Origin of the sequence: Escherichia sp. E4930 (assembly GCF_005845405.1) — a bacterium.
GTDB lineage: Bacteria > Pseudomonadota > Gammaproteobacteria > Enterobacterales > Enterobacteriaceae > Escherichia.
In genome coordinates, this window is record NZ_VCDZ01000019.1 from 1 (window position 1) to 43202 (window position 43202).

General features: G+C 50.8%; 41 protein-coding genes, 2 tRNA genes, 2 rRNA genes and 1 pseudogene. 10 read left to right on the forward strand and 36 right to left on the reverse strand.

Features of this window, described 5'->3' with window-relative positions:
• The 27 genes and pseudogenes from FFT88_RS19400 to tssH form a co-directional block, all read right to left on the reverse strand.
• A partial coding sequence (locus FFT88_RS19400) for an ISAs1 family transposase (protein WP_135403842.1) occupies nucleotides 1-869 on the reverse strand: 869 nt, incomplete at its 3' end.
• A gap of 217 nt (nucleotides 870-1086) precedes the next feature.
• Nucleotides 1087-1566: a HEAT repeat domain-containing protein gene (locus FFT88_RS19405; protein WP_135403843.1), complete on the reverse strand. Its 480-nt coding sequence runs from the start codon at nucleotides 1564-1566 to the stop codon at nucleotides 1087-1089.
• Nucleotides 1563-2153 (reverse strand): RHS repeat-associated core domain-containing protein, encoded by a 591-nt coding sequence (locus FFT88_RS25665; protein ID WP_276606039.1) that lies wholly within the window; start codon nucleotides 2151-2153, stop codon nucleotides 1563-1565. Before FFT88_RS25665 ends, FFT88_RS19405 begins: the two co-directional genes overlap by 4 nt.
• 27 nt (nucleotides 2154-2180) lie before the next feature.
• Entirely contained in the window at nucleotides 2181-2609 is a 429-nt protein-coding gene (locus FFT88_RS19415) for a hypothetical protein (RefSeq protein WP_135403844.1), read from the reverse strand.
• Complete coding sequence (locus FFT88_RS19420; RefSeq protein ID WP_240731076.1) at nucleotides 2610-6653, reverse strand: RHS repeat-associated core domain-containing protein; 4044 nt, start codon at nucleotides 6651-6653, stop codon at nucleotides 2610-2612.
• A 20-nt stretch (nucleotides 6654-6673) separates the two neighbouring features.
• Nucleotides 6674-7117 (reverse strand): DcrB-related protein, encoded by a 444-nt coding sequence (locus FFT88_RS19425; protein WP_130209707.1) that lies wholly within the window; start codon nucleotides 7115-7117, stop codon nucleotides 6674-6676.
• A gap of 23 nt (nucleotides 7118-7140) precedes the next feature.
• The gene (tssI, locus tag FFT88_RS19430) at nucleotides 7141-9354 is read right to left on the reverse strand and encodes a type VI secretion system tip protein TssI/VgrG (RefSeq protein ID WP_135403845.1); all 2214 of its coding nucleotides are present in this window, start codon (nucleotides 9352-9354) and stop codon (nucleotides 7141-7143) included.
• A gap of 24 nt (nucleotides 9355-9378) precedes the next feature.
• Nucleotides 9379-9750 (reverse strand): hypothetical protein, encoded by a 372-nt coding sequence (locus FFT88_RS19435; protein ID WP_089621603.1) that lies wholly within the window; start codon nucleotides 9748-9750, stop codon nucleotides 9379-9381.
• Entirely contained in the window at nucleotides 9747-10481 is a 735-nt protein-coding gene (locus FFT88_RS19440; protein ID WP_097315889.1) for a hypothetical protein, read from the reverse strand. The genes FFT88_RS19435 and FFT88_RS19440 overlap by 4 nt, the downstream gene beginning before the upstream one ends.
• Before the next feature lie 192 nt (nucleotides 10482-10673).
• Nucleotides 10674-10769 (reverse strand): annotated as a pseudogene (locus tag FFT88_RS25675) (cytoplasmic protein); the annotation flags it as partial.
• Between the two features lie 42 nt (nucleotides 10770-10811).
• A complete protein-coding gene (locus tag FFT88_RS19450) occupies nucleotides 10812-11285 on the reverse strand; it encodes a hypothetical protein (RefSeq protein ID WP_130218498.1) in 474 nt (157 codons plus the stop codon).
• Complete coding sequence (locus FFT88_RS19455) at nucleotides 11270-11644, reverse strand: glucosaminidase domain-containing protein (protein WP_240725983.1); 375 nt, start codon at nucleotides 11642-11644, stop codon at nucleotides 11270-11272. The genes FFT88_RS19450 and FFT88_RS19455 overlap by 16 nt, the downstream gene beginning before the upstream one ends.
• Nucleotides 11645-11764: 120 nt before the next feature.
• Nucleotides 11765-12535 carry a TagF domain-containing protein gene (locus FFT88_RS19460; protein ID WP_135403846.1) on the reverse strand — a complete coding sequence of 257 codons (771 nt, stop codon included), beginning with the start codon at nucleotides 12533-12535 and terminating at the stop codon, nucleotides 11765-11767.
• Nucleotides 12535-16401, reverse strand: coding sequence for a type VI secretion system membrane subunit TssM (gene tssM / locus FFT88_RS19465; protein ID WP_135403847.1), 3867 nt, complete (start codon nucleotides 16399-16401; stop codon nucleotides 12535-12537). The genes FFT88_RS19460 and tssM overlap by 1 nt, the downstream gene beginning before the upstream one ends.
• The gene (locus FFT88_RS19470) at nucleotides 16401-16688 is read right to left on the reverse strand and encodes a hypothetical protein (protein WP_016233840.1); all 288 of its coding nucleotides are present in this window, start codon (nucleotides 16686-16688) and stop codon (nucleotides 16401-16403) included. Before FFT88_RS19470 ends, tssM begins: the two co-directional genes overlap by 1 nt.
• Nucleotides 16685-17371, reverse strand: a complete 687-nt coding sequence (locus FFT88_RS19475; RefSeq protein ID WP_135403848.1) for a hypothetical protein — start codon at nucleotides 17369-17371, stop codon at nucleotides 16685-16687. The genes FFT88_RS19470 and FFT88_RS19475 overlap by 4 nt, the downstream gene beginning before the upstream one ends.
• A gap of 7 nt (nucleotides 17372-17378) precedes the next feature.
• Entirely contained in the window at nucleotides 17379-18680 is a 1302-nt protein-coding gene (gene tssL, locus FFT88_RS19480; RefSeq protein ID WP_135403849.1) for a type VI secretion system protein TssL, long form, read from the reverse strand.
• On the reverse strand, nucleotides 18677-20020 hold the full coding sequence (gene tssK / locus FFT88_RS19485) for a type VI secretion system baseplate subunit TssK (RefSeq protein ID WP_130209727.1): 1344 nt from the start codon (nucleotides 20018-20020) through the stop codon (nucleotides 18677-18679). Before tssK ends, tssL begins: the two co-directional genes overlap by 4 nt.
• A 3-nt stretch (nucleotides 20021-20023) precedes the next feature.
• Nucleotides 20024-20557, reverse strand: coding sequence for a type VI secretion system lipoprotein TssJ (tssJ, locus tag FFT88_RS19490; RefSeq protein ID WP_130218544.1), 534 nt, complete (start codon nucleotides 20555-20557; stop codon nucleotides 20024-20026).
• Between the two features lie 67 nt (nucleotides 20558-20624).
• Nucleotides 20625-21110: an Hcp family type VI secretion system effector gene (locus FFT88_RS19495; RefSeq protein WP_000312804.1), complete on the reverse strand. Its 486-nt coding sequence runs from the start codon at nucleotides 21108-21110 to the stop codon at nucleotides 20625-20627.
• A 179-nt stretch (nucleotides 21111-21289) separates the two neighbouring features.
• On the reverse strand, nucleotides 21290-21742 hold the full coding sequence (locus tag FFT88_RS25955) for an STY0301 family protein (RefSeq protein WP_072018659.1): 453 nt from the start codon (nucleotides 21740-21742) through the stop codon (nucleotides 21290-21292).
• A 12-nt stretch (nucleotides 21743-21754) separates the two neighbouring features.
• On the reverse strand, nucleotides 21755-22162 hold the full coding sequence (locus FFT88_RS19505; protein WP_042102253.1) for a BPSL0067 family protein: 408 nt from the start codon (nucleotides 22160-22162) through the stop codon (nucleotides 21755-21757).
• A 50-nt stretch (nucleotides 22163-22212) separates the two neighbouring features.
• Nucleotides 22213-23727, reverse strand: a complete 1515-nt coding sequence (gene tssC, locus FFT88_RS19510; protein WP_165489004.1) for a type VI secretion system contractile sheath large subunit — start codon at nucleotides 23725-23727, stop codon at nucleotides 22213-22215.
• A gap of 24 nt (nucleotides 23728-23751) precedes the next feature.
• A complete protein-coding gene (gene tssB / locus FFT88_RS19515; RefSeq protein ID WP_130209733.1) occupies nucleotides 23752-24297 on the reverse strand; it encodes a type VI secretion system contractile sheath small subunit in 546 nt (181 codons plus the stop codon).
• Between the two features lie 60 nt (nucleotides 24298-24357).
• Nucleotides 24358-24648, reverse strand: a complete 291-nt coding sequence (locus tag FFT88_RS19520; RefSeq protein ID WP_130218512.1) for a hypothetical protein — start codon at nucleotides 24646-24648, stop codon at nucleotides 24358-24360.
• 2 nt (nucleotides 24649-24650) lie between these two features.
• Nucleotides 24651-24854, reverse strand: a complete 204-nt coding sequence (locus FFT88_RS19525; protein ID WP_240731077.1) for a hypothetical protein — start codon at nucleotides 24852-24854, stop codon at nucleotides 24651-24653.
• 12 nt (nucleotides 24855-24866) lie between these two features.
• Nucleotides 24867-27500 carry a type VI secretion system ATPase TssH gene (gene tssH / locus FFT88_RS19530; protein ID WP_135403850.1) on the reverse strand — a complete coding sequence of 878 codons (2634 nt, stop codon included), beginning with the start codon at nucleotides 27498-27500 and terminating at the stop codon, nucleotides 24867-24869.
• 331 nt (nucleotides 27501-27831) lie between these two features.
• On the opposite strand from tssH, the gene tagK reads away from it, so the two are divergent.
• The 6 genes from tagK to FFT88_RS19560 are packed head-to-tail and all read left to right on the forward strand — an operon-like array spanning nucleotide 27832 to nucleotide 34005.
• Nucleotides 27832-28746: a type VI secretion system-associated protein TagK gene (gene tagK, locus FFT88_RS19535; RefSeq protein WP_130218516.1), complete on the forward strand. Its 915-nt coding sequence runs from the start codon at nucleotides 27832-27834 to the stop codon at nucleotides 28744-28746.
• Complete coding sequence (locus FFT88_RS19540) at nucleotides 28733-29563, forward strand: type VI secretion system accessory protein TagJ (protein ID WP_130218518.1); 831 nt, start codon at nucleotides 28733-28735, stop codon at nucleotides 29561-29563. The genes tagK and FFT88_RS19540 overlap by 14 nt, the downstream gene beginning before the upstream one ends.
• A complete protein-coding gene (gene tssE, locus FFT88_RS19545) occupies nucleotides 29560-30054 on the forward strand; it encodes a type VI secretion system baseplate subunit TssE (RefSeq protein ID WP_130209743.1) in 495 nt (164 codons plus the stop codon). Before FFT88_RS19540 ends, tssE begins: the two co-directional genes overlap by 4 nt.
• A 15-nt stretch (nucleotides 30055-30069) precedes the next feature.
• Nucleotides 30070-31953, forward strand: coding sequence for a type VI secretion system baseplate subunit TssF (gene tssF / locus FFT88_RS19550; protein WP_135403851.1), 1884 nt, complete (start codon nucleotides 30070-30072; stop codon nucleotides 31951-31953).
• Complete coding sequence (gene tssG / locus FFT88_RS19555) at nucleotides 31950-32945, forward strand: type VI secretion system baseplate subunit TssG (RefSeq protein ID WP_135403852.1); 996 nt, start codon at nucleotides 31950-31952, stop codon at nucleotides 32943-32945. Before tssF ends, tssG begins: the two co-directional genes overlap by 4 nt.
• A gap of 10 nt (nucleotides 32946-32955) precedes the next feature.
• Nucleotides 32956-34005: a type VI secretion system ImpA family N-terminal domain-containing protein gene (locus FFT88_RS19560; protein WP_135403853.1), complete on the forward strand. Its 1050-nt coding sequence runs from the start codon at nucleotides 32956-32958 to the stop codon at nucleotides 34003-34005.
• Nucleotides 34006-34153: 148 nt separating this feature from the next.
• Here the strand turns inward: FFT88_RS19560 and FFT88_RS19565 are convergent.
• Both FFT88_RS19565 and dnaQ read right to left on the reverse strand, forming a co-directional pair.
• Nucleotides 34154-34230, reverse strand: a tRNA-Asp gene (locus FFT88_RS19565).
• 132 nt (nucleotides 34231-34362) lie between these two features.
• Entirely contained in the window at nucleotides 34363-35094 is a 732-nt protein-coding gene (gene dnaQ, locus FFT88_RS19570) for a DNA polymerase III subunit epsilon (RefSeq protein ID WP_135403854.1), read from the reverse strand.
• A gap of 64 nt (nucleotides 35095-35158) precedes the next feature.
• Between dnaQ and rnhA the strand changes: the two genes are divergently transcribed.
• Nucleotides 35159-35626, forward strand: a complete 468-nt coding sequence (gene rnhA, locus FFT88_RS19575; protein WP_000917883.1) for a ribonuclease HI — start codon at nucleotides 35159-35161, stop codon at nucleotides 35624-35626.
• Here rnhA and FFT88_RS19580 read toward each other — a convergent pair.
• On the reverse strand, nucleotides 35623-36345 hold the full coding sequence (locus FFT88_RS19580; protein ID WP_130224088.1) for a class I SAM-dependent methyltransferase: 723 nt from the start codon (nucleotides 36343-36345) through the stop codon (nucleotides 35623-35625). The two genes, rnhA and FFT88_RS19580, sit on opposite strands and share 4 nt — an antisense overlap.
• 33 nt (nucleotides 36346-36378) lie before the next feature.
• Between FFT88_RS19580 and gloB the strand changes: the two genes are divergently transcribed.
• Both gloB and mltD read left to right on the forward strand, forming a co-directional pair.
• On the forward strand, nucleotides 36379-37134 hold the full coding sequence (gene gloB / locus FFT88_RS19585; protein ID WP_135403855.1) for a hydroxyacylglutathione hydrolase: 756 nt from the start codon (nucleotides 36379-36381) through the stop codon (nucleotides 37132-37134).
• Between the two features lie 71 nt (nucleotides 37135-37205).
• The gene (gene mltD / locus FFT88_RS19590; protein WP_032320646.1) at nucleotides 37206-38564 is read left to right on the forward strand and encodes a murein transglycosylase D; all 1359 of its coding nucleotides are present in this window, start codon (nucleotides 37206-37208) and stop codon (nucleotides 38562-38564) included.
• Nucleotides 38565-38611: 47 nt separating this feature from the next.
• Here the strand turns inward: mltD and FFT88_RS19595 are convergent, their stop codons facing one another.
• Together FFT88_RS19595 and FFT88_RS19600 are read right to left on the reverse strand one after the other, a co-directional pair.
• On the reverse strand, nucleotides 38612-39382 hold the full coding sequence (locus tag FFT88_RS19595; RefSeq protein ID WP_135403856.1) for a class I SAM-dependent methyltransferase: 771 nt from the start codon (nucleotides 39380-39382) through the stop codon (nucleotides 38612-38614).
• 76 nt (nucleotides 39383-39458) lie between these two features.
• Nucleotides 39459-40259 (reverse strand): endonuclease/exonuclease/phosphatase family protein, encoded by an 801-nt coding sequence (locus FFT88_RS19600; RefSeq protein ID WP_089628352.1) that lies wholly within the window; start codon nucleotides 40257-40259, stop codon nucleotides 39459-39461.
• Nucleotides 40260-40499: 240 nt separating this feature from the next.
• Here FFT88_RS19600 and yafC point away from each other — a divergent pair, with 240 nt between their 5' ends.
• Entirely contained in the window at nucleotides 40500-41414 is a 915-nt protein-coding gene (gene yafC / locus FFT88_RS19605) for a DNA-binding transcriptional regulator YafC (protein WP_021576977.1), read from the forward strand.
• Here the strand turns inward: yafC and dkgB are convergent.
• From dkgB to FFT88_RS19625, 4 genes are all read right to left on the reverse strand, one after another.
• The gene (dkgB, locus tag FFT88_RS19610; protein ID WP_135403857.1) at nucleotides 41411-42214 is read right to left on the reverse strand and encodes a 2,5-didehydrogluconate reductase DkgB; all 804 of its coding nucleotides are present in this window, start codon (nucleotides 42212-42214) and stop codon (nucleotides 41411-41413) included. The genes yafC and dkgB overlap by 4 nt on opposite strands.
• A gap of 161 nt (nucleotides 42215-42375) precedes the next feature.
• A tRNA-Asp gene (locus FFT88_RS19615) sits at nucleotides 42376-42452 on the reverse strand.
• Nucleotides 42453-42506: 54 nt separating this feature from the next.
• Nucleotides 42507-42622: ribosomal RNA gene (gene rrf, locus FFT88_RS19620) — 5S ribosomal RNA — on the reverse strand.
• Between the two features lie 97 nt (nucleotides 42623-42719).
• Nucleotides 42720-43202 (reverse strand): 23S ribosomal RNA (locus tag FFT88_RS19625); the annotation flags it as partial.

Consider the following 43202-nt stretch of genomic DNA (forward strand, 5'->3'; position numbering starts at 1 on the left):
AAATCAGCAGAACTGATATAATATCTGACCGTCATTTCTGGCTCTTTCTTTTGTTCTGCTATTATGGACCGAAAGGAGACTGCCACGCATAATTTCTTCAGCCCTTTCCATTCAAACGTGAAATCAATAAGTTCATCAGGGACATCGCAAACAATATGAAGACGGATCTCTTCTCTGCCGTGACTCTTTTCACTAATTGCGTAACTGTCATGCTCTGGATTATTTAATTCTTTCAGCGGAAATTTTTCCTCAAAGGCTTTATTTAGCCGCCCCTGGTTTCCTTTTACAGCGAATAAATAATCACCTCCCTGTTTTTGTATCTTCTCTGCAATATCTTTCTGGCAACCCATCGCATCAGTTGTGATAATCTTTCCTTTAATATCCAACATGTTAAGAAGTTCAGGGATAGCTGTGATCTCATTAGATTTCTCATCTGTCTTGATCTGTCCGATGACCAGACTGTGCATTGTTGAGAACGCACTAATGACATGAATCGCTCCCTTGCGGCGACTCTTGTCATAAGAATGCCGGAGCGTTTTTCCATCAATTGCAATGACGTCTTTATCATTTGATGAATGGCAGTCACGCATCCAGTTAATAAAGCACTCGTGAAATTTTGTAGGACTGATACAGGATACAACTCTGGCAATGGTATCGTGAACAGGAATACCATTTTCAAAATCACCATATTGCTTCAAAAAATCGAGATGTGTTTCCCCAAAATCCTCTATATCTTCCCATCCTTCTGCACCAGAAATAACGGCACAAATAGTCAACAGTAGAATATCCGATAATTTATATTCCACTTTCCAGGCTTGTCTGTAATCGGGAATAATAGAAATATGTTCCATCAATTTTTTAAGTTCCATTTTGCTCTCCTTAATTATGTAAGGAGTATTTGATCATGTATAAGTAATAAAAAACAGCTTCAGGTAATGAGGAATATCTCAATTTTTAAACATAAAATGCGAATTATTTAGTACAAAAAGTGTACTTCTGATGATCTTTCCCTGGTGTGCTGAACGAAGGTTAAATAATAAAAAAGCCGGGAAGGTAAATAAGCTTCCCGGCTTTATATCAAACGAATCAAGCCAATTCTCTTGCCGCTGATCTTCCATACTCTGTGTTGTTTAATAGCTCTCTTAAAGCGTCAATAGCAGATGGAATGTGTTTATTATGGGATATTAAAGAAAAAGCAGCCCCTTTAAACAAAATATAACTATCCTTTTGTATAATACTTAAGGCAAATTTTATTTCATTATCACCAATATTTAATAGGGATAATGTATTTATGCAAGAGACGATTAAGCTATCATCCTCATCTGAATTAATTATTTCAATAAGATCATTTATAATAAAACGATCATCATAATCACCCTTGTACAACCCAATGATTTTTACCGCTTCAATTCGCAAATCATCATCACATGAATCATCTTTTACCAAAGCAAGAAAAAATGATGCAAGTTCAAGATCTAACGTCGAATTGAAGCATACTAAAAAATCAAATTTCTCTGATTCTTTTAATGATTTATAAGTTTCTATAATGTTCTTGCTGTTATTCATGGTGATATTCCAGAAAGAATTAGTTTAGCTGTTAACTTATCAACATCATTAGACATTGATAATATCTGGTCTGCAATTTGAGGGGCATTCCCCCCGAGAATTGAATTCTCTCTACTAAGCCCAGTTCTGCTTACATCACCGGGTAGCCCACCTGTTCGCATATCTGGTTCATGCAACCAAACTTTCCCATCTCCGGCTGACCCTAGCTTTCTAACATAATCGCGACCTTGCTTTTCCACATTAGCCGTATAATTACTTATGCGTCGTTTTAAACCTTCCATTCCTTCTTCTTTCAATATTTTATTGAAAGCTCTTATCTGTCCCCTAATTTGTCGTTTAAGTTCTCGCAAATTAGTTATTTTACCTGGTTTCTGACGATGATGATATTCAAGAGTAGCGCATTTTAATCCAAGTGGATCAATATATGACAACGGATTAGGCGCGTAAGCATAGAGGTTTAACCCGCCTCTTAGCCCTATCGGGTCAGGCTGCGTAAACCGCCCACACTCCGGATTGTAGTACCTGAACAGGTTATAATGCAGTCCTGCCTCACGGTCAAGATATTGTCCCTGAAAGCAGCGAAGCACACCGCTATCGAGTTCGGTTATAGAATTTTATTTTACTATATTAAAAAATCCTCTATATGTGCCACCTTTAAAAATAGAATCTAACTCATCTAAAGAAATCTGAGTGTAGCATTCAGGCAATTTAATACAGCTAACATTTTCACCATCAAAAATATTAAGATAAATAAATGGATTAACACATTCATTTTTCATTCGATTCAAGATGAATTCCTTTAGTGACTTACGATATAACTCACCTTTTTTGCCTTCTCTATTTTTCCCAAAAAAATAAAAATCGCCTGAAGATATGCCATCATATATAATATTGGCTTTAATATTTTTCCCTAAATGTTCAACACTTATTTCCTCACCATGTAAAACATTTGGCAATGTATAATCATTAACACTGTTAAAACCATTAAAATGATTATTCATGGGCTGCTGTTTTTTTTCAAAATATATTAAATATACAGACATTTAATCACTTACATGAGAGTCAGGGTGGAAAATATGCCCATTACCAGCAGGCCCCTGATGTTGATTTGGGTGCATATGAGGTAATCGGCCTTTTGTGCTTCCCAACTTATCAGGATGGGGCCTGTGTCGCATAGGTTTACCTCTTCCAGCTGCTTTTGACAAACGACGAGCTTCTTTGATGGACTCAACAAATACATCTTTTCCTGCACGAAGCCTACCTATTGCATTTTTCCAAGATATCTTTTTACCTACAGAAACACCCTTATCTGTTCGCGTTGCTTGATAACAGGCTAATCCAAGTGGATCGATCCAGCCCAGCGGATTCGGTGCATATTGGTAGAGGTTTAATCCCCCCGCCAGCCCTATCGGGTCCTGGCTTACGAACCTCCCGCACTCCGGCGCATAATATCTGAACAGATTGTAATGCAGTCCTGTTTCTTCGTCAAAGTACTGCCCCGGCAGTCGCAGCGCCTGCTCAAAGTACGCCCCGCTGTTGCTGATGTCGCCCCGGTTTTCACCAAATCCCGCCTGGTAGCCCGCCCACACCAGCCTCCCGTCCGGCGCGGTCACCTCCTGTACCGCGCCCGTCAGGTCCGTGTGGTAATACCAGATTTTCCGGCTCTCTCCGCGCCCCGTGATGGCTGCCACCGGCGTGTACGGCTGTTCCGCGTCGTACAGGTATGTCCGCTTTCCCTGCCACGTTGTCTCCTGCAACAGCCGGAACCCTTCCCACACAAACGTCGTCCGGCTTCGTTCTCCCCGGTCGGTATGGAGATTGCTGGTCGCCTTGCTGATGCGCCTGCCCAGTGCATCGTACTGATACCGCGTCTCGCTGTTGCTGCTGATGACCCGCGTTAACTGGCCCTGCGCGTTCCACTCCAGCTGCTGGTCCCTGCGCTCTGTCAGTTCGCCCCATTCGTTATAGCGGTAACGGTCACGCCCGTAGCCCGGCAGGCGGTTATCCATCACCGCTCCCTGATATTCATCCGTCAGCAGGTTGCCGGCTTTATCGTAATAATAATGGTCATGGTCGTACATCTGCCCCGTGCGGCTGGTCAGCCAGCCGCTGCGGTCATAGCTGAACACCAGGCAACCGCGCAGTTTGTCATTGATGCCGCCGACTTCACCGTCCGCATTCCAGATATAGTCCCGCGCCGTCACGCTGTCGTTCTGCGCCGGAGGTTGACCGGCCTGCTGCGGATTCTGGCTGCCGCCTGGCAGGCTGCGCTGCCAGCTTAACCGGTTGTCGGCGTTGTAGCCGCTGAACGTCGTCAGCGCCCCCTGGGTACGCATCACCTGCCGGTGCAGGCTGTCACGCTCATATTCACTGACCGTGATACCGTCCAGCGCTGTCTGGAGCAGGTGCCCGCTGCCGTAATAAAGATGGCTGAGATGCTGCCCGTCCGGCAGGGTAATGTCGGTGGGATTGCCCAGCGCGTCACGCCGGTACTTTATGCTGCCGTGCACGCTGTGCTCTGCCGTCAGCCATCCGCTGCGGTCATACGCAAAGCGCACTCTGTCCGCCTGCATGTGGTGCAGCCGTTCCCCTACTTGCGTGGGGGTGAGCGTCACTTCCGTTATCTGGTCAAGACGGTTGTAGCTGAAGGTCCGTGTACTGTGCTGCGTGTCACTGCGCAACAGGCGGCCCAGCGCGTCACGCTCCTGCCGCTCATTACGCATCCCGCCTTCTGTGCCCTGCGTCTGGATGATGACCGGATACCCGCCCGCATTCAGCACAAAAATCCGTATCAGGCCGTCCGGGCGCTGTTCTCCCGTCAGCCGTCCGTTGCCGTCGTAGCTGAACCGGTAAAGCGCCCCGTTGCCGTTGCTCAGGCTGGCAATCCATCCCTCCGCGGTATAATGCCAGCGCGTCTCCCGTTTCTCTTCATCCGTATGGAGCGCCAGCAGCCCGCGCGGCGTATACTGCCAGGACTGTACGCTGCCCGTGATGCGACGGTGGCTGCTCAGTAACCCCAGCGCGTTCCAGGTGTAACGGTCCTGCTGTTTACCGGGGTGGCTGACCGTCTCCGGCAGCCCCAGACGGTTATAGCTGATGCGTACTGTTTTCCCTTCCGCGTCCGTCACCGCCGTCAGATTGCCGTCTTCATCGTATTCATAACCCGTGGCGCGCCCCGAACAGTCGGTGTAACGCCTCAGTTGGCCGCGCGCATCATGCACCAGTGCAACCAGGCCGCCCCGCGCATCCGTGCGGCTGACCGCCAGCCCCTGTTCATCATACCCGTACCGCGTGACGCGCCCTTCCGGGTCCGTCTCCCGTATCACCTGCCCGTGTTCGTTGTAATCCGCCTTCCATATGTGGTCGTCATCCAGCGCCCGGCGCGTGATTTCATCAAAACTGCCGTTCCACTGCGTCTGCGTCACCCGGCCTGCCGCGTCCGTCTCTTTCACCACCCGGCTCAGGGTGTCGTATTCCAGCGTTACCCTGCGTTCGCCGGGGAGTTCCACCGCTACGGGAAAATGGTTTTCGTTGTACGTGAAGCGGTACATTCCGCCGCCCGGCGTCCGGTGAGCAGTCACATACGTATCTTCATCAAACCACCACTGCCACTTCTGCTCCGGCCTGCCGGTTACCACCGTCTGCCCACCAGCAAAATCATAGTGGAACCGGTAATCCTCGCCGTCGCTGGTCGAGTGCTCCACCACTCTGGGAACCCCCTCAATCTCTTCCCAGCGGTAGGTACAGGTAAAGCCCGTCGCGTTGCGGTGCTCTGTCATCAGGCCATTTTCATAGGCAAACTGGCGTACCGTCACACCGGCCCCGTTCACCACGCCAGTCAGTTGCCCGTTATCGTCGTAGCGATATTCCACCAGGTTACCGGGACGCCCGCCTTTCACCAGTTCAATATGCGAAAGTCTTTCCCCTGCCGGCGTCACTGTGCGGTGCAGTAACAGATGGTGCCCGCTGCTGGAAGCCACCCGCACCAGCCTGCCGTTCTCACGCCCGAAAGCAATTCGCTGCCGGTACGGTGTCTCCATAAAAAGTAATGGCGCGACGCCGTGGTCATCAAACTCATCAAACACGTAGTAGCTGCGGTCGGTGTAATGCAGCACATAGCGTCCGTCATGCAGGCGGCTAAGGTAAAACTGCTCTTCGGGGTCAAATATCTGGTGACCCGGTGTCAGCATCGCTTTCGGATAACTTAACTCCCGACCTTGTCCGCCAATCAGAGTGATATGTTCCTCATCAGCTCGCAGGGTTATTTCCCAGTTCAGCCGCCATCCTCTGCCCAGCAATCCTTCAGTTTCCAGGTGGCTGGCATAAAAGCGCGAACAGGTAACAGGCAGACGACCCGGCAGGGTGAAATCCGTTTCCGGCAGCAGAATTTTTTGCCCTGTAGTGACATCCACCGGGTTACTGAACAACCCCATAGCGACCTCGGAAACGGCCATCCCGGTAATTTCGCCGCCAATAAATTTGGCCGCGCATTTTGTGCCAAATTTCGACCCCATCTTTGCCGCCTGGCGTGCGGCTCCGGCAAGTCCGCCAAGCATTCCGGCGACCACATACAGCACATCCACCACCTGACGCAGCCAGTCAGGGATTTCCGGGCTGATTTCCAGTACCGTTTGTGTACCACCGCCGAGAAAGACATTGGGGGAGCCGTCCTCAATCACTGCATCACACTCAGTGTGGTCATCCTTGCGGGCAGCTGGCTGGCTGTTGATGTAGATGTTGCCGGAACCCTGGGCAATGCGGATTTCCGGGGAATGGTCTTCGCATATCACCGTACTCAGTACGGCGCGGGCGGCCGGGCGACTGTTGGTGCTGACATTATCAGAACCGGTCAGAATTTTTCCCACTGTGGAATGTATCGAGCGCCCGATGGCTTCTCCCAGTTGCAGGACTCCGGAAGCTATCTGATCAGCCAGAAAACTCAAAATCAGCCCAGCCAAAAAGCCGCAGGTAACAAAAGCAAAGCTGGCGACGGCAATAATGGCGATACCTATGATGGCCCCTATCAAAAACCCGGCAAGGGCGCTGGTGTGGTAGATGGGATCATCCACCCGTGCGGCTTCATACATGACAAAACCTCCCTGTTTTTTTAGCTTTTAGCAGGCTGAAAACTGGTCAACCATGCAGTCCATAGCTGGTCGGTGTGCTCATCAAAAGGACGCTGACTGGTCAGCGTCAACACCAGTACCTTTGCTGGCCCGGTGATAAACCCGGCCTGACGCTGGTACACTTCTGTTTTTCCAGAACGATGAGTTGCGAGAATCTGTTCACCTGTCATGGCAGCTTCGCCAGTTCCCGCCAGTGCCGTTCCCCGCGAAAGTACCCGGTGCTGGCCCAGGTTTTTTTTCATCAAAGCTATCTGGCGGTCAATATAGGTGGTCAGGTTTTCATCGGACCTGAGCGTATCGCGGGAAATATTCAGACTGGGAGTTGCCCTCTCATTGCCCGACGGGACGAAGATATTGACGGTGCGATCAAGAAAAGTTTCAGGCAGGGCAAAGCTGCCCTCCTGAATACGGTAAAGGCTGGTCATAGATAAAATCCTTTTATTATTTTTTATTCAGAAGCATCCGGAGTGGATAACGGGGCAATATCATCCGCAGTAATGGCTTTTCCGCCATCCGGGTTCATATCAATGCCACTGCCAATGAGTTGCATAACATCGCTGGTGTGCAGTAAAAGTTGTTTTCCGCAAAACTCAATCGAGCCATCCTTGTGTAATACAAGCGCTGCATTGCCGCAACGAAGGGTAAATTGATCGCCAACATCCAGACGATATGTCGTTCCGACATTGATGGTTTGAGCCAGTTTGACGGAAAGACCATCATTTTTTGTGATGGTGGCATTACGGTCTTCTCCCACGCTGATGGTTTCATTTTTGACAATGGTTTTTGTGCGATCGACCATGATCGTGTGGGTTTCATTGTTTTTTACCGTAGTATTCAGGTCTTTTTCCGCGTGGAACTTCACTTCTTCCGCACCAGTTTTATCGTCAAAACGCAGCATATTTCCGTTAGTCGGCCCTCCCTGCAATGAGTGGCTGAATATCCCACTCTGCGACGCCATGCCCGGCAGCCCCCACGGCGGCATCGTGTCCTGGTTATAGGTGCGCCCCACGATGATGGGCAAATCCGGATCGCCGTTTTTGAAATCCACCAGTACTTCCTGGCCAATACGCGGGATCTGGATCATGCCAAATCCTTTCCCTGCCCACGGATAGCTGACACGGACCCAGCAGGAGCTGTTTTCGTCATTGTTACCGTAACGATCCCAGCCAAACTGCACCTTCACCCGGCCATATTTATCCGTCCAGATTTCCTGCCCCGCCGGGCCGGTGACGATGGCGCTCTGCGGGCCTTTGGTGTGGGGTTTGCTCAGGGTTCGCTGTGGGCGGTAAACTTCGCTGGTTGGGTGCAGTTCAAACGTGGTGACATAGGTAAAATGCTGATCCTGGCCGCTGTGCTGCGCATTGTCCCGTAAAAACAGCGTGGCCTGTACCAGCAGGTATTCCTGATTAATTTCTGCCGTCGGGTGATTCATCAATGTAAAGGTGTACCCGGTCATGAGGGTACGGATATGACCGGCCCCATGTGCCCGGCTGCCTGGGCTGCGCTGCGCTTCCATACGAATGCGCGTCAGCATCTCGCCTTCGCCCGTAGTGAAGTAATCACCAGGCCATTCGTAATGCTCGTATTCAGCATGACCGGTATCACGCGGACTGGCCACGGTACTTTTAAGCAGCGAACGAGGCTTCATAAAATCAAAATCGTCCATCACCCACTTTCCAGTACGCAGCCTCTCACTGGCCGTAATGGTGTGGATAAATTCCTTATCCAGTTTCAGCCCTTCCTGGTGCCACTCCACCAGCGGCGAGTCAGGGCACGCTTTATGACCATTGATGGCATCCGCCAGCACCAGCGTGTGGCTGTTCTCGCTGTGCTCAAACCACCAGTAAATCCCCCATTCCTGCATCAGGCGCTGGATGAAATCGAAGTCGGTTTCACCATACTGCACCTGCCAGGCGCGGGGTGGATAATTTTCCACCAGCCGCTTTTCCACCGGAAAAGAATATTCATCCAGTACTTCATCGAGAATCTCCACCACGGTTTTGTTCTGGAACGCCTTATAGTCGCTGGTGTGGGTCAGCAGCTTCAGCCACGGCTCAATGCGTAATTCATACGTTACCGAACGGCCCTCATGGCCGACTACCCTCGCCGCCGTCACCAGCCCGCTGATATACCGTTTTCCGCCACCGTCCAGTTCGATACTGACGCACAGGTCTTTGCCCACCATCGGCTGAAGCGGCAGGTTGGCTGCGGGGGAAACGTACCCCAGGTTCAGGGCATCCGGCGTTTTAAGCTGTACTGTGTAGGAAAACAGATTCCCAAGCCCTTCCGAACCATTCATGCCTGCAAACAAAAGCATCTGCGGCGGCACCGCACTACCACTTACTGTGACGTTATGCGCCCCCGGACCACCGGCTGCAATCGACGCCGCCGCATCCTGAACTGCACCAGCCATATCCGATATCCCTGCTGCTGCAGCGGCAGCCTGCGCAGCAGCTACTGCGGCTTTAACCAGACCTGACGGTTCCGGCAACGCACCAAACAGGTCCGCCGCGGCCTGTTCTGCCATCTGCTCGGCTGCATCAGCTACATCGGTTGCGGCTGAACCAGGGCTTATACCACCACTTTCTCTGGCTATAAGTGGCGTGGAGATAGCTGGCCCACGGTTACTGCCAGATTTATTACCCGTAGATACAAAACTCATGATATTTATTCCTTTAATATCGGATTAGAATTTAGCGCCCGGCTGCCAGAAAAAATAAGAAATAACCCGCCACTGTCCATCTTTATAATGAAAAAAACATGTCAGATTTAAATCCCCCCGCAAATGCCAAAACATTTCTTTGATGGGGATATTTCTGAATTCAGGATTTGTTGAGCGATAGGTATTTTCAATTTCTATATAATATTCGCCTACAAGTTTATAACGAGGCTTTATAAATTCATACGCTGGCTGACCATAGTTATTTAATAGAACATTCTCTTCAACTCTATTATACACACCACTCGCATTCAGATAAGCATGTACAGGAATATCAGGCATGCTATTTTTCGCCCCACCCACTATCAAAAAAATAATCACAGCGTATATTAGTTTCATTTTTTTACGCTTTTCACAAAAAAATTAGAACCCGGAACCATTCTATTTAACCGCTCAATGACATTTCCCATATAACGAGAGCGCAGTTCCATACCAATATTCATTAACGCACTGGCGTCCCCAGAGAATGGTGTAGTTGCTTTATCTGCATCATCACTATAGTATTCATCAGTAAGATATCCAATAATATGCCCAAGCTCGTGAGACAGCCCTATTTGCTCATGGCAAATTTTTGATGAACCAAGGCATTTAGCTGCTGCAACTATATCTTTAGAGTCAAGTTCAACGTATCGACTATTCCAGACAATGGAACTCTGACGAAAACTATTTGGATCATCATTATCAATTTTAAACACCACCACATCCCAATACCCATGCCGATCAGTCTGAATTATTTCTATTGTGAAAGATAAATCCTTACCATTAAACTTACTGACAAACTCAGACTTCCCAGAAACGGATAAAAAAATCTTATTATTCCATGTTTGATTAATGACAAAAATAACTTTCCCATGAAAGGCATTTTTCTCCATATCTGTCCAATCAGTTTTTGCATCCCATCTTTTTATCCAATTATATTTCCATCTGAGCAACAATGAGATTGCACCATTTTCACGGTCAATTTTTAAATCTCCCCAAGCATCATTGTCCCTGATATATCGTTTATCCAGCATTAAGTCGTCATAAGCATCGTATGCCTGCTGAATAGCCTCATCCTGAGAGTTACCCATGTTCACCTCCTTATATTGCTATATATCCAATAAACCTGAAGATGCTTGCTTACCCACCAACGCAGATGGGACCAAGGGTAGCCTGAAGTAAACAGATAGCAATCAACTTGAAGTTCATGGGTATATTTGTTTCCCCATCTGCACGTTTATCGTCATATTTTTGTATAGCTATTCTCAGCATTCGTGGGCACATTATTTTTTCTCCAGTCGCAAAGCATCCACATACCGCCCCTTGCTGTTCTGCTGCCAGAACCATCCATGCCCCTGCTGCGCCTGCGTTAACATTTTTGCTAGCCAGCACGGTCACGGCAGGCAATTCCATGACATGTACTACTCATCCGTACAACCCAGCCCCCGGCGCTGAACCACTTCACTGGCAAACGTTGCTCCGGTTTTTTTCATTATTCCTTTTTGTATTTTTTGCAGCGCGGAAAATGAGATTCTCCTGCATGAATACTCTTCCCATATATCACCAGTTACAGGGCTAACTGAAAATAGTCCCCACACATCTGTCGCACCGGCGGAAGGAGAATTATAACCTACCCCAAAACTAAAATACCCAGGATGAAACAGGTTACCTTTTTTATCCTTCAGAGAACCGTCAAGAAAAACCCCAGACAATTCCACATTATATTTTTCATTTTTTAGTGAAAAAACCAATAATGCCTGCGTCTGTGTTTCAGTAAGACCTGACTGGTTAACATTCGTTAGATCAAACCGCGGCACATTCCTGATAAGAATTTCAGCACAACAATTCACGGACACGACCATGAAAAGCAATACTAATATTAATTTACAGGACATGTTATTCTCCGCTTAACCATATTAATCACCCCCACTAACTCACTAGCATAACCGGTATGGCCGCCATTACTGTTTTTACCTGAATTAAAACCAGAATCAATCAATGCCTGCGCAAATTGCTCCGGAGATTTTTTATTTCTGACCGCATTACCAAATCGGATTGCAAAGGACTTTCCGCTAGTTGAAAAAGAGGTATAAGTGGCAACCCAAACCTTATTACTCCCCAGCGGGTGAACCTGCCCTGACTGTAAAGGTGTCGGACCATGCATGGAAAAATAGTTATTGTATTCTGTCGCGATTCGACCCTGCCCGTAAAAGGACTCCTTTGCGGCAAGCCCCAGGATATTTTCTACGGGCACATCAAGTTGTTTAGCGATTAATTCACATTCTTTCAGATATTGCTGTACAAACCTTACTACACCAGCGTTATTACAGGCTTTATCATAAGAACCAATGATTCACTCCTCATCTGATTATTTTTAATGCTGCCGGATATCCAACCGCAGCGCATCCACATACCGCCCTTCGCTGTTCTGCTGCCAGAACCAGCCCTGTCCTTGCTGTGCCTGCACAAGCATTTTGTCCGGCCAGCCCGGCCACGGCAGATGACGCACACCGGGCAGCTCCACTACCGGCGCGTCCGGCAGGTCGGTCAGTTCCCGGCTGCGCTGCGGTACACGTCGCAAGCCGCGCAACCACTGTGCCCAGCGCGGCCCCGGCCGCCATAGCGCCCACAACTGGTCGGTCTGCTCCATCAGTCGCCCGCAACGTTCTGTCTGTGGTGAGACATGAGCTGCCGTCAACTGCGCCAGCCAGTACAGCCAGCCCTGCGTGTCATCCAGGCTCTCTTCCAGCCATTCTCGCCCGGCTCGCTGGTAAATCACCAGCGGCCACGGTCTGCCCGTACTGTCTCGCGATGCGGTCAATACTCCGGTCAGCCACTCATCACGCCCGCCAATGGGTAAAAATCCCGGCGACAGAACAAAACTCCACGGCAATGGGTGGTGTTCCGGCAGAGCCGTTTTCTCACGCGGTGACAGGTGCATCCAACCGTCATTTATTCCGGCCTTCGCAGCATCCGTTCCTTCCGGCAGAACAATATGCCGCCCCTGCCCCAGCCACGTCTGCTGGTTCAGCCACGCCTGCCACACCTGCCCTTCGTTCGCACTCACCCGCCAGCGTACGTAGTCCCGCTGGTCTGGCAGCCTGCCGAACATCGCCGGGGCCGATACTGCCGTAGCGCGGCGCATCAGAGAATCCTCGTAGGGCAACTGAAGTTTTGCAGCAGCTCGCGATCCACCGGGTCAAAGTCTCGTCCGGCGGTGATTTCCAGCACCACCCGCCGCCCGTCAAAGCTGTACTCCACCTGCTGTGTTCCCCGTACCGCCGTCTCCTGCGCCTTACCCGCATCCAGCAGGTGAAACAGCGCCCACGGTCCATTAGTCAGTAGCGTCGAGGTGTCCTGGCGAATGCGCGGGCTGGCGGTGATTTCTGCCATTGAACCGTTACGCGGCCCCGGCCAGTTCACTTTTAGCGGCCTGACCGGGCCATGAGCGTAACGCAGCACCTGGCCGTCGATATCAATCACCAGTTCAGTGATTGCAGGGTCCATATCCACGACGCGGACCTGCATCGCCCAGGAAAACTTTTTCCCGCCTTCCCCATTAAAAAAAACGCTGCGGATCTGTTTCGCCTCCTGAAATGGCATCAGGTCCGGTCCCTGTAAGGTCATATTGCCTTCGGTCGGTTTGTAGCGCCACGGGTTGCTGGCGGTATCCGCCAGCGGGGCCAGTTGCTTCGTCCAGAAGGCATCAAGCACACCGCCGCTAGCAAAGATACGGTTAAAATCGTCCGCGCTGACTTCCTGCGGGCTGTCGGTGAAGGGGTAGCGCCCGTCAATGGCATCACGGCACTCATCGCCGATCACCGCTTCCATCTGCGCGTTCAGCACTTCACCGGTGCCGGCGTTGATCTTTCGCGTTCCCTGCTGCGTGAGATCCAGCAGAATATTTTTCAGCGGTGCGGGCAGTTTTGCCGCTTCCAGTTGTAGTTTATCCGCCGCCGAAATGCGGCCCGGTAATGTGCTCGCTGCCAATGCACTGTCGGCGATGGTGAGCTGGGTGTAATACTCATTGAGCATCGTCAGCAGCGAATTTAACTGCGGCGCCCCGCCCCCCTGTCCACTGTCCGTCCGCCCGGAAACCACTTCCCGCAGAGCGGCGAAACGGTCATCCACCAGCGATTTTTCCAGCCGCTCTTCCGGGTGGATATCCTGCAACAACTTTGCCGTCTGCACTGCTTTACCCGCATTACCGGAGAGCCGGTCCTGCGAGCGCTGGGCCATTTGTTTTTGTCTGGCCTGCGCATCCAGCGGCGGTACCAGCGTGGTCTGCTCCACCACCGCTTTACTCAGGCGCATCAGAGGTGAGTCAGGCGAGGCCAGTGTGCGAAGCACCTGAAGGTCATACGCCAGTCCGGGACTACCGTCTTCTCCGGCACTGTTGATGCTGTGAATACTAGCCAGAAAATCCTGCCAGCGGCGGGCATATTCAGCCAGGTACAGGCGGCGTACCTCACGGGTAACCGGGAGTTCCTGCCCCGGCAACTGGCTCATCACAATATCAGTCGTTTTTTTTTGCGCGTTTTCCCGGCCCATTACCCAGGCGTCGTCCGCTGATGCGGAGGCGACAAACTCCGACAGCCGTTTGTCGAACAGTTCCCGGTAGCCTTCGCGAGTAAAGATGCCGGGCACGCCCCTATCCAGTGGCGCGCCATCCGTGCGGACAAAAACCGTCCCCGCATCCGCGCCCACCGCGCGAACCAGCGAAAACTCCTGCGGTGCTTCGCTCTCCATGGAAGCCAGGGCTCGAGTATAGATACGCTCGGTGCTGGTATGACCGTCAAGGAAAGCCCGCGCCATGCGGATCAGTCCCTCATCTTTGTCATAAGGCGAATGCACCACGCGGCTGCCGTCAAACAGGGCGTCGATATGTTCCAGCACTGCTGCACGGCCGCCGAACTCCGCCACGCTATCGCGGTTTTCCAGATCGTTCAGTACCCAGGAGTGGATCTCCGCTGCGTTGTATTTGTCCTCGTGGTCTTTATCAAGATTCAGCAGCAGATAAACATGCAGAGCGTCATACGCGGCTTTGCTGTCCTGACGAGCAATGGCATCTGAAAGCACATATTCCATGCGCTTCACCAGTGGCGGCAACAGGAGCTGGTCCAGCAGGCGGTCATACAGGGATGCGACGCTCTCCATTACTGGCGGAACGCTGTAAAGCCCATAACGCCAGGCCAGCGGCGGTGAGTCCGGGTCCAGCCCCGGCCTGGCAGAGAGCGCCCGCGCCTGGTTCAACAGGACTGGGACAGGCTGCATAGCAGGTTTTCCGGTATAGGCTTTGACGTCACCATCCAGTTGGACCGTCCGACTGGCGATTTCATTCAGATAGCCGCTGTTACCCTGCTGGCTGCCCTGCATTCCCTGCCACAACCAGAAAGCCAACGCTAGTACCAGCAGATGCCCGCCAGTACGCAGCAGGCGATAACGCCAGGCCCATTGAAGATTCGGCTCCACCAGGTGTGCTTCACGGAAGATAAACTGGGTCAGTAGGTCATGAAGAAAATAGCTGCGGTTGCCGTCCGGTAAGGTATGAGAAGGTGACTCCACTTTCCCTTTGATCGCCCGGACAAAGCGCTGCCAGATGCCCGTCTGATCGGCCACCGCGTCTGCCTGCGCCTGTGCGGCGCTGGTAAAAAATACGCCGCGTAGGGTGTTGTTAAGCTGAGTGGCGTCAAATTTTGAATCGAGGAAAATCTGTTCAATGGCTTCCAGCAGCGGCGCGCCCAGCGCGGAAAATTCGCGCGGAAAGCGGTAGAGCCGTTGACGGCTTTTAAGGTCGTACTCTTCCTGCAACCGGGTATCCAGCCCCTGATCCAGCCGCAGCGTCAGATTTGCCAGTTCCTGGCCACAGAGCGCATGCAACGACTGCGGATCGCTGGCGTGACGCCTGCGGCTGTATGGCAGGGTGAAGCCCCAGACCTGGGCACGCAGGTGACTGGTCAGCCCACGGAAATACTCCGTAAAGCCCGGCAGCAGATCCATCTTAGTGACAACCAGATAAACCGGGAAACGAATACCCAGCGTCTCACGCAGTTCAGCCAGCCGCGCACGCAGAGCCGCACAGGCAGCCAGTCGTTCCGCCGGGGACTGCGCGGTCAGATCCGCCACGTTTAGCGTCAGGATAACGCCGTTCAGCGGTGCGCCGGGACGGTGTTTACGCAGCAGCCCCAGAAACCCCTGCCATTCCCCGGCGTTGCGCTGGGTCGCACTGATTTCACCGCCGTCATCGTGGCGAGCATAGCGCCCGGCGGTGTCAATGAGCACCGCTTCGTTGGTAAACCACCAGTCGCAGTGCAGCGTGCCGCCGCCCGGCACTGTGAGGATATGCGCGGTTTGCTCCATCTGCTCCGCCAGCGGAAACTGTAGCCCGGTGTTAAGCAGCGCGGTAGTTTTACCATCACCGGGGCTACCGATAATCATGAACCAAGGCAGTTCGTACAGAAAGCGTTTTCCTTCCAGTACCTTACGCCAGCCCGGCAAGTCTACGCGCAGTTGTTTCAGTTGCCGAATAGCGCGAGTGACAATATGGCTGACGGTGCGTAAGTCGGCTTTAATTTCCCCTGCCACCGGAACATCTTCCCCGCGCGGATGCAGGAAACGGCGCAGCAGTTGTTCATCCAGACGCAGCGCCCGCCACAATCGGTACAGGCCATACAGCGTATAAGACAGAAGGATCAGGCCGATAAGCGTCAGACGCAGCCACAGCGGCGCAAATGGATGAACATCACCGAAGGCCAGCAACGGTGAGACAAAGCCGATAACCAGGCACAGAACCGTAACGCCAATGATGCTCATAGACCAATTAACCAGCCACAGTGCAAGGAACATCAGTAACAGAACGATAGTGACTACCCGGCTACCCACGGACGCAAGCGGATGCAAGGTGTCAAACGCCACCAGCGGCCCGATAAACCAGACCAGCAACGCCAGCACCACCACGCCGACAACGGCCAGTGTGCGGCGGGAAAACAGCAGACTGAGAAATTTTTGCATTATTGTTCAGAGCTCCATGCGGTAATCAGTAATAGCAAAATACCCAGGGCTGAAAATCCCTTTCCTGTACGCGATACTGAAAGAAAATAAAGAACAATCTGAATAGCCACTGAAATAGAATAAATTAATTTTCTGATTACATCTCTATTTCCGTTTCCCTGAGGTAATGCTGTTATTGAAGGGTCCATATCCTGCATCCACTGGTACTCACTCCCGGAAAAAAGCATGATAGTGACCAATCCCATAATAAATAATAACCACCCTGATATCTGAATTATTTTTCTCATGAAGACTTCCAGGTAGTTATTAATAAACTAGAGAAATGTAACCAGTTATTTATAATAAAATCGCCACAGCTGGTATCTTCCTTTATTTTTTCCAGACTAAGGGAAACACCTCGATTATAACAAGCTCCAATAATTCTTATTTGTTCTTTTGTCAGGTGAGGTAAGGATACCTGAAAACCATCTTTTTCAGCCAATTGATAAAGATGTCTTGCAGCTAATTGTATATTAAACACATCATGCTGGAGACAATTTGCCAGCTCACGCAACTGAGAGTTGTCCATTTTAGTCCCATCAAGCCCGAGTGTTCTGGCTGCAGTTCGCAATTGCATACTCACCGCACCAAAAGAAGTTTTTTCTGGTTTCGAAGCGATTGTGATATGTTCATCAACCCATTCAGGCCCACTCCAACTCATAGCACGAAATTCAAATGCCAGCGTGTCTATAATCTGAGGATCTCCCCCTACTTCAATCCAACAAACTCCAGCAAGTAAGGGGGCAGGTAAATGCCAGGCATTTGCAGCTGCATTGATCAAAAGACAGTTATGCTTCACCCAACCATCTTTAAAATAACGCCCAAATGCTACGCCTCCCCCCCATTTTTTAGGCGCCAGTTTCCAGAATATAAATTCTGTTACTCCCCACACTGGCGAATGGTTAGACGCATTACACTCTAGCTTTTCCATTATTAATTCACTCCACCACCAGAATTTCCACCCGGCGATTCTGCGCTCGTCCAGTTTTAGTACTATTATCAGCCACCGGCATAGTATCCCCTTTACCAACGACCCGAATCCGGCTGGCCGGAACGCCACCGGATGTCAGCAACGAAGCTACTTCTGCCGCACGTTTTTCCGACAACACCTGGTTGGACGGGAACTCAGCGGAGTGGATCGGTTGGCTGTCGGTATGGCCGGTCACCGTCACGGCACCGCCCACACGTGCAATCTCCCGCGCGGCCTTATCAATCACCGAGCGCAACGTGTCATTCACGGTTTTCTGCCCCGGTACAAACATCGTGTCGCCACGGAATACCACCCGACTGTGGTGCTCATCTTCCTCAACCGTTAGCAGGCCACGCGCGATTTCGTTCGCCAGCAGGATTTTCAGCCGCAGTTTGTGCACCGGAACGGGCGGTGGCGGCAGGTGTTTACCGATGGAGTCGATACGCTGCTGTACAGTTTCGGTGGCGAGATTCATCCGGTGGCTATAAAGGCCAAACACCGTCAGCATCACCAGCAGAGCTATTCCTGAACTCAGCCAGACCGGCATCCGGCGCATCCGCCGCATCCGTCCGCTGACGGCACCGGTAAACCCCGGAGAGAGCGTCGGCGTTATCGGATCGCGGCGCTGGACCAATTGGGTCAACAATTGCTGACGGATATCGTCCAGTTGCTTACGCCCGTCGGGCCGAACGCTGTAGCGGCCTTCAAAACCCAGCCCCAGAATGTGGTATATGATTTCCAGCACATCGCTGTGCTCCTGGAAACTTGCGGCCAGACGCCCAATTATCTGAAATAGCTTGATGCCGCCTTCACTTTCGCCATGAAAAGTAACCAGCAGGCTTTTTCCAGCCCAAACACCACGACGCCCCCAGGTGGTGTTGTTGGCAGCTTCGTCAAGCGACGTACACAGGCAATAGCGCACCGCCAGCACATGTTCGCGGCGCAGGTTTGCCTGATCACACAGCGTCTGGTATCTACGAACTTCACGCTCCAGTAAGACACGGTAATGTTCGACAAAACCTGGGGAAAGTTCGCGGGGCATTTGCGCCAGTGCGCATAGCAACGGGCTGGCCGCTGCCAGTAGAGGATTCACGGCAGCAGTAATTTCGGCCAGACGAAGCTTCATATCCGGGCCATCTTCAACCACCACCTTGATATCTTCCCCACGAAGGCTGTCCTGGATGTCATTATCAGGCGGCTTTGTGCCACCCACTGATGGCTGGAATGACAGGGTATTCACCGCAGGTGGCGTCAGAATCTCGTCGGTCATTTATCGCGAACTCCCCACAACTCCAACTCCAGCCCCGGAAATTCTCCGGCGGTGTGCATCGCCATACCGCCATAGCGGGCGATATGTTCCCACAGCACACCGTCGCGGCGGATGTCGTAATAGATGTAGCCAGCCTGGAACGGGATCTGACGCGGCGGCACCGGCAATACCTGTAAAGCAAGACCCGGCAGGTGCGAGCGAATCAATTCCGGCAGGCGTTCGGACGGCCCTATTTTGGTCTGGGCCGAAAAATGTTGCAGTAAGGTATCTGCGGACATATGCGCCTTCACCGCCAACACTAATGAGCTGAAATCTGACAGTTCGGAAGGCTCAACCACCGCATTGAGAATACCGTAAGTTCCCTCCTCCAGAGTGATTCGCTGCGCTCCGCGGATCAGCACAGCATTCAGCAGGTACTGCACCTCATCCACTACCGATTTCAGCCCGGCATAGGGCGTCAGGTGCTTATATTCTTTATATTCTTCCGGACGGCGCGTCTGTGGCCGTACGTAGGTAGAGAGTTCCCCAGCCAGTTCACACAGGTTCCGATAGAGCACTTCTGGCGACAGCGGCGTTTTCGCCATATGAATCAGTAAGGGGCCGAAACGATTGAGAATTTGCAGAAGCAGGTAATCCGATACCTCTGCCGCCTCATGGCCGTGTTTATCGCTGCCCGTCAACCGTTGCGCCAGTGAATCTGCGCGCATTTTTATCAAATCGTTGATCCACGACAGCCACGTACATATCAGTGCGCTTGCCTGGTAATTTGCCACCGGCGGGATCAGATCGTTGTCAAGCTCGATGCGTCCATCAGGATGTATCGTCGTAATGCGCGTCAGGGGCAAACCGATCCACGCATCTGTCACCGCCTTTTCCGGCAACAGTCGCAGACGCAGGTGGCTAAGTTGCAACAGTTGTGCGCCGCGCCCCAGAGAGTTGGCATCGCGGATTTCATTTTCATGCACCGAAAAGCGTGCCAGTGATTCCGGGTTATTGCCGAAGCTGGTTTCTTCACTGTTCGGCGTACGTATTGGCACTGCCAGATAAATCAACTGGTTAAGGTGCTCTGGTAGGATGGTCAGAGGCGGCGGTAGTGGTGTGTGACCCGGCGCATTAAACGGCGTACCGTCGGCAAACACTCCGGAAGCCTTCGTGAGTACCAGTTTTCCGATGTTCAGCGCCTCACTATCAATGCCGTATTCACTAAAGCCCCAGAAAAAAGGCGAAAGCGGCAAACTGCGGTAATGAATGATATGTTCCAGATAGCGTTCCTGCTGCTGAAACATCTGTGGCAGCAAAAATTGTCCTTCACTCCAGACCACACGGTTATTCCAACTCATAATTTACTCATCCCGTTCTTTAATCACTATAGCGCTTTGCTCTATACCGGCATCCAGTTCGACTTTTTTCTTCGGCATAAAGCGGCTGTACCAGCTTTTTTCCGGGGGATCAGGAATTTTATACGTGGCCCGCCAGACTGATTTTCCCAGATTGCGATAGCCGGCGAGGATCCCCAGTGCCGTGGTTTCTTTATTGAGAGCACGACGCAGCTTTTTCTCCTCGCCCGGGCGCAAGATAAAGCTGTCGCGGTGGAGTAAATCATCGGCAAGAACAGCTTTGTCATTGTCCTGAAGGGACCACCAGTCCGCCGCTATGAAAGCTGCATCATTTTTCAGTTCATAAACGCGTATCTCTATGGGCGCGGCTTTTTTCTGATTGTCAGGATTCACCTTATCGGAAGCCTTAACCACCAGATCGAGTCTTTGTGACATCAGCTCCGGCACATCGTCGCTGTCAATGCTGCACCCGGAAAGCAGGCAGACAAAAGACAAAGCTACCGCACATAACCACCCACCGGGGTTACGCCATTTATTCACTGTAATTTCCTTTAAAATCAAATAATAAAAACCGGCCAGGCTATATACCTGGCCGGGAAAATATTGCTTAAATTTCTTTGTTAGCTTTGAAATCGTAACCTGCCGTGATAGTGCCGCCACTGCCACCCTGCTGGTTCTGCACCACGTATTCCTGCTTCACGGTGCTGAAAGATAGTTCGACTCTCTCGCGGGAGGCGATCTCACCCTCCTTACTACCACTGGGGGAAACAACAGCCACAATCAGGTCAGTGAAGGTATATTTGAGGTATTCCAGCGGATTGCCGCCTGCTTTGCGCATGACAAGGATGGACTTCGGAATATGCTTACCAGAGGCGCAGTATTTGAACAGGTTCGGGCTAGCGCGATCGATGTAATGTTCAAACTCCAGGTTAGTCACGGAGACTTTGCCAGATCCCAGACCGCTACCTGCGTGCATGGTGGACTCCTGGTGGATATTCCAGCGCCAGCTCAGCACCTCAATTTCATTTTTATGTTTGTCATCCATTGACTCGCCGTCAATGCCGTCAATTTTCAGAAAAATGTCATAAGCCATTTTCATTTCCTTATTAAGAATTACTTAAAATAATCCCTGGTTTATCTTCGCATATGAATTCAGGTAAACCATGGCCGTACAGAGCCCCCTCTCCTTAATTTCAGAAGAATAGAAGGCTGTATAATTTCCGGTAATGAGATACCGGCACGTCATTAATTCACAAAATGAATGTATTACTTCTATTTACATGTCACAGATACCGATGACTCTCCTGGTACCCGCTGCCCCGGCAAAGAAGATGCCTGGCACTGTGTCGCCAATGCAGGGACCGGTTGTGATAACCAAACCTGTCCATGGTTATAAATACAGGAAACCCAGTAACGTTCACTATTCTGATTACTGGCCATTGTGGTATCCCATATTTGCCTGGTTTCACCCTTTATTGTCTCTGTCTCTGGTTTTAGATCCACCCGATTTTCAGGTTTTCCCTGCGACATCCCTACCCCGTCCAACCACAGACGGGGTTCATAGCGGGAAGATCTCTGCCACGATGCAGATATATCTGGCTCCAGTACTGTTGTTGAGGATTTTATATTGATAAACACGGGGCAACTGACTTCCCACGCAGTAACAAATTGTGAATAAAACAACATAAAACCCAACAACAGAGAAAAAATAAAACGTGTCCCCATTGAATCTATCCTCTACTCAATAATATAAAAAGCTTCCGCATTATTACTGGCATCAGGATATGTTCCATCGCTGCGCATTCCACCTTTTCGGGAAATAGGGCGTGCAGAGACTTTCGTGGTTTTACCTGTCCACTGGTCCATAACATAAATATACTGACTATCCTGTTCCAGATAGAAAGCGGCATGCTTATGCTCATTCTGCCTCGAGGGATACTTTCCGTTAACAAAAGTGGCAATTGCTGTTCCTCTGGGGATCGATTTATCCCCAAAAACCTTTCGCCCCTGCTTCCAGGCTCCAGTATTCCCCACATGTGCATATACCTGAACTAAGAACACACATTCCTTTCTGTCTCCTGCCCCCGCCATTCCCACCATGTCAGTGCCCTGCAATGAATCTACCAGTCCATAAACATATGCCATATATCCCCCAGAGTATTACCCGGCATCATTCATTAAAATATTCATAAAAATCAGGCATTACCCTGTTTTACTGACGGCAGTTTTGTCACCAGACGCAGTGATCCTGTTAACCCTTCAAGCTGAAAATGCGGGCGCAGGAAGAATTTGGCGTCGTAATAGCCCGGATTCCCCTCCACCTCTTCCACCACCACTTCGGCAGCTGCCAGCGGGCGGCGAGCTTTGGTTTCCTGCGAGGAGTTCACCGGATCGGCATCAACGTAGTTCATGATCCATTCATTGAGCCAGCGCTGCATATCTTCACGCTCTTTGAACGAGCCGATCTTGTCGCGCACGATACATTTGAGGAAGTGCGCAAACCGTGAACAGGCGAACAGATATGGCAAACGAGCTGAGAGATTGGCGTTGGCCGTAGCGTCCGGATCGTAATACTCCTGCGGTTTTTGTAGAGACTGCGCGCCAATAAAGGCGGCGTAATCAGAGTTTTTGCGGTGGATAAGTGGGATAAAACCATTTTTCGCCAGTTCAGCTTCACGACGGTCAGAGATGGCAATTTCTGTCGGGCATTTCATATCCACGCCGCCATCATCGGTCGGGAAGGTATGACAGGGCAGATTTTCCACCGCTCCACCAGATTCCACGCCACGGATCAACGTACACCAACCGTAATGTTTGAAAGAACGGTTGATATTTACACCCATTGCATAGGCTGCATTGCTCCAGACATATTTGCTGTGGTCTGCGCCATCTGCATCTTCTTCAAAATCAAACTCATCGACAGGGTTTGTTTTCGCACCATAAGGCAAACGGGAGAGAAAACGTGGCATCGTCAGGCCAATGTAGCGAGAATCCTCACTTTTTCGCAGCGAGTTCCACGGTGCGTATTCGAGGTTTTGGGTCACAATTTTGGTCAGGTCACGCGGGTTAGCCAGTTCCTGCCAAGAGTCCATCTGTAACACTGACGGAGAGGCCCCGGCAATAAACGGCGCATGGGCTGAGGCTGCCACTTTGGCAATGGAGCCGAGCAGATCCACATCCGGTGGCGTGTGATCAAAATAATAATCCGCAATAATACAACCGTAAGGTTCTCCGCCTAACTGCCCATATTCGGCCTCATACAACTTTTTGAACATGGGGCTTTGATCCCACGCGATCCCTTTGTAACGCTTCATATTTTTCCGCAATTCATCCTTCGAAAGGTTCATAAAGCGGATTTTTAATTTTTCATCGGTTTCGGTGTTGTAAACCAAATGTTCCATCCCACGCCAGGAGGACTCCAGTTTCTGAAATTCCGGATGACTCAGGATTAGTTTGATCTGCTCAGTTAATTTGAAATCGATCTGCTCAATAATTGCAGCAATACTTTTATAAGCATCATCACTAACAGTGACCGTATTTGTCAGAGCCTGTTGGGCCAGCGTCTGAACTGCCGCTTCAACAGCCTTTGCAGCCTGAGGTGTCTTGGGACGGAAGGCTTTATCCAGCAGCGAATCAAATTCCGTTTCCTGATAGGCAGTGGTTTGCGCAGCAGAGAGGTCGCCAGTCGCCAGAAGAGTATCGTTTACCATGAAAGTTCCTTAATAAAATTGCAGTTAGTCTGCTGTTCCCGTTTCACCTGATAAGACACTTTCCTGTTGAACGACAGGTTTTGGCGCGCTGGCCAGAGCTTTCAGTAACGTCGGGTCTTGTAATAGTTTATTGATCAGATTTTCAGCTCCCGCTTTACCATCCATATATGTTTGCAGGTTGGCAAGCTGTGTACGCGCTTCCAGCAGCTGGTTCAGGGCATCCACCTTACGGGCAATCTGCGCAGGCGAGAAATCGTCCATATTCTCCAGCGTGATATCGACCATTAACTGCCCTTCGCCCGTCAGCGTATTGGGGACAGCAAACGCCACGCGCGGCGCGATGGCTTTCATACGTTCATTAAAGTTATCGATATCAATATCAAGGAATTTACGGTCAGTGACCGATGGCAGCTCTTCACGTGGTTTACCGGCCAGATCGGCCAGCACTGCCATGACAAACGGCAGCTCGATTTTTTTCTCGGAGCCGTAAATCTCAACGTCATACTCAATCTGCACTCGGGGCGCTCGGTTGCGGGCAATAAACTTCTGCGCGCTATTGTTGATAGCCATAATCCTTCATTTCCTTATCAGTCAGCCGACGACACCAGGGGAGTGGTCCGACGGTACAGTTTAAAAATCATACGCAGAGAGTATTTTTATAATCTCTTTGTTTTCTTTGTACTTTTCCCGCAGCACAGGGAGTGATTTCTTCGCCGGAGGACACCAGGTATCAACCCCCTTTTCGATGTCTCTTTTATCCTTCTCTGCTAAAGAACTGTCCCATTCACCAGCAAAATGCTGGCACATTTCCGCATTACTCAGAAAATGTTGCACATCCTGTGGTAAAGGCGGTTCCCCCTGAACACAGAAAGCGAACATCATTAACAGAAATGTCCACAACGCCGAATAACGAAAAGTCATATTTAATGTCCATCAATTGACCAGTGCATGAGATATGCTCTGGCAGGAGGACGATATGTTGCAGAAATACGGCCCCTCGAATGCGCATTACCAGACGCGTGCAAGAAATTATCAACCGATGCACGAAAAGCTCCCTGCAAATCATTGGTGGAAGAACTTCCAGGAAAGCGACTGACCCACAGTGCACCACTTAATTCTTTTGCCATAAGGGTGCTCCATTAATCCGTTTCAAAAATAATCTGTTCATCATCATCCACACGCATGCGGATTTGTGTGATGGCCGTTTTCTCTGTCATCGCCTGCAACCAGTAACGGGACAGTGGTGGGAGGATATGTTGTTCGATATAGCCGATGAGCAAACGAGCGCCGGTTTCGTGCATCGGGCAGCGCGACACAATATGCGTAATCAGTTCATCGCCATACACCAGTGAAACGCCATGCTGCTCCGCCATCCGATCCATCAATCTGCCAAGATGCAGGCGGGCAATAACACCACGCGCCGTCTCATCCAGCGGTAAATAAGGAATAACCGTCACACGCCCCAAGAAAGCCGCCGGGAAGTGTTTGCGTAACTCTGGCATTAACGCCTCTTTTAACCCTGCCGAATCGGGCATCAGCGCCGGATCCTCACAGAGTTGGCTGATAAGTTCCGCCCCAGCATTAGTAGTCAACAATAACGTGGTATTTTTGAAATCGATGTGAACACCTTCGCCGTCCTCCATCGCTCCTTTATCGAATACCTGGTAGAACAACTCGTGGACGTCGTGATGGGCTTTTTCAATTTCATCCAACAGCACCACACTCCAGGGGTGACGGCGTACGGCTTCCGTCAGCACGCCACCTTCGCCATAGCCCACGTAGCCGGGCGGAGCCCCCTTCAGCGTGGAGACGGTGTGCGACTCCTGAAACTCGCTCATATTGATGGTGATCAGGTTCTGCTCACCACCGTAGATAGATTCCGCCAACGCCAGCGCGGTTTCGGTCTTACCGACACCAGACGGCCCGGCAAGTAAAAATACCCCTACTGGTTTACGCGGGTCACCTAAACCCGCCCGCGCGGTCTGGATACGCTCGCCAATCTGTGCCAGCGCGTCCATCTGTCCGGTAACACGCTGCGCCAGACGTGCGGGTAGTTCCAGAATCTGGCTGGCTTCATCTTTCACCATGCGGCCGGCGGGAATACCGGTCCAGTCGGAGACAATGGCGGCGACTACTGCCGCATTGACTTCCGGGAAAACGACGGGGTTTTCGCCCTGCCAACCTCTTAATTCCACTTCCGACTGTTGCAACGCGGTTTCGTCATGCTCGTCAGGTTCTGCTGAACGTTGTTTTTGTAAGGTATGAACCAACTCCAGTTCCTGCTGCCAGCGCTCTTCGGTGTCAGAAAGGTCTGTATTCAATGATGCGATCCGTGTCGCCAGTGTGTCGCCCCGCTCTGCGCGGATACCCATTTTTTGCTGCTTTAATAACAACTCCCGCTCCAGTTCGGCAGCGTTGAGCTGCTGACGCAAATACTGGACTTTCGCAGGCGGGGTATGGAGCGACAACGCCACACGGGCCGCCGCCGTATCCAGCAGACTAATGGCCTTATCCGGTAGCTGCCGGGCCGGAATGTAACGGTGAGAAAGCTGTACAGCGGCGCGCACGGCCTCATCAAGGATCAGGACGTCATGGTGTTTTTCCAGCGTGTTGACTAACCCGCGGACCATCTCAACAGCTGCAACCTCTTCCGGCTCTGCGACCTGTAACACCTGAAAACGCCGGGTCAATGCTGGATCTTTCTCAATATGCCGTTTGTACTCACTCCAGGTGGTTGCGCCGATGGTGCGCAGGCTGCCGCGCGCCAGCGCCGGTTTCAGCAGGTTGGCGGCGTCACCTGTACCGGATGAACCACCAGCGCCCACCAGGGTGTGAACTTCATCGACAAACAAAATCACCGGCTGCGGTGAGCGCGCAGCTTCTTCCAGCAGCGCCTTCAGACGGGATTCAAATTCGCCCTTCATGGACGCCCCGGCTAGCAACGCCCCGACATCCAGCGACAGCAGCCGTACATTACGCAATGAAGGCGGCACTTCACTCTTAACAATCGCCAGCGCGAATCCCTCCACCACTGCCGTTTTCCCAACGCCGGCCTCACCGGTTAGCAGGGGATTGTTCTGGCGACGACGCAGTAGAATATCCGTCATGGTACGGATCTCGTGCCCGCGACCGGTGACCGGATCGATACCACCTTCACGCGCCAGTGCTGTCATGTCCTGGCAGTATTTCGCCAATGCGGATTTGCTCCCGGCTGATTCGCTCGGAAATACCTGACTTGCTTCCCCCGGAACAGCAGAATTCAAATCCGAACCGTCATATGGCATTTCTGTTATTTCAGGAGATGATGTGATTAAAGATGGAAGAATATCTAACAATTCATCTACCGGCAGCGCAGCTAGTGGCGCACAGATCTTTTTTAACACTCGATATAATTCTGGTGTGGTTAACCAGGCAAGTAGTAACCAACCACTACGAATTTTTTGATCACCAAAGCGGATACTTGCCAACATCCAGGCTTTCTCAACAGAAAGATCGATGTGGTGGGAAAAATCGCTAATTACACTCGCGCCGGAAGGTAATATATTCAATTGCTGAATTAACGCCGTCTCAACATCAGCAGATGTTATTTGGTAATGTCGAAGTACATTGTGAATATCATTCTCTGGTTGTTGTATTAGCTGATGCAACCAATGTATCAGTTCGACATAAGGATTAGCGCGCAATTTACAGAACGTTGTCGCAGATTCTAAAGACCGAAATAAAGGTCTTGTTAGCTTTCCATATAGTGCACTGCGTGAAACAGGAGTGTCCATCTGTTACACCTAATGATGTAAAAACATATAAATGATACATAAATATAAATGTACCGATTAAGATTTCTAATTAATAGAATTATCAAAATCTCAGATTGAAACAATGATGCATATCACAGAATGCAATGTAATATAACGGTTAGTATCTTTTTTATGATGATTTTCAATACAAGAAGTTAATTGAATTCATATCATGAATATATATCAACAATAATCACCATTATATATTTACGAGAAAATTAATATTGATAAAGCAAATTAATCAGCGTTACTTATCTAAAAAACAAAAATAAATACTCTATTAAAAAAACACTCTATATAGTGATACGTAATGAAACAAATTATTACCTGGGGACTGCAAAAAATACAGGGGCACGGCGTTACCGATGGCACCATTTACGCCACTGCAGGAACACAGATTATCTTCACAGTCAAAGCGCCATGGAGCCCTGTTTTTGATGTGGGTGAGGATACAAAGATTGCTCTCAGCCTGACTCGCCACGAAGAGGCATGGTGGATAATCAATCTGTCCGATGAATATTGTTGCACGGTAAATGACCTGATTGTGGAGCCACATCACCGTATGCGCCTGAATGAAGGGGACCTGATTGAATGGGGGTTATCTTCCTGGTGTCTAGTCCGGGACAATCCGATGTCTCCTGAGCCATGCGAGAAAAAAACGGCACTGCAACCTGTCATTTCGCCTGAAACAATAACCGAATATCTCGATCTCGACTGGTTTCGACAACAACAACAGCAGCAGCAAAATCCGTTCGATATTATTCCGGTTCATGGCGCAGTTGCTACTGAAGGCACCCCAGATTCAGATACCCCACTAACCTTGCTTTATCAGGAATACCGCCAGGCGTTGTTGTCTCCTGAACAAGATATTCATCGTCATGCCGATCCTTTCCCCCTTAATGGAGAGGGTGGCACGCAGGAGTTGTCTTCATTGCGTGATCTGGTCACTGAAGCCGATACATTACAGGATATGGTCACTGGCGGGTTAAGTATTGACGCTATTCTCGATGTACTGGATGCCACCGGTGAAGGAGAAACTACCTGGCCTACCAAAAAGACTCCTCCTGATATCCTGCATCTGCTTTCTCCTGAATACAAACCGGAGGCAGTGCATAACGCCATTCTGCCCGATCTGACGCAGCGAGAGCACCGTGTCATCGGCATTGACAGCCATTACCGGATAAACCCGGCACAACACGGAGATATCACTCATGACAAACAATAACGTGCTACCGGCTACCTTGTCGGCGCTGCTGCGAGACTATTCCGTGGCGGAGGGCATTCAACTGGCGGAACACCAGGTAAAGATGCACCCGGCACAGGCTTCACGTCGGCACAGCCTGTTTCAGTTATTGTGCGCAATCGGTGACTGGTCGCGGGCGCTGCAACAAATTCAACTGTGCGCCCGAGTGGACGCAAATTATGCTCGCGAGGCACAGGTATTTGGCGAGCTGATCCGCTGTGAAATATACCGTCACTCCTGCTTTCAGGGCGAACAGCGTCCCGGTTTTATTCTCCCACCACTCGCCTGGATGGAGGATTTACTGGCTGCTCTCGCCTGTAACGCCCGCGGCGAAGTGCAGGAAGCCGATGCCAACCGCAGCCACGCGCTTGAAGCTATAACAGACACCACCGGGCAGTGGAATGGCGGCGTATTCGACTGGATAAGCGACAGTGACTCGCGTACCGGCCCGGTGCTGGAACTGGTCGCTGGTGGCGTGTATATCTGGCTGCCATTTTCGCAAATTCGTTCACTGAAATCCCCCCTGCCGGCTAATCTGACAGATCTAATCTGGAAACCCGTCAATATCACACTTCACAACGGCGACACACACAGCGCCTGGCTGTTTCCTCGCTACAGTGGTTCTGAAAGCGCTGCTGACGCCTTGCGTCTGTGCCGGGAAACCACCTGGCAGGATGGGCCAGGAGAAACTCTGGTTACGGCGTTAGGACAAAAAATGTGGCTCACCAGCCACGGCGATATCAGCCTGCTGGATATGACCTCTTGTACCTTTAATACACCCAAAAGCAGTGACGCATGAGCGCCTCTCGCTTGCGCCAAAGCAACCACCTGATGCCTACATTGTTTGATCGACTTTGTGACGATGCCCCGCAGCAGAAGCGCGATCACGATATCAGCGTCAGTTCAGTCCAGTTCAAGGAGATCATCCGCCGGGATTTATCATTTTTACTCAACACCGTCAGTCATGAAGATGATATTGATGCCACTCGCTACCCAGAGGCGGCAGCTTCTGTTCTGAACTACGGCCTGCCTCCACTGGCAGGCAGCTTTCTGTATGAACACAAGTGGGACGATATCCGCAGGGCTATTTTACGCACGATTACTCGATTTGAACCCCGGCTGAAAGCATCCACCCTGCAAATAATTCCACTACAGGATGAACAACGCCAGAGTGGCCATAACACATTACAGTTTGAAATTCGTGGCGAAATCCTTACGCAGCCGTATCCGACGGCATTCCGGGTACGCAGCGCGCTGGATATGGAACAGAGCCGCATTACGTTTTTTTAATATAGAGGGTGACCGATGGATCCACGGCTACTGGAATACTATAACCGCGAACTGAGCTACCTGCGTGAAACGGGAGCCGAATTTGCCGCACGTCATCCCAAAGTCGCCGCCCGGCTGGGAATGCAGGGAACGGATATTGCCGATCCGTATGTGGAGCGGATGGTTGAGGCCTTCAGCTTCCTGACTGCCCGTACGCAGCTTAAAATTGACGCTGAATTTCCGCGTTTCACCCAGCGCCTGCTGGAGGTCGTCAGCCCCAATTATGTTACTCCCACGCCCTCAATGAGCATGGCACAGTTGCATCCCGATCCGGAAGAAGGCGATTTGGCAAAGGGATTCACCGTCCCACGCGACACCGCTTTTTTTTCCGCCATTCCGGAAGGGGAAAGTACCGCCTGCCAGTTTCGCAGCAGCCAGGATGTGACGCTGTGGCCGCTCACCATCGAAGAGGTGCGCCTGACCGCCGCTCCACCGGATATGCCAGCTCTGCATCGCTACCTACCTACCAACATTCATGTCGCCGGTGCGCTGCGTATTACTCTGCGCACCTTCGGTGAACTGACGTTTAGCCAACTTGCCGGGCTGGACAGGCTGCCGCTATATCTCTGCGGCGAGGAACGCACAGCCTCTCACTTGTTCGAACTTCTGCATACCAGTTCCATTGCCACACTGGCAGGCGTTCCGGGTCATTTTGACGGCGTACTGGATGTAAATCTGAAACAGCCAGTTACCTACGAGGGGCTGGAACCAGGTCAGGGACTGCTGCCACTGGCCTGGAACGTATTTCACGGTCATAACCTGCTGCATGAATATTTTGCATGTCCGGAACGCTTTTATTTTTTCACCCCGGCAGGTCTGTCTGCCGGGTTACAGAAAATTAACGGCGGCGTGGCGGAGATTGTGATCTTACTAAACCACCTGCCGCCGGACTGGCTGATCCACCAGACAAATGCGTCACAGTTCTGCCTGTTCTGCACCCCGGTTATTAACCTTTTTCCCCGCGTCACCGCCCGAATCGACGTCACCCACAGCTCGACAGAGCAGCACCTTGTGGTGGACAGGACCCATCCACTGGATTATGAGGTGTTCTCGGTCCAGGAAGTGGAAGGGCTGGAAACCGACACTACACGGAAAATGACCTTTCGCCCGCTCTACCACACCCGCAATAACGATGAAGGCAACCACGGGCGCTATTTTTCCCTGCGTCGGGAGCCGCGTCGGTTGTCGGAAAACGCCCGCCGCTACGGCACCCGCACCCCCTATACGGGATCGGAAGTGTTCCTGTCACTGGTTGACCAATATGAAGCGCCGTACCCGGAAAATCTGCGCCATATCACCATCACGGCCATGGTCACCAACCGCGATCTCCCCTGCCTTATTGCACGCAATGGCTGGGACGATCTGACCGTGGATGCGGCCATCCCGGTGGCGGGCGTGGGACTTATTCGTCCGCCTCGCCCGCCGCAGCATCCACTGGCGGAACGAGAAATGGCCTGGCGGTTGATCCGCCAGTTATCCTTTAATTATCTGCCGTTGGCCGATCTGGATCACCGTACCGGCGGTCAAGCACTACGCGACCTGCTTAACCTGTTTATTCCGGCGCATGACAGTCCACAATCACGACAGGTACGCAGCCTGATTGGCTGCAAAACAACGCCGGTCACCCGCCGTCTGCCGGGTTCCGGGCTGCTGGTCTATGGTCGCGGCGTCTGTTGTGAGCTGACGGTGGATGAGGAAGGTTTTTCTGGCATCAGTCCGTATCTGTTCGGCCTGGTGCTGGAACACTATATCGCCCGTCATGTTTCCATTAATACCTTCTCGCAGATGACGCTGCACAGTATGCAGCGCGGCAAAATTATGACCTGGCCGGTCAGAGCCGGACAGCGGGGAAGTGTATGAACGGCGATTTCACTCAGGCGCAGGGAATGCCCTGGCGTTACGGTTTTCTGAACCTGATGCGCCGCGTGAATGTAAAGTTGTGTACCGTCCCTGCAGGTAGTGCCTGGCAGCCACGAATGGAAAAATTCCGCCTCGGGCAAACACCTGCGCTGACTTTTGCACCACGGGAAATCGCCAGCGTAAGCTGGCAGGAAGGCCGCCTGCACGTCAGTCTGTACAGCCTCGGGCTGTGGGGGCCGAATGGCCCGCTGCCGCTGCACTACACCGAACTGGCGCGTAACCGGACCGAAAGCTACCGCGATCCGACGCTGACCTGTTTTACTGACCTTTTTCATCACCGCTGGCTGACCCAGTTTTATCAGGCCTGGCGCAGCGCCCAGTCAGCTGGAGGTGGTCTGGATAAACCGAAATATGACCGATTTGCCTTTTATATCGCCAGCCTCAGCGGGCAAGATTTGCGAGAAAGTGTAGACAGCCCGCTACCGGATCACGTTCGCCTGGCGGCATCGGCTCATCTGGCGCGCGAATCACGCAATCCAGACGGGCTGGCTGCCACGCTGGCGCACTATTTCGGCGTGCCTTTCCGGATACAGGAATATGTCCTGCACTGGATACCCGTGGCAGATGATGAAATTACCCGGCTGGGGACACCAGCCCTTTCTTCCATCATTGGCAACGGCGCACTCATCGGTCAGGCCGTACCGGACATGCAGTATAAGTTCAGACTGGTGATTGGCCCACTGACGCTGGCCGATTATCAACGCTTCCTGCCTGGCGGCAATAACCTGCCCGTATTGACGGAACTGGTTCGCGCCTTTACCGGGTTTGAATACTGCTGGGAAATTGAGCTACAGCTAAAACCACACGCCGCTCCTCCTGCCGTTACCGGCGGCCCATATCAGTTGGGCTGGACCGCCTGGGCTGGAAAAGCCATGCACGACGATCCTGTGACAGGCATGATTTTCGAACCTGAGCACTATCTGGCGCACTAAGGATAATTTAATGGATACATCTCTGTCAGACCCTATTTCGGCTGAACGCCCCTGTGGCCCGGATCTGGAATATGATCCGGAATACCTGCTGCTGTTCACCCGCGCTACACCGCGTGAAGAAGCGCAATATGGCGATTTTGTCAGTACGCCGGAAACCATTAACTGGGCAGAACTCGAGCGAGACGCTCGCCGCCTGCTAACACGAAGCAAAGATATTCGAATCCTGGTGATTCTACTGCGCTGCCGTATCCAGCAGGCCGGAGCCAGAGGACTGGCGGAGGTACTCACGCAACTCGAAACGCTGTGCAGCTTGTACCCGGATACCATCCATCCGCAACTGCTTGCAACTGAAGATATCACCGCCGAAGATGCGGCAGTGGCGCGCAGCAACGCACTATCGGCGTTGCTGGACCACGAAGGCGTAATGGCGGATATACGAGGCATTACGCTGTCAAATAATGCCGCTTTGCGCCTCCAGGTACGAGATGTGGAACGCTCGTTGTCTGCATCACGCCCGGCGGATGCCCTGGCGCCGGAATCGGTACGTCAGCAATTGGCCGATCTGGAAGCTCGCGGTGTACTGCCGCTAGACGCTTTTCGCCAGGCCGCTGAAAACACTGAGCGACTGCAACGCCATGCGCGTAAAATGCTGAATGACCATGCTCCGGACTTTTCGCGGCTTACGCAACTGCTGACCCTGTTACCGGGAGCGGTGCAATCAACCACGCCAGAGATCCCATCACAGGAAACATTGGTTATTCATCCGGAGCATGTCTCCATCAATAATACTGAAACGACACAGGCAGAATATGTTGCACCACTCGAAGATATACCTGCTGAAAAGACCGGAAAGGTCTGCGCAGAACAAAGGCAAATCAGCGACCGGAACGATGCACTGGAACGTTTGAGAGTTATACGTCGCTGGTTTGAGTATAGTGAGCCGAGCAGTCCGACTATTCCCTTGTTGCGTCAGGCAGAGCGTCTGGTCGGAAAACGCTTCTCGGAAGTAATAAATGAAATTCCAGCAGAATTACTGGAGAAATGGGATGCGTTGGAATAACAGAAATGGCCAGAATTTATAATAGCTGGTCATTATATGATGTGACAGTTTTTTAGATTATATCTATTTGCCTTCAGGGGTGACAAACTCTCCTGAAGGCAAAAACGACGAAAGCCTGAATCATTACTGACTCAGGCTTTCTGAATATTGGCGGAACGGACGGGACTCGAACCCGCGACCCCCTGCGTGACAGGCAGGTATTCTAACCGACTGAACTACCGCTCCGTGTTGTGTTCCTTTGGGAACGAGGCGAATATTACGGATTGCCTCAGCCTTCGTCAACGATTTTTCTCATCTTTTGAATCGTTTGCTGCAAAAATCGCCCAAGTCGCTATTTTTAGCGCCTTTCACAGGTATTTATGCCCGCCAGAGGCAGCTTCCGCCCTTCTTCTGCACCAGATCGAGACGGGCTTCATGTGCTGCAAGCTCTTCATCTGTCGCAAAAACAACGCGTAACTTACTTGTCTGACGTACAATGCGCTGAATTGTTGCTTCACCTTGCTGCTGTTGTGCCTCTCCTTCCATCGCAAAAGCCATCGACGTTTGACCACCGGTCATCGCCAGATAAACTTCCGCAAGGATCTGGGCATCGAGTAATGCCCCGTGCAGCGTTCGTTTACTGTTATCTATTTCGTAGCGAGCACATAACGCATCGAGGCTGTTGCGCTTACCGGGAAACATTTTCCTCGCCACCGCAAGGCTATCGGTGACCTTACAGAAGGTATTGGTCTTCGGAATATCGCGCTTAAGCAACGAAAACTCGTAGTCCATAAAGCCGATATCAAACGCTGCGTTATGGATCACCAACTCCGCGCCGCGGATATAGTCCATGAACTCATCGGCTACTTCGGCAAACGTGGGCTTATCGAGCAAAAATTCATCGGCAATACCATGTACGCCAAAGGCTTCCGGATCCACCAGCCGATCGGGTTTGAGATAAACATGGAAGTTATTGCCCGTCAGTCGACGGTTCACCACTTCAACGGCACCAATCTCAATGATCTTGTGGCCTTCATAGTGCGCGCCAATCTGGTTCATACCGGTGGTTTCGGTATCGAGAACGATCTGGCGTGTAATTGCAGTGCTCATAGCGGTCATTTATGTCAGACTTGTCGTTTTACAGTTCGATTCAATTACAGGAAGTCTACCAGAGATGCTTAAACAGGTAGAAATTTTCACCGATGGTTCGTGTCTGGGTAATCCAGGACCTGGGGGTTACGGCGCTATTTTACGCTATCGTGGACGCGAAAAAACTTTTAGCGCTGGCTACACCCGCACCACCAACAACCGTATGGAGTTGATGGCCGCTATTGTCGCGCTGGAAGCGTTAAAAGAACACTGTGAAGTCATTCTGAGTACCGACAGCCAGTATGTCCGCCAGGGGATCACCCAGTGGATCCATAACTGGAAAAAACGTGGCTGGAAAACAGCAGACAAAAAACCAGTAAAAAATGTCGATCTCTGGCAACGTCTTGATGCTGCGTTGGGGCAGCATCAAATCAAATGGGAATGGGTAAAAGGCCATGCAGGTCATCCAGAAAACGAACGTTGCGATGAACTGGCTCGTGCCGCGGCAATGAATCCCACACTGGAAGATACGGGCTACCAAGTCGAAGTTTAAGCCTGTGGTTTACGAAATTGCCGGGTGGCGCCGACCGCCTGGCGAATTCGCGGTTTGTTTTTGCTCTGTTTCATCGGGTTGAGCGTTAAAGGAATAGTCCGTTTCCGGGCAACGATAAGTTGTAAGCAACCAAGCGCAGGAATATGCGCGCTCAATAGTTTTCCACCATGTTTATTCCACGGGAGAACGTGGAAACGGCTGGCGTGTAGCACTTCAAAATTCAACAAAGAGAGCCAGTCCAGTTGCCGCATTAGGGTAAACATCCGGCTGTTATAAGGCGATGTTTTTCGCAAGACTGGCACAAGTTTACGTAATCCCATTAAACTGATGGGATTGAAGCCACTAATGACCAGCCAGCCATCATCAATCAATACCCGATCGGCTTCACGCAACAAACGATGCGGATCGGTGCACCATGGCAACGTATGCGCCAGTAAACAAACATCGACGGATTTATCGGCAAAAGGAAGATGAAGTGGGTCCGCCTGCACCTGTACGGGCATTCCTTGCGCAGAAACATTCACTTGATGAGAAACCGCGCACGCTTCGCAATTGATTTCTGCGCTTAAATTGCCAATCTTAAGCAGATGAAAACCATACATTTTTGTGAACCATGGGTTGAGCTGGCGCTCCAGCGCCTTGCGATAAAGCTCTCCCCAGGGCAAATCGCCCCAGCAATCAGGAGCCACGACTGTTTGAGGGTTCCTTGCCGGTTTCATCACAACCTTCCGTTTCACACTGAGAGGTAATATATGAATCTTAACAGTATTCCTGCCTTTGATGACAATTACATCTGGGTTTTGAATGATGAAGCAGGCCGTTGCCTGATTGTCGATCCTGGAGAAGCGGAGCCGGTAGTAAAGGCCATTGCCGCCAATAACTGGCAACCGGAGGCCATATTTCTCACCCACCATCACCACGATCATGTTGGCGGCGTAAAAGAACTGGTGGAAAAGTTTCCGCAAATTGTGGTCTACGGTCCACAAGAGACACAAAATAAGGGAACAACGCAGGTAGTCAAAGATGGTGATACTGCCTTCGTTTTGGGGCATGAATTTAGTGTAATTGCTACACCAGGTCACACTTTAGGACACATCTGTTACTTCAGCAATCCTTATCTATTTTGCGGTGATACTCTTTTCTCTGGTGGCTGCGGGCGATTATTTGAAGGTACAGCTTCTCAAATGTATCAATCACTTAAAAAATTAAGTGCTCTACCTGACGATACACTGGTATGTTGTGCTCATGAATATACTTTATCAAATATGAAGTTTGCCTTGAGTATTCTTCCGCACGATTTGTCCATAAATGATTATTATCGTAAAGTTATTGAGTTACGGGCAAAAAATCAAATTACACTCCCCGTTACTCTCAAAAATGAGCGGAAAATTAATGTTTTTTTAAGAACAGAAGATATTGATTTAATTAATGTAATTAATAAAGAAACATTATTGCAACAACCTGATGAGCGTTTTGCCTGGTTAAGGTCAAAGAAAGATAGATTCTGATAAAACTTTCTTGTCATCGGCTTCGTTCGCCGTTATGATCGGTCGTCTTTTAAGCAACTATTGACACACACATGAAGGCAAAAGCGATATTACTCGCCTCTGTCCTGCTCGTGGGTTGCCAGAGTACCGGTAACGTCCAACAGCACGCACAGAGCCTTTCTGCAGCTGGTCAAGGGGAAGCAGCAAAGTTTACAAGTCAGGCACGATGGATGGACGATGGGACGTCTATCGCGCCAGATGGTGACTTGTGGGCTTTCATTGGCGACGAGCTAAAGATGGGAATTCCGGAAAATGACCGGATTCGCGAACAGAAACAGAAATATTTACGCAATAAGAGCTATCTCCACGATGTAACTTTACGGGCAGAGCCGTATATGTACTGGATAGCCGGGCAAGTTAAAAAACGTAACATGCCTATGGAACTGGTACTACTACCCATAGTGGAGAGCGCTTTTGATCCTCACGCGACGTCTGGCGCCAATGCCGCAGGCATCTGGCAGATCATTCCGAGCACGGGGCGCAATTATGGTTTGAAACAGACCCGCAATTATGACGCGCGTCGCGATGTTGTTGCTTCAACGACAGCCGCGCTGAACATGATGCAACGTCTGAACAAGATGTTTGACGGCGACTGGCTTTTGACCGTAGCGGCTTATAATAGCGGCGAAGGTCGGGTCATGAAGGCAATTAAAACGAACAAAGCACGTGGGAAATCCACGGACTTTTGGTCGTTACCGTTGCCGCAGGAAACGAAGCAGTACGTGCCTAAAATGCTGGCATTGAGTGATATTCTCAAAAACAGCAAACGTTATGGCGTACGTCTGCCGACGACCGATGAAAGCCGTGCTCTGGCGCGTGTACACCTGAGTAGCCCGGTTGATATGGCGAAGGTTGCAGATATGGCGGGAATTTCCGTCAGCAAGCTGAAGACATTCAACGCTGGCGTGAAAGGCTCCACGCTGGGCGCAAGTGGCCCGCAGTACGTGATGGTGCCAAAGAAGCATGCAGATCAACTGCGTGAATCTCTGGCTTCCGGCGAAATTGCTGCTGTACAGTCGACACTGGTTGCCGACAATACGCCGCTTAACAGTCGTGTTTACACCGTTCGTTCTGGCGACACGCTTTCAAGTATCGCTTCACGTCTCGGCGTAAGCACCAAAGATTTGCAGCAGTGGAATAAACTGCGCGGATCTAAGCTGAAACCAGGCCAAAGTCTGACGATTGGCGCAGGTAGTAGCGCACAGCGGCTGGCAAACAACAGCGATAGCATTACGTATCGTGTGCGCAAAGGCGATTCGCTTTCAAGCATTGCTAAACGCCACGGCGTGAACATCAAAGATGTGATGCGCTGGAACAGCGACACTGCGAATCTGCAACCAGGCGATAAGCTGACGTTGTTTGTGAAAAACAACAACATGCCAGATTCCTGACAAACCAGATAATAAAAAGGCACCGATTCCCCCGGTGCCTTTTTTATTTATGCCGCTTTATGTGCTTCTACCATGATGATATCACTGGTGAAAGAGCCGTCATTCTGCAAGGCAAAATACGTTCTCACCTCTGTCGATGCGCTCTGTTGGTAAATGCGAATAGCGTCTACTAACGCTTCTGGCGTACGCATTCTCGCGACCCATGAAGAAAATTCCAGCGGTAACTTATCTGTAATTAAATTATCAACTATCAGATTGGCTTCATTGATTAACCTCAACCACTCACCGCTGGCGTAGTTTCGTACGTGAGAGGTATCCCGTAATGCTTCTACCGTCTGTAACCAGATGTCGCGCACTGGGTGACCCGGAGACATTACGTCCATCACAATCAGCCTACCGCTGGGTTTCAATATCCGATTCACTTCACGTAGTGCTGCACCAACATCATGCCAGTGATGGGCAGAATAACGGCTGATAACAATATCAAATGCGTTATCGGCAAATGGCAGACTTTCGGCATATCCCTGGCGGGTGGCGATATTTTTCAGGTGCCGGGCTTCAGCAGCTTGTGCCACGACATCCAGCATTTGGGCAGATAAGTCATACGCCACTACCGCGCTCACGTTTTGCGCAGCGACAAAGCTGGCATGCCCTGCTCCGCAGCCCATATCAAGTACACTTGCATCAGGATAATCAGCCAGACGCACCGCCAGGTGCTGTAAGTCTCGCCCGGATGCATGTACGGTACTGGTTAAATACTCACTGGCCTGCGAGCTAAACTGCTTTTCTACGTGGTCATGGTGGGATTGTGTTGTCATTGCGCTGTCCTTTTGTTGTTTGAGTATAAAGGGCAGCGCCAAACGTTGGTCTGCCCTGTGGCAGACCTGACATACCTTATTTATCAGGCTTGCCGGGACTGAATTCAACGAGTAGCGGATTGTGATCGGAAGCGCGCGTAACCAGTACAGAAGCTTCGCTGACGTTCAGACCACGGTAGAAAACAAAATCGAGCGGGCGACCAAACGCCCGACGGCGCTGATCATCGGTAAAACGCACCTGGCGCAGCGACATTTCCCGCGCAAAGCGATATAACGCGTTCATCCTTCTACGGCTCCAGGCATTGAAATCTCCCGCCATAATGACCGGGCCGCTGTGATGGGCAATCTGATCGCCAATAGGAAGCAACTGCTTACTGTAAACATCTACGCCCAGACTAAAGTTGACGGCGTGAATATTGACGACCATCAACAGGCGGGTATCAGGTAATGGGTAGACCGTCACCAGCGCTGATTTCGCCAGACGTAAAATAGGTTCACGTTCACGTAACGGGCAGCAATAAATGGGATGCGCCGCCGAAAGGGTCATGACACCGGAAGGATGCTGCGGCAGCACGAAAGCGGGTACCTGATCGGCAGCAAGATAGTTAGCAGTCGCAAACTGTACTAACTCTGGCGTTGTTTGCGCTTCCTGTAATAAAACCAGATGTGCATCTTTGCCGTAGTTCTTTAATACCGACAACCATTCAGCACGTTGCTGTTTGTATATGTTCCACACCAGGATCCGAATACGCTCTTCGGTACTTAACGGTTCTCCGGGCGGTAATGCCTGGCCAATGCTCGCAAAAGACCCCGGCGGTAAAATCCTTTCCGCAGGTTGTCCGGCAACATAGCGCATGGCATAGGTGTTTTTTCGCACTTTTGACTTTGAAACCTCGATTACGTCACCCCTTCCGCATTCAGGAGGGTTCTACTGTTATAGGGATTTTAGCTCACTCTTTCAACGAGCAATTGTATATTGTTATGTAAGCAAGTGCTTACACCGGTCAGAATTTTGCTCATTATTGAGAACATTTAATCGGATGACATATCACGCATCCTGATGGTTTAATGACAAATAAATTCAAAATATCTCTTCTATTTTGCAACAGGAGCAAAAATGAAAGCCACGTCGGAAGAACTCGCCATTTTTGTTTCGGTCGTCGAAAGCGGCAGCTTTAGCCGGGCAGCGGAACAATTAGGGCAAGCAAACTCAGCGGTAAGCCGGGCGGTGAAAAAGCTGGAGATGAAACTAGGCGTTAGCCTGCTTAATCGGACCACGCGACAACTTAGTCTGACGGAAGAAGGCGAGCGTTATTTTCGTCGCGTACAGTCAATTTTGCAGGAGATGGCTGCGGCAGAATCAGAAATTATGGAGACGCGTAATACACCGCGTGGACTGTTACGGATCGATGCCGCGACGCCAGTGGTGCTGCACTTTCTGATGCCGTTGATTAAGCCTTTCCGTGAACGCTATCCGGAAGTCACTTTATCGCTAGTCTCCTCCGAAACGATTATTAATTTGATCGAAAGAAAAGTAGATGTCGCGATACGCGCCGGTACGTTAACGGATTCCAGCTTACGTGCCAGGCCGTTATTTAACAGTTATCGAAAAATTATCGCCTCCCCTGATTATATTTCCCGCTACGGGAAGCCAGAAACGATCGACGATTTAAAGCAACATGTTTGTCTTGGATTCACTGAACCCGCTTCCCTCAATACCTGGCCGATAGCCTGTAGTGATGGACAATTACATGAGGTGAAGTACGGTTTGTCATCCAATAGTGGGGAAACACTGAAACAGCTTTGCCTGAGTGGCAACGGGATTGCGTGTTTGTCCGACTACATGATCGACAGAGAAATCGCTCGCGGAGAATTGGTGGAGTTAATGGCAGATAAAGTGTTGCCAGTTGAAATGCCATTCAGTGCAGTCTATTACAGCGACCGTGCGGTAAGTACGCGCATCCGGGCTTTTATCGATTTCCTTAGCGAGCATGTAAAAACAGCTCCCGGAGGAGCTGTCAGAGAGACTTAATCCCATTCAGGAGCCAGACCTTCCGGGCTAACCAGGCGGTCGTTGCAATCCAGTGCGGCGATCGCTTTTTTATCTTCGGCATCAAGCTGTAAATTTTGTGCCTTAAGATTACTCTCCAGGTTTTCACGTTTAGTAGAAGAAGGAATTACGGAGTAACCTTCCCCCATCGCCCACGTCAGAATCACTTGTGCCGGGGTCGCATTGTGTTTAGCTGCAATACGAGCAATAACCTCATCTTTCAGTGCCTTACCATAAGCCAGCGTCATATAGGAAGTGATATGAATGCCGTGCTGTTTGGCCCAATCAACCACTTTACGGTTTTGCAGATAAGGAGAGAGTTCAATCTGGTTGGTGGCGATGTTTTCAGCGCCAACAGCAGCAATCGCTTTTTCCATCAATGGGATCGTGAAGTTGGAAATACCGATCTCACGCGTCAGCCCTTGTTTTTTGGCTTCCAGCAGCGCCTGCATAAACTCTTCAACAGAGACTTCATCGTTTGGTGACGGCCAGTGGATTAGCGTCAGATCAACATAATCGGTACGCAATTTTTGCAGGCTTTCTTTCAGGCTCGGGATCAATTTGTCTTTGCTGAGATTTTCAATCCAGATTTTAGTGGTGATGTAGAGTTCATGACGTGGCACGCCACTTTCTGCAATCGCCTGACCTACGGCAGCTTCGTTATCATAGATTTGTGCGGTATCAATTGCGCGATAACCAAGTTCTAGCGCCGTTTTCACAGATGAAATAACAACGTCGTCTTTGAGACGGAAAGTACCTAAACCAAATGCAGGGATAGCCATAATATGCCTCTTTTAATGATATTTTCGTTAACTAAGGTGATTATGGGCTTCAGACTGTTGCGGAAAAAGAGCGTAAAACGCAGAGGATTTTTGCGATTTTGGCAATAATAGAAATACAGACGAAAAAAAACTCGAGCAATAACTCGAGGCTTCTTAATAAGTGGCGGAACGGACGGGACTCGAACCCGCGACCCCCTGCGTGACAGGCAGGTATTCTAACCGACTGAACTACCGCTCCACCAAATTCTTTTACAACCACCGGTTTTATGACCGGCTTACTGCTTTATTTGATGCCTGGCAGTTCCCTACTCTCGCATGGGGAGACCCCACACTACCATCGGCGCTACGGCGTTTCACTTCTGAGTTCGGCATGGGGTCAGGTGGGACCACCGCGCTACGGCCGCCAGGCAAATTCTGTTTTATTAACCCGCTTACGCCGGTTAATCTAATCTGTTATCAAGCTTACTTATCGATGTCTCTTCCGCCAAAACATCTTCGGCGTTGTAAGGTTAAGCCTCACGGTTCATTAGTACCGGTTAGCTCAACGCATCGCTGCGCTTACACACCCGGCCTATCAACGTCGTCGTCTTCAACGTTCCTTCAGGAGACTTAAAGTCTCAGGGAGAACTCATCTCGGGGCAAGTTTCGTGCTTAGATGCTTTCAGCACTTATCTCTTCCGCATTTAGCTACCGGGCAGTGCCATTGGCATGACAACCCGAACACCAGTGATGCGTCCACTCCGGTCCTCTCGTACTAGGAGCAGCCCCCCTCAGTTCTCCAGCGCCCACGGCAGATAGGGACCGAACTGTCTCACGACGTTCTAAACCCAGCTCGCGTACCACTTTAAATGGCGAACAGCCATACCCTTGGGACCTACTTCAGCCCCAGGATGTGATGAGCCGACATCGAGGTGCCAAACACCGCCGTCGATATGAACTCTTGGGCGGTATCAGCCTGTTATCCCCGGAGTACCTTTTATCCGTTGAG

Coding starts and splice junctions, on each gene's coding strand:
- FFT88_RS19495 (WP_000312804.1), bottom strand. CDS start 21,110: ATGGCTTATGACATTTTTCTGAAAATTGACGGCATTGACGGCGAGTCA.
- tssK (WP_130209727.1), bottom strand. CDS start 20,020: ATGAGTTGGAATAACCGTGTGGTCTGGAGTGAAGGACAATTTTTGCTG.
- rnhA (WP_000917883.1), top strand. CDS start 35,159: ATGCTTAAACAGGTAGAAATTTTCACCGATGGTTCGTGTCTGGGTAAT.
- FFT88_RS19470 (WP_016233840.1), bottom strand. CDS start 16,688: ATGAGAAAAATAATTCAGATATCAGGGTGGTTATTATTTATTATGGGA.
- gloB (WP_135403855.1), top strand. CDS start 36,379: ATGAATCTTAACAGTATTCCTGCCTTTGATGACAATTACATCTGGGTT.
- FFT88_RS19440 (WP_097315889.1), bottom strand. CDS start 10,481: ATGGGTAACTCTCAGGATGAGGCTATTCAGCAGGCATACGATGCTTAT.
- FFT88_RS19450 (WP_130218498.1), bottom strand. CDS start 11,285: ATGTCCTGTAAATTAATATTAGTATTGCTTTTCATGGTCGTGTCCGTG.
- mltD (WP_032320646.1), top strand. CDS start 37,206: ATGAAGGCAAAAGCGATATTACTCGCCTCTGTCCTGCTCGTGGGTTGC.
- FFT88_RS19425 (WP_130209707.1), bottom strand. CDS start 7,117: ATGACCAGCCTTTACCGTATTCAGGAGGGCAGCTTTGCCCTGCCTGAA.
- FFT88_RS19435 (WP_089621603.1), bottom strand. CDS start 9,750: ATGAAACTAATATACGCTGTGATTATTTTTTTGATAGTGGGTGGGGCG.
- tssF (WP_135403851.1), top strand. CDS start 30,070: ATGGATCCACGGCTACTGGAATACTATAACCGCGAACTGAGCTACCTG.
- FFT88_RS19415 (WP_135403844.1), bottom strand. CDS start 2,609: ATGTCTGTATATTTAATATATTTTGAAAAAAAACAGCAGCCCATGAAT.
- tssH (WP_135403850.1), bottom strand. CDS start 27,500: ATGGACACTCCTGTTTCACGCAGTGCACTATATGGAAAGCTAACAAGA.
- FFT88_RS19460 (WP_135403846.1), bottom strand. CDS start 12,535: ATGCGCCGCGCTACGGCAGTATCGGCCCCGGCGATGTTCGGCAGGCTG.
- tssB (WP_130209733.1), bottom strand. CDS start 24,297: ATGGCTATCAACAATAGCGCGCAGAAGTTTATTGCCCGCAACCGAGCG.
- FFT88_RS19475 (WP_135403848.1), bottom strand. CDS start 17,371: ATGGAAAAGCTAGAGTGTAATGCGTCTAACCATTCGCCAGTGTGGGGA.
- tssM (WP_135403847.1), bottom strand. CDS start 16,401: ATGCAAAAATTTCTCAGTCTGCTGTTTTCCCGCCGCACACTGGCCGTT.
- tagK (WP_130218516.1), top strand. CDS start 27,832: ATGAAACAAATTATTACCTGGGGACTGCAAAAAATACAGGGGCACGGC.
- FFT88_RS19420 (WP_240731076.1), bottom strand. CDS start 6,653: ATGTATGAAGCCGCACGGGTGGATGATCCCATCTACCACACCAGCGCC.
- FFT88_RS19560 (WP_135403853.1), top strand. CDS start 32,956: ATGGATACATCTCTGTCAGACCCTATTTCGGCTGAACGCCCCTGTGGC.
- dnaQ (WP_135403854.1), bottom strand. CDS start 35,094: ATGAGCACTGCAATTACACGCCAGATCGTTCTCGATACCGAAACCACC.
- FFT88_RS19505 (WP_042102253.1), bottom strand. CDS start 22,162: ATGGCATATGTTTATGGACTGGTAGATTCATTGCAGGGCACTGACATG.
- FFT88_RS19580 (WP_130224088.1), bottom strand. CDS start 36,345: ATGAAACCGGCAAGGAACCCTCAAACAGTCGTGGCTCCTGATTGCTGG.
- tssI (WP_135403845.1), bottom strand. CDS start 9,354: ATGAGTTTTGTATCTACGGGTAATAAATCTGGCAGTAACCGTGGGCCA.
- tssL (WP_135403849.1), bottom strand. CDS start 18,680: ATGACCGACGAGATTCTGACGCCACCTGCGGTGAATACCCTGTCATTC.
- FFT88_RS19520 (WP_130218512.1), bottom strand. CDS start 24,648: ATGACTTTTCGTTATTCGGCGTTGTGGACATTTCTGTTAATGATGTTC.
- tssC (WP_165489004.1), bottom strand. CDS start 23,727: ATGGTAAACGATACTCTTCTGGCGACTGGCGACCTCTCTGCTGCGCAA.
- FFT88_RS19540 (WP_130218518.1), top strand. CDS start 28,733: ATGACAAACAATAACGTGCTACCGGCTACCTTGTCGGCGCTGCTGCGA.
- FFT88_RS19525 (WP_240731077.1), bottom strand. CDS start 24,854: ATGGCAAAAGAATTAAGTGGTGCACTGTGGGTCAGTCGCTTTCCTGGA.
- FFT88_RS25955 (WP_072018659.1), bottom strand. CDS start 21,742: ATGGGGACACGTTTTATTTTTTCTCTGTTGTTGGGTTTTATGTTGTTT.
- FFT88_RS19595 (WP_135403856.1), bottom strand. CDS start 39,382: ATGACAACACAATCCCACCATGACCACGTAGAAAAGCAGTTTAGCTCG.
- dkgB (WP_135403857.1), bottom strand. CDS start 42,214: ATGGCTATCCCTGCATTTGGTTTAGGTACTTTCCGTCTCAAAGACGAC.
- yafC (WP_021576977.1), top strand. CDS start 40,500: ATGAAAGCCACGTCGGAAGAACTCGCCATTTTTGTTTCGGTCGTCGAA.
- tssE (WP_130209743.1), top strand. CDS start 29,560: ATGAGCGCCTCTCGCTTGCGCCAAAGCAACCACCTGATGCCTACATTG.
- FFT88_RS19405 (WP_135403843.1), bottom strand. CDS start 1,566: ATGAATAACAGCAAGAACATTATAGAAACTTATAAATCATTAAAAGAA.
- tssG (WP_135403852.1), top strand. CDS start 31,950: ATGAACGGCGATTTCACTCAGGCGCAGGGAATGCCCTGGCGTTACGGT.